Below are 57,671 nucleotides of genomic sequence, written 5' to 3'. Positions count from 1 at the left end.
CGCCGTACCGATCCGGCGCCGGGAGCCGGGCCTGCCGGCCGCCCTCGCCGCGGTCGTCGACGAGGCGTTGCGAGAGCAGCCGGAGATCGGCTTCCGCAGCGCCGCGGATCTGCGGGAGGCCCTTCTCCCGGCACTGCCCCGGGGGTGAACCGGGCGCGGCGCCGCGATCACGCCAGGTGTGCGCGGGGCCGGGCGGCCCGGGGCACGGGGGCGCGGGGCGCCGACGCCGTTCACGGGGATCCGGCCGCCCGGAGGTCTTCGAGGGTGCCCCGCATTCCCCGTACCAGCGCGGCCAGGCCGGTCTCGAAGGCCAGTTCGCGGTAGTCGGGGGGAGCGTCCAGCAGGGGTTCCAGCCCCGGTGGGAGCCCTTCCCCGGCCGGCAGCCCGGCCCGGGGCGAGGCGTCGGGGTCGAGGGCCGAGCCGATGACGAAGTACTCGACGGAGCGCACCACCGGCAGCAGGTGCTCCTCCGGCCAGCCGGCGGCGCGCAGCACGGCGAACGCCCGTGCGTAGCCTTCGAACACCGGCAGGGCGCGGACCGGTCTGGAGGCGATCAGCGGCACCACGCGTGGATGGGCGGCGAAGGCGGCGCGGCAGGAGCGGGCCCACCGGTCCATCACGTCCGTCCAGGGACGGTCGTCGGCGACGAGTTCCATCTCCCCGACGACGAGTTCGTGGATCCCGTCGACGATCTCGTCGCGCCCCGAGACGTAGTTGTACAGCGACGGTCCCTTGACGCCGAGCCGCGCGGCGACGCGCGTGGCCGAGAGCGCCTCGGGGCCCTCCTCGTCGACCAGTGCGAGCGCGGTCCGCATGATGCCCTCGCGGGTCACCAGCCGGCGCGGCGGCCTGCCCATCCCCTGCTTCTCCCCTCGCCGGTGGTCGTCCGCCGGTGTGCGGCGGGTACGTCGTCGGCCACCGGGGCTTGGCAGCGGACACCGGCCAGTGTACGTTTCGGTCACATAAAACTACGACCTATAGTTTTATGGAGGCTGTGATGGACTACACCGAGTACCGGGCCCAGGACGCGGTGGGCCTTGCGGAACTGGTCGCCCGGCGCGAGGTGTCGCCGACGGAGCTGCTCGACGCGGCCGTCGCCCGCGCCGAGGCGGTCGACGGCAGGCTCAACGCGATCGTCCGGCCGATGCACGACCTCGCCCGGGAGCGGGCGAAGGAGTCCCTGACCGGGCCGTTCGCCGGGGTTCCGTTCCTGATCAAGGACTTGTCGCAGGACTACGCCGGGCTGCCGACCGGCAGCGGGAACCGCGCCCTGCGCCGCCTCCCCGTCGAGCGGCACAGCGAGGTGGTCAGCCGGTGGCTGGACGCCGGGCTGGTGATCTTCGGCAAGACCAACACCCCCGAGTTCGGCGCGAAGGGCATCACCGAGCCGGAGGCCAACGGCCCCACCCGCAATCCCTGGGACCTCACCCGCACCCCGGGCGGCTCGTCCGGAGGGACGGCAGCGGCCGTGGCGGCGGGCATCGTGCCCGTGGCCGGTGCCAACGACGGTGGCGGGTCCATCCGCATCCCGGCCGCGTGCTGCGGCCTGTTCGGCCTGAAACCGGGACGCGGCCTGGTACCGGCCGGGCCCGCCGTGGCCGAGCACCTGCACGGTGCCGCGACCGACGGCGTCATCTCGCGCAGCGTCCGCGACAGCGCGGCGATGCTCGACGTGCTGACCACGCGCCCCGACCCGGCCGGGCCGTACCTGCACGCCCGCCCCGAACTGCCCTACGCCGAACTCGCCCGCCGGCCGCGGAAGCTGCGGATCGGCTTCACCACCCGCTCCCCCATCGACACCGAGGTCGACCCGCAGGCGGTCGCCGCGGTCGAGGACGCCACCGCCCTGCTCCGCGGCCTGGGCCACGACGTCGAGCCCGTCGAACCGCGGATCGACCAGCGGCAGCTCGCCCTCGACTTCCTGGCCATGTGGACCACCCAACTCGCCCACACCGTCGACGCGATACGCGGCACCACCGGCGCCGGGCCGGAGGACTTCGAGCTCGACACCCACCTCCTGGCCGCCGCCGGCCGCGGTCTGAAGGCCCCGGCCTACTACGCCGCCCACGACCGCTGGAACGTCTACAGCCGGCAGCTCGCCGCCTTCCACGCCGACCACGACCTGCTCCTCACCCCGACCCTGGCCCGGCCGCCCGTCCGGATCGGGGAGCTGGACACCCCGCGCCCGGTGCGCGCCGCGGCCCGGTTCCTGATGCGTCTCGGGCTGCTGGGCGCCCTGGCCGGGACCGGGGCGTGGGAGCGGGCGGTGATCGCCAACCTCTCGGCGACCCCGTACACCCAGCTGGCGAACATCACCGGCCGCCCGGCGATGAGCGTCCCCACCCACCGCACCCCCGAGGGGCTGCCCCTCGGCGTCCAGTTCGTCGGCCCGCTGGGCGGCGAGGGGATGCTCCTCGCCCTCGCCGCCCAGATCGAGGCCGAGCGCCCCTGGGCACACCTGGAACCGCCGCTCTGAGCACCCGGGACGCGGACGGGCGCCCGGGCCCCGGCACCGCCGGCTCAGGTGCGGATGGCCGCCACCCGCCGGTTCATGTGCTCCTCGCGCTCGGCCCTGGTCGCGGGCGCGCCCACGATGCCGGGGCGCGTCTGCCAGGGCAGCGGGCCCGTCCGCGCCCGGTACTCCACGCCGATCGCGTCGAGCCGGGGCAGGTGCGCCCCGTGCAGCCGGGTGCGGAACTCGTCGAAGTCGCGGCGGCCGGGCCCGCACCACAGCGCCTCGGCGACCGCGCACAGGCGCGGGAAGGCGTAGTAGTCCACCATGCGGGGCGTGTCCACGTGCTCGGTCCACAGATTGGCCTGCCCGCCGAGCACCCGCGCCGCCTGTTCCTCGTTCAGCCCGGCCGGGACCGGGTCGAAGGCGTAGGCGTCCTCCAGCGTCACGGGGACGGAGACCGGGATCGGCTCGTCGGGGTGCTCCGACTGGCGGTAGTCGAGGTAGACCTGGTCGTCCGGGCAGGACACCACGTCGTAGCCCCGGCGTGCGGCGGTGACGGCACCGGTCATCCCGCGCCAGGAGGCCACCACGGCTCCCGGCGGGAGTTCCCCCTCCAGGATCTCGTCCCAGCCGAACACCCGCCGTCCGCGCTCGGCGACATGGGCGGCGACACGGGCGACGAACCACGACTGCAGGGCGTTCTCGTCGGCCAGTCCGCGCTCGGCCATGAGCTGCCGGGTGCGCGGGTCGTTCCGCCACTGCTCCTTGGGGCACTCGTCGCCGCCCACGCCGATGAAAGTACCGGGGAAGAGGGCCATCACCTCGTCGAACACGTCGCGGAAGAAGTCGATCGTGGACTCCTCCGTGTTCAGGACGTGGGGGCTGACGCCCCAGCGCGTCATGACCTCCACCGGTTCCCCCGTCACGCCCAGCTCGGGATAGGCCGCGATCGCCGCCTGCGAGTGGCCGGGGACGTCGATCTCCGGCACGACCGTGATGCCGAGCTCCGCCGCCCGGGCGACGATCTCGCGGATGTCGTCCTGGGTGTAGAAGCCGCCGTGCGGCCGGTCCTCGGTCAGGTCGTCGATCGTGGAACCCAGTTGGGACGTCCTGCGCCAGCCGCCGGTCCCGGTGAGCCGCGGGCGGCTCAGGATCTCCACCCGCCAGCCCTGGTCGTCGGTGAGGTGGAGGTGGAGGGTGTTGAGACGGTGCATCGCCATCAGCTCGATGAAGCGCAGCACCTCCCGCTTGGGCAGGAAGTGCCTGGCCACGTCCAGCATGACGCCGCGCCAGCGGAAGTGCGGCGCGTCCTCGACGACCGCTCCGGGCACCGCCCACCGTTCGTCGGCGATCCGGGCACGGCGGTAAATCCCGGGCGGCAGCAGTTGCAGCAGCGTCTGGCAGCCGTGGAGGACCCCGCCCGTGTCCCCGCCCTCGATGCGGACGCCGGCGGGGCCGGACTCCAGGCGGTACGCCTCGGCCCCCAGTTCCGGGCGCAGCGCCAGGACGATGCCCGGCCCGGACGCCTCCGCGGTGACCGGCAGGGGCAGTCCGGTCGCGGGGCGGAGGGCCGACTGCAGCCGGGCGGCGGTCGTGGCGAGGGCGTCGGGGGCCGTGATCGTGGTGGCCGCGCCGAGGAGGAACTCCCCCGGGGCGGTACGGGCCGTGACGGGCCGGGGCAGCAGGTCGAGGGGCGTCACTTCCGCTGTTCTCCTTCTCGACTTCTCGGTCTCTCGGTCTCTCGGTCTCTCCGGCTTCGCGGTCTCCCGGCTTCTCCACCGGACCGGCACCGCGAGCGACACGGGCCTTACATATACAAATTGTTTTACTAAGGCTGGAGCGGCCGGTCTGGATGAGGCGGCCTGATCAGGACGACGGCCGGGGCAACAGTGTGTCGACGTCGTACAGCCGGGCGTCCACGTGGTCGAGGGCGAGCCGCACGGCCCCCAGCACCACGGCCCGGTCGGAGAGCGAGGAGACCGCGAGCGCCGGGGGTTCCAGGCACAGCGGGTCGAGGTGGCGCCGCAGCGGTTCGAGCAGGACGTCGCCGGAGCGGGAGACCCCGCCGCCGATCACGACGAGCTCCGGGTCCAGGGCCAGGACCAGGGCGGCGATGCCCTCGGCGAGGTCGTGGGCGTACTGCTCGACGGCCCAGCGGGCGGCCGGTTCACCGGTGCGGGCCTGGGCGAAGACGTACTCGGCCGCCTCCTGGGGCAGGACGTCCGGCGGCATCTTCGGATAGCCGGTCAGATGCGTGGTGGCCCGGTGCCAGCCCACCAGGGGCAGCGCCCCTATCTCACCGGCCGCTCCCCCGCGCCCCCGGTGCACCCGGCCGCCGATCAGCAGGCCGGCGCCGGTCCGCACCCCGGACAGCACGAAGGCCACGTCGTCCACGCCCTTGGCCTCGCCGATCCAGCCCTCGGTGAGCGCGGCCAGGTTGCAGTCGTTCTCCACCAGGACCGGGCAGTCGAAGTCGGCGCCCATCTCGCCGGCGAGGTCCAGGCCGTCCCACTCGGGCAGGCCGACACAGCGCTTGACCCGGCCGTCGCGGCCGACCACGCCCGTGGTGCCGACGCAGACGGCGGCGAGCCGCTCCCGCCCGACCCCGGCCGACTCCAGCGCGCCCGCGGCGGTCGCGCGCACGGCGGCCAGGCGCTCGGCACGCCCCGCGTCCGCGCTCACCCGCTCGGTCCGGGTGGCCACCACGGTGCCGTCGAGATCGGCGACGGCCGCCCTGATGCTGTACGAACCGATGTCGACCCCGAGCACGTGGGCGCCGGTGGAATGGAAGCTGAACAGCCTCGCCGGACGGCCCATGTGACCGGGCTGCGGCGGCAGTTCCTTCAGCCAGCCCGATCCGATCAGCTCCTCCGTCAGGCTCTCCACCGTCGGGCGGGACAGGCCCGTGCGCCTGGTCACCTCGGTGAGGCTCAGCGGACCCTGGCCGCGCAGGGCGCGGAGCGTCGTGACCAGGTTGATGCGCCGCAGCCGTGAGGTGTCGCCTCCGGAAACCGTCACCGTCAACTCCCTTGACAGACTCTGTACACGAGAAATAAAAACAGCTTGCATTAGTAAGTCGCAAGCCCGAGGGGGTATTTGTGGTCACTGTCGCCATCATCGGGGCGGGGCTGCGCGGCATGAGTTATGCGCGGCGCGCCCTGGAGACCGGTCTGGCACGTGTCGTGGCCGTGGCCGAACCCGATCCGGAGCGCAGGCGGAACATGGCCGCCGCACACGGCGTACCGCCCGAGAACGTCTTCGCCGACTGGCGGGAACTGCTCGCCCGGGACCGGCTGGCCGACGCGGCGGTGATATCGACGCAGGACAGCATGCACCGGGAACCGGCGGTGCGGGCGGCGGAGCTGGGCTACCACCTGCTCCTGGAGAAGCCGATGGCGCAGACCGAGGAGGAGGCCGTCGCGATCGCCGAGGCCGCCGAGCGCAACGACGTCCTGCTCGCCGTCTGCCACGTCATGCGCTACACCCCCTACACCATCAGGCTCAGGGAGCTCATGGGCGAGGGACGGATCGGCGACGTGATGAACATCCAGCACCTGGAGCAGGTCGGCTGGTGGCACCAGGCGCACTCCTTCGTGCGGGGCAACTGGCGCAGCCAGGACGAGTCCGGTCCGATGCTGATGACCAAGGCGTGCCACGACCTCGACTGGATCGTCCACGTCAAGGGAGCACTGCCCACGCGGGTTTCCTCGTTCGGCAACCTGGTGCACTTCCGGCCCGGGAACCGGCCCGACGGGGCGGCCGACCGGTGCGTGGAATGCCCGGTGGAATCCACCTGCCCGTACTCCGCCAAGCGCATCTACCTCGACTGCCTGGGGGACGCGGACAAGGAGTTCTGGCCGCTGTCCGCGGTCACCTCCGACCACACGGAGCGGGGCGTGCTCGCGGCGCTGCGCGAGGGCCCGTACGGCCGGTGCGCGTACACCTGCGACAACGACGTGGTGGACACCCAGGTGGTGACCATGGAGTTCGCCGACGGCACCTCCGCCACCTGCACGGTCACCGCGTTCGCGGCCCTGGAGCACCGCAAGACCCGGATCTTCGGCACCCGCGGCTCCATCGAGGGCGACGGGGTCGTCCTGCGCGTGCACGACTTCGTGACCGACGAGGTCACCGTCATCGACACCGGTGCGTGCGAGGACCCCACGGCCGCCACCGGGCACGGCGGCGGCGACGCGGCCCTGTTCGACGCCTTCGTCGACGCCATCGCCGAGGGCGCCCCTTCCCTGGTGCTCACCGACGGCGCCGAGAGCCTGGCCACGCACCGTGTCGTCTGGGCCGCCGAACGGGCCCGTCGCACCGGCACCGTCGTCACGCTCCCGCCGGCCTGACCCCCGGCCGGCACGACACTCCCACGGTCTCCCCGCAGCCACCCGTCCCCCTCATGAAAGGCACACCCCCGTGCGCAAGTTGACAGCCGTGCTCACCGTCGGAGCCCTCGCCCTGAGCGTAGGCGCCTGCGGCAAGAAGAACGGTTCCGCCTCCTCGGACAAGGAACTCGTCTACACCTCCTCCTGGGGGGCCGACGAACCGCAGGGCAGGATCATCAAGTCCCTGGCCGACGACTTCACCGCGGCGACCGGCATCGAGGTCGACCTGAAGTTCGTCGGCCGCAAGGGCACCGACACCCTCCCCACCGAGATGAACGCGGGCCAGGGACCGGACCTGTTCGACACCTCCACCGACAGTGTCGGCCCCTTCGTGGCCCAGAACCTCGCCGCCCCGCTCGACGACGTCCTGGCCATGAAGGTGCCGGGCGAGGGCAAGCCGGTGCGGGACGTGCTGCCGCGCTCCGTCCAGCAGGCGTCGAGCGCCGACGACCACGTGCGCTTCATCGCCCACACCGTGATCTCCACGGCGGTGTGGTACGACGCGTCGAAGCATCCGGGCCTCGCGCCCAGGACGTGGAAGGAGTTCATCGCCTACCTCGACGAGGCGAAGAAGGAGGGCCGCACACCGCTCGGCCAGGACGGCACCGTCAACTTCTACAACGCGTACTGGTTCTACTCGGCCCTGGTCCGCTCCGAGGGCGCCGGGAGCCTCGACGCCCTGGCGAAGGACCCGGCGGCCTGGGACCGGCCGGCGGTGCTGGAGGCGGCCCGGAAGGTGGAGCAGCTGGCCGACGGCGGCTACTTCCAGAAGGACTTCATGGCCACCAAGTACCCGGCCGCGCAGGACGCCTGGGCCCAGGGCAGGTACGACCTGAACCTCAACGGCACCTGGCTGGCCGCCGAGACCGGGGCGAAGCTGGCCGAGGGCACCGAGGTCGCCTCGTTCCAGCTGCCGGCCGGCGGCAAGGACTCCGTGGAGGTCGGCGCGCTCGGCTGGGGCGTCAACGCCAAGGGCCGCAACACCGGGGCGGCCAAGAAGTTCCTCGCCTTCGCGCTGCAGAAGAAGTACGGGGAGAAGATCTCCACGGTCGCGCACAACATCCCCGCGCGCCCGGACGTCCCCGCCCCCGACCACCTGGCGGGCGTCCAGAAGGACGTCGCCGCGGCGAAGCACACCCACCGGACCTACGACGACATGGCCGCGGACAAGAACTGGTGGAACAACGTCTTCCTGCCGCTGGACGACCAGTTGCTCTCCGGGAAGATCGACGCGGAGACCTTCGTGCGGGACGGCAAGAAGAAGGCCGCCGACTACCTCGCGGACAAGGGCTGATCCGGTGGGAACGGCAACGCTCACCCCGCCCGCGGCGGCGGCCCGGACCGCCGCGGGCAAGCAGCCGGGACGACGGGTGAGGCCGGCGCGCGAGCGGGCCTTCTGGCCCTTCCTGCTGCCCGCGCTGATCGCCTACTCCGCGCTCTTCGTCCTGCCGTCGCTGTTCGGCGTCTGGGTCAGCTTCAACAAGTGGGCGGGCCCCGGTTCCGCGATGACGTGGCACGGTCTGGGCAACTACCTGGAGCTGGCGCGCAGCGAGGCCTTCCGCACCTCCTTCGTCAACACCTTCGTGCTGGCCTTCGGGGGCGGGGTCCTCGTCTTCGGCTTCACCTTCCTGTCCATGATGGTGCTGCGGCAAGCCAGGGGCCGGGCGTTCATCCGGTCCGTGATCTTCCTGCCGATGATCATCTCGGTGATCGCGGTCGGGGTCGCGATCGGCTTCCTCCTCAACCCCGACGGCGCGGTCAACACGGTCCTGGGCTGGGTCGGCGTCGAGGCCCGGCCGTGGCTGGGCCCGGACATGGTGTTCAAGTGCATCGTGGCCGGTCTCGTCTGGTCGAGCACAGGCTTCTACGTGGCGCTGATGATGTCGGCCGCCGACTCCATACCGCCCCATCTGTACGAGGACGCCAAGCTGGTCGGCGCCACCAAGTGGGAGCAGTTCCGGCACATCACACTGCCGCTGACCTGGGACGTGTTCGCGGTGTCGGCCGTGCTGTGGGTGGTCAACAGCCTGAAGGTGTTCGAGATCGTGATCGCCTTCACCACGGCCGGCACCCCGGCCAGCCCGCCGATCCAGGCCCGCACGGTGGCGGTCCAGCAGTACGCCAGTGTGGCCGGCAACGGCGTGCCCGAACTGGGCTCGGGCGCCGCCATGGGCGTCGTGATCCTGATCGTCACGGCGGTCCTCATCGTACTGACCCGGCGTGTCACCCGCCGCGAACGTGTGGAGCTGTCATGAGGCGCCTGTTCGGCGACGTCCTGGTACCGCGCGCGACGACCGTCGCGCTCTGGGCCTGGGTCGCCTTCAACCTCGCGCTGGTCGCCTGGGTCGGCGTCCAGTCGCTCAAGGACCCCGGACAGGTCTGGCTCTCGCCGTTCGCGCTGCCGGACAGTCTCGAATGGGGCAACTACTCCGCCGCGTGGAAGGCGGCCGGATTCTCCGCCGCCGCGCTCAACAGCACCGTCCTGACGGTGGTCGGGGCCCTGCTGATCGTCGCGCTGTCGGCCCCGGCCGCGTACGTCCTGGCCCGCTCCGACCGACGCGCCGCGGGCCGGCTCACCGGGTACTTCGCGATGGGGCTGAGCATCCCGGTCCAGACGATCGTGATCCCCATCGTCGTGATCAAGCTGTCCGTCTCCACCTTCATGATCGACTGGGTGACCGGCTGGTGGGACAACCGCATCACGCTCCTGGTCTTCCAGGTGGTGCTGTCGCTCCCGTTCGCCGTGTTCGTCCTCACCGGCTACATGCGCTCGCTGCCGCACGAGATCGAGGAGGCCGCCGAACTGGACGGCGCGGGCCCGCTGCGCGCCTTCGTCCAGGTCGTGCTGCCGGTGGCCAGGCCGGGCGTGATGACCGTGCTGGTCCTCAACGTCATCGGGCTGTGGAACGAGACGCTGCTCGCCCTGTTGATCACCCCCACCCCCGAGGAGCGCACGCTGCCCGCGGCCCTCCTCAGCCTCTACGGCTCCATGCAGTACAGCTCCGACTGGGGCGCCCTGTTCGCCGGAATCGTGATCCTGGTCTATCCCATGATCGTGCTCTACCTCTGGCTGGGCCGCCGCATCGTCGAGGGCATGACTGCGGGAATCGGCAAGTGACGCAGATACAGAGACCGGCAATCCATCCGGAAGGACCGAGCCTTGCGTACTTCGCGTACACCACACGTCCCGGGTGCCCCGCGCACCCGGCGCAGGAGCCTCATAGGGGTGCTCCTGGCCGCTCTCGTGCTCCCGCTCCCCGCGGTGGCGGCGGGGCCCGCCCAGGCGGCCCCCGTACCGCACCGCGACCGGGCGGCGGGCACCACGTACTACGTGGACGCCGCGTCCGGCAACGACGACGCGTCGGGCCGGAACGAGGCGGCCGCCTGGAAGTCCCTGGCCAGGGCGAGCCAATTGACGCTGGGCCCCGGTGACCGGCTGCTGTTCAGGGCCGGTCAGCGGTGGAAAGGCCGGCTCGATGTCCGAGGGGCGGGCGCGGTGGGCAGCCCCGCGTTCGTCGGCTCGTACGGCAGCGGCGCGAAGCCGCTGATCGAGGGCGGCGGCACGACCGACGTCGCGGTCAAACTCGACAACGTGCACGACCTCACCCTCGACGGCCTGGAGGTGACCAACTGGAGCGACAGCACCACCCCCCGCTCCGGTGTGAACCTCTTCGCCAAGGACGCGGGCAAGCTGTCCAACATCACCCTGCGCAACCTGAACATCCACGACATCGACGGCCCCGGCGGCAGCACCGTCAGCTCGGCGGGACTGCTGATCTCCATCCGCGGCAACCGGACACCCACGTACTTCGACAACCTGGTGGTGGAGAAGAACGAGGTCGGCAAGGTCCGTTCGTACGGGATCATCAACTGGTCCACCTGGTCCCGGCGCAACGGCATGACCAGCCTGTACCCGGTGGAGACCGGCATCCCCGACAGCGAGGTCGTCACCTGGACGCCCAGCACGAACGTCAGGATCCGCGACAACTACGTCCACGACGTGACGGCCGGCGGCATCACCCCCATGCACACCAGGGGTGCCGTCGTCGAGGGCAACCGCGTCCACAGGGCCGCCACCGGCCGGCTCAACCTCAAGGGCGGCAACGTCGGCATCTGGTGGCAGGGCAACGACGACCTGCTCGTGCAGCGCAACGAGGTGTCGGGCACCGGCTTCAACGGGCCGGGCACCGACGGCCACGGCTTCGACGCGGACGCCGACAACAACCGCAGCGTCGTCCAGTACAACTACAGCCACGACAACGACGGCGGGTTCTTCATCACCGTCTCCTTCAAGGGTGCGCCGACCAAGGACACCGTGGTCAGGTACAACCTGAGCAAGGACGACGGCTACGAGGTCTTCAGCCTCTCCACCGAGACGTCGGGCACCTCGATCCACAACAACACGGTCTACGCGAGCGGCCGGGTCGTCACCGTGCACCCGCCGTACACCGGGGCCGGTGACTACCCGCTCGGCAAGATCGTGCACATCTACAACAACGCGAGCGGTATCGACATCCGCAACAACATCTTCTACAACCGGACCACGGCCGGCTACGACACCGCCAACAACACCGTCTACGATTCCAACCTCTACTGGGGCACCGACACGCCCGTCGCCCCCTCCGGCGACATCAACGCCATCAAGGCGGACCCGAAGCTGGTCTCCGTCGGCACCGACCCCGCGGGCTACAAGCTCCGGGCCGACTCCCCCGCACGGGGACGCGGCGCGGCGGTGGCGCAGGGGCTGGAGGACTACTTCGGCAACCCGGTCCCGGGCACCGCTCCCGACCGCGGCTTCCACCAGTTCACCGGGGCGCCCCACCTCCCGGTCGTCACCACCTCGTACGCCACGCTCGGCAACAGCCACCCCTACCGGATGGCCGACGGGAACACCTCGACCGCCTGGAGCAGCGTGGCCGAAGGCATCGCCTTCCCGGGCACCATCGACGTGGACTACCGGCAGCCCGTCAGCATCGGTTCCGTCACCCTGCACACCGCCTTCGCCACCGGCCAGGGCGTCAAGCAGGTCGACGTGCAGACGTGGAACGGCTCGTCGTGGGTGACGCAGGCGGCCGGGCAGCAGCTGTCCTGGTCCGGCAACACCTCCGCCGTCGAGCAGCGCACGATCACCCTGCCGCAGCGGGTGACGACCGAGCGTCTGCGCCTGACGGTCCGTGACGCCCACCTCCAGTGGGGCAACTTCGCGGTCTACGAGATCCGGGCCGCCTGATCCGCGGGGCGGTCCGCGCGGCTCCCCCGGGCCGTGCGGGCCGCCCGTGTCGTGCCGGCCGTTCCCGGCCGGGCGGACCGGTCCCGTCCCGCACCGGTGAACGAAAGGGGGACGGGGCCGGCCGGTCAGGCCTCGTGCTCGACGACGCCCGCGACCACGACGGTCAGGGCGATGGTGCCGGGGATGTCCTCGGGGCCGGCGCGCAGGATGTCGCGGGAGAGGACCACGAAGTCGGCGGCCTTGCCCACGGTGAGCGAACCGCGTTCGTCCTCCAGGAAGTTGGCGTACGCCGAGCCCATCGTGTAGCCGTGGACGGCGGCCTCCACGCTGATCGTCTCCTGCGGCATCCAGGGCTCGCCCCCGCCCAGCGGGCGCCGGGTGACGGCGGTGTGGATGCCGATCATCGGGTCCATCTCGGCCACGTTCCAGTCGCTGGAGAGGGCGAGGACGGCCCCGGCCGTGTGCAGGCTGCGCAGGGGCCATGCCTTGTGCCAGCGGTCGGCCCCGACGTTCTGCGCCCAGTCCTTGCCGGGGCCGGCGACCTCCGGGGCGCTGTGCCGGGGCTGCATGCACGCCATCACGCCCAGTTCGGCGAAGCGCGGGGTGTCCTCGGGGTCGAGGCATTCGACGTGGACGATCTGGTGGCGGGCGTCCCGGGCCCCGTTGACGGCGCGGGCGTGCTCGACGGCGTCGAGCACGGTGCGGATGCCGCGGTCGCCGGTCGCGTGGACGAAGCACTGGAAGCCGCGGGCGTCCAGCTTCGCCAGCAGGTCCGCGAACTCCTCGGGCGGGTAGAAGGTCTCGCCCCGGTGGTGGCGGCAGCCCGCGTAGGGTTCGAGGAGGGCCGCGGTGCGGGGCTCGACGACGTCGTCGATGTAGAGCTTGAGCGGTCCGACCCGGACGCGGTCGTCGTCGTGGCGGCGGGCGGCGGGCGGCGTCGGCAAAGTCGTCGAGGTCGTCCTGGGGAGGTAGCGGGTGCAGTCGGCGGGCATCGGGACGTACGGGAACGGGCCCGCCAGCATCACGACGAGGGCCAGGCTCCATCCGGACGCCCCGGGCTGCGCGGCGCCCCCGCCCGTGTCGGTGCCCGGCAGCAGGAACACCAGGAGCGCGGCGAACCCGACGGCAGGGACGTAGGCGATCCAGCGTTCGGCGAACTGGACGGTGGCGTGGCCCCACAGGGCGACGGCGAAGGTCAGCGCGAGCGTGACCAGCAGGGCGAGGGCCCGTCCGGTGCGGCCGGACTCCCAGCCCAGGTCGGCGAAGAACGCTTCGAGGGCGAGGGTGCCGACGACGGTGTTGAGGATGGTGTAGCCGATGCCGACCACCCAGTTGAGCATCCCGGCGGGCCAGTTTCCCCGTACGCCGAAGGGGGCCCGGGAGATCACCGGTGTCGCGGTGCCGGTACGGACTCCGCTCAGTCCCGCGGCGCTGATGGCGAAGAACGCCAGCCCGCCGATGACGACGACGCCGGTGGCCTGCCAGAAGGACAGGCCGAAGGCGACGGCCAGGGCCCCGTTGATGACGTAGGTGAAGGTGAGGTTGGAGCCGAACCAGAGCCAGAACAGGTCCTTCGCGCTGCCGTGGCGGTCCTCGTCGGGGATCGGGTCGATCCCGTGCGTCTCGACCTGGAAGACCTGGTCGGTGGCGTCCGGCGCGCCGGTCGCTCTCGCGGCCGTGTCCTGTTGCGTCATGTGCTCCGCCCCTCGTCCATGCGTGCTCCGGGGGAATCGGAACAGCACTTTGAATGGCGTTCTAATTTAGAACGGCATTCAAGATGTGGTTCCTGGAGCCCGTCAAGACCTCCGCCGAAATCGGCCGCTAAGGTCGTCACCTGATCGACCGGAGAGGAGACGTGGCGTGGCTGCGACGGCGCGACGGCGTGACGGGCACCTGGCCCGGGAACGCATGCTGGAGGAGGCGATGACGGCCATCGCCGAGGACGGTCTCGCCTCGCTCACCATGTCCGCGCTGGCCAAGCGCCTCGGCACCAGTGGCGGCCACATCCTCTACTACTTCGGCAGCAAGGACCGGCTGCTCCTGGAGGTGCTGCGCTGGAGCGAGGACGCGCTCGCCGGGGAACGCCGGGAACTGCTGTCCGGTCCGGCCGACCCGGAGCGCGCACTGGAACTCTTCCTGGCGCTGTATCTCCCCCGCGGGCCGCGCGACCCCCGCTGGACGCTGTGGGTCGAACTGTGGGCGCGCACGGCGTCGAACGAACCGCTGCGGCAGGCCCAGGCCGAGATCGACCGCGGCTGGCAGGATGACCTGGAGGCGCTTCTCGCCGAGGGGGCACGCCAGGGCTGCTTCGCCGCGGACCTCGACACGGCGGCGCGCGCCTCCGAACTCCTCGCCCTGCTCGACGGGTTGAGCACCCGGGTCGTCCTGGGCCAGCACGGCGCGGACCGCGGTAGCGCGCTGCGTACGGCCCTGTCGGCGACCGCGCGACTGCTGGAACGCGACTGACCGGTCCCCGGGGCCTCCCGTTCGGATCGCGCCGGGCCGATCCGGACGAAAGACCCCGGGCCACGAAGAAGCGCACCGGCACCGCCGCGCCACCACGCACGACGCCCCCACCTCCACCAGCCGAGTGCCATTCACACCCGTTTTGCTCTTTTATCACCCATACGGGTGGTGCATCCATGAGTGGGGCCCTATGGTCGTTTCAGGAACGACGGCTGAAAGAAGGGGGCCGCGACCGACGGCTGCTCCTGCCGGGCGGTCCCGGAGCACACGGGGCCCTCGGGCACGCGCGACGACGGCGTGGTTCCGAAGCGAGGCGGCCGAGGAGCCGACATGCAAAGACGCAAGCTCAGGACAGGTCTCATGCTGTGCGCCGCCACGGCCCTCGCGGCGGCCGCACCGGTACCGGCGTCCGCGGCGACCTCCCCCGCCGCGGCCTCCCGCCCGTCCGCACGCGTGGTGGCCGTCGACTGCACCTGGAACCCGCAGGTGCGCCCCGGCGAATTCCTGCTCGCCTGCGGGGACGGCAACAACCGGCTCATCGACATCCACTGGTACTCCTGGGGTCCGACGTCCGCCGTGGGCCGTGCGCTCGACGTGGTGAACGACTGTCAGCCCTATTGCGCCGCAGGCAAGTTCCACTCCTATCCGGTCGTCGTGCGACTGGACCATCCCAGGACCTGGCAGAAGCATCCGGAGCTGAAGCAGTTCACCCAGCTCGAACTCGTCTACACCGACGGCACTCCGGCCCGGACCGGCCGGGTCGTGACGCACCAGCTCTGGGACTGACCCCTCCCCCGACGCCTCCCGCTCCCGCGGTGGTTGCCCACCGCACCGGAACGCGCTCCGACGGCCCGTCCTTGGATAGGGTGCCGTTCGATATCGGTGTTCCACAGGGGAGACGTAAGTGATGAGTGGTCAGCAACCGGCCTCTGGAGGCACCCCCCAGGTCTTCCAGCCGCTCGCCGGAGACGACCCGACCACGATCGCCGGATACCGGTTGGCGGCCAGACTGGGCGCCGGCGGCATGGGCAAGGTGTATCTGTCGTACACGCCGGGCGGACGACCCGTCGCCATCAAAGTGATCCGTCCCGAATTCGGGGAGGACGCCGAGTTCCGCCGCCGGTTCGCCCAGGAGGTGCGGTCCGCGCAGCGCGTGCAGGGTCTGTTCACGGCGCCGGTCATCGACGCCGCCACCGATGCCGCGCAGCCGTGGCTGGCCACCGCGTACGTGCCGGGACCGTCGCTCGCCGACGCCGTCGTCGCGCACGGGGCGCTGCCCGTCGAGACGGTGGTGCTGCTGATCGCGGGCATGGCCGAGGCACTGCACGTCATCCACGGAGCGGGCATCGTGCACCGCGACCTCAAGCCGTCCAACGTGCTGCTCGCGGCCGACGGTCCCCGGGTCATCGACTTCGGCATCGCCCACGCCGCCGACGCGACCTCGCTCACCGGAAGCGGCGTCACCATCGGCACGCCCTCGTTCATGGCTCCGGAGCAGGCCGCGGGGAACCCGGTGACCCCGGCCACCGACGTCTTCGCGCTCGGCCAGGTCGCGGTGTACGCGGCGACGGGGTCCCCCGCCTTCGGCGAGGGCACCTCGCACGGCGTGCTCTACCGGATCGTCCACGAGCAGCCCGACCTCGGCCGTGTCCCGGAGCGGCTGAGGGAACTGGTCGGCCGCTGTCTCGACAAGGATCCCGCGGCCAGGCCGTCGATCGCCGAGGTCATCGAGCTGTGCCGGTCCGCGAACGCGGAGACGGTGCTGCGCCGCCCCGAGGACTGGCTGCCCGCCCCGGTCAGCGCCGACATCACCGTACGCACGGCCGCTCCCGCGCCGGTCCAGACCCCGCCGCCCCCGACCGCGGCACCGTACGTGGCCCACTCGCCCACCGCCCCCGTCGCTCCGCCGGCCCACCCGCCGACCGCGTCCGCCACGGCGGCGTCCGCCCACCTCCAGCCCACCGCACCCGCCGCCGCGCCGGTACCTCCCGCCGCGCCGCAGGGATACGGCCCGCCCGTGGCGCACCAGCAGCCCCACCCGCAGCACCCGTACACCACAGTTGTTCCGTCCCAGGTCAACGCCTACGCCCCGACCCAGATGGGTGCACCCGCGCAGACGTACCCCGGACACCCCGGGAACGGCATGCCTCCCGCACCGCAGCCCGCGAAGGGCGGCGGCAAGCGGGGGCTGGTCATCGCCGTCGCCGCGGTGCTGGTCCTGGCTGTCGTGGGCGGCGGCACCGCGTACACACTGCTCAAGGACAAGGACAAGGAGACACGGAGCGGCTCCGCCCCGAGCAAGTCGGTTGGCTCGGGCAAGGGGTCCGGCACGGACAGCGGCTCCGGCTCCGGTTCTGGTTCCGGGCAGGCCGCCGAGCAGCAGCCGAAGGTCGCGGACTACAACGGCATCAACCTCACGGCCGGCTACCACCTGACGCTCGGCGAGGAACCCGTCCGCCCCCAGAGGGGCGAGGACGGCGGGTACGAGCTCTCCTACGACACCGGCGGGTACCTCGACGCCGAGACCACGGGCGGGAGCCTGGTGCTGCTCGACCCGGGGCAGGAGGGGTCGCTCGAGACCTGTCGTGCGGAGACCCGGTTCACCGAGAGCGTCTATCTGGAGAAGATCTCGACGGGCCGGCAGCTCTGCGTCACGACGGGTACGGGACACCTCGGCCTCGTGACCATCAAGGGGCTCTCCGGCGAGGACTCGCCCAGCAAGTACATGACGCTGGACCTGAAGGTCTGGCGCAACGCCGCCGTCACCGGCTCGGGCGACTGAGCACGGCCCGCCCACCACGAGGCGTCCTCACGTCCGGGGCACGTCCCGGACGTGAGGAGCCCGCTCCCCCGTTCCGTCACCCGGCGGCCGCGGTCACCAGGTGACCTCGATCCGCCGGGGGCTGCGGGAGGTGGTGCCCCGGTTCCACTCGACCGCGTCGACGGGCCCGGCCAGGCGCAGCCGGGGGAAGCGGGCGGCCAGCCGGTGCAGGGCCAGCTGGAGTTCCATCCGGGCCAGCCAGGCCCCCAGGCAGTAGTGGGATCCGGCGCCGAACGACAGGGTGGGCGCCGCCAGCGGGGCGAAGAGGTCGTCGAACGGCCGGGGCGGGAACACGGCGGGATCGCGGTTGGCCATGCCGCAGTCGGCGAGCACCACCGAACCCGCCGGGATCGTCACACCGCCGACCCTCGTGTCGACGGCGGCGTACCGTGCGGTCCCCCGGTCGTCGCCGAGCGGCACCAGGTGCAGCAGCCGCTCCGCCAGCGCCTCGGCGCCCCGCTCGTCGGCACCGAGCCGGGACCAGACCTCCGGCCGTTCGCCGAGCAGATAGAGCAGCGAGTTGCCGAGCATCGTCATCGTGCTGTCGTGGCCGCCGACGACCAGCCCGCACACCAGGTCCACGAGCTGGCCCTCCGGGATGCCGCCCTCCTCGTCGGCGGCCAGGACCAGGACGCTGGTGAGGTCGTCACCCGGTTCCTTCCTGCGCTCGGCCAGCAGCGCCGCGCCGAAGGCGGCGAACTCGGCGAGCGCCTCCCGCATCTCCTCCTCGGGATGGGAACCGTCCGAGAAGGCGTACAGGGTCCAGTGTCGCAGCCGGTCCCGTGCCCCGGCGTCGAGGCCCATCAGCCTGCTGATCACCGCGACCGGCAGCGGCAGGGTGAAGCCGGACACCAGGTCCACCGGGTGCGCCCGGTCCGTGAGTTCGTCCAGGCACTCCTCCACGATCTCCGCGATCCAGGGCCGCCAGCGGGCCACGGCCCTCGGGGTGAACGCGCGCCGCAGGGTGCGGCGCAGGCGCAGATGGTCCTCGCCGTCCTGGTTGAACATCAGGTCGAGGCTGCCGACCAGACCGGTCTCGCCGGACAGGGACGGGGCGTCCGGCGAGTGCAGCGCCGCCCGTCCGAACCTGCTGTCGGTCAGTACCTTCCGTACGTCGGCGTACCGGCTCACCAGCCAGGCCGGGCCCCCGTCGGGCAGTTCGACGGGGCGGGGCGGGCCGGGCGGGTCGAACGCGAGGCGGTGCAGGGGGAGCGTGGGCGGGCCGGTGCGCGTGCGGGAGTCGACGGGGCAGGACACGAAACCTCCTGGCTTGCACGGGAACGACGGTCTGCGATGAGTGGACGGGAAGGGGTGTTCCGGGCCCGGGTCAGAGCTCGACGAGCACCTTGCCCCGGCTGGCCCCGGTGTCCTGGTAGAGGCTGCGGTAGGCGTCCGGGATGTTGTCGAAGCCGTGGTGGAGGGTGTGCCCGCAGCGCACATCGCCCCGTCGCACCAGGCCGCCGAGTTCGTCGTGGAGCGCCCGCCAGTTCTGTTCGGTGAACCATTCCAGCGAGAAGATCCCGCGTACGTGGGTGCGCGGGAACATGATGTGCGGGAGCAGTCGCGGCCCCGTGAAGTCCCGGCCCACCTGGGTGGCCCACTGCCAGCAGACGGCCACCTGGCTGCCGATGTTGAGCATGGAGAACACGGCGTCGGTGACGGTGCCGCCCAAGTTGTCGAAGTACTTGTCGACCCCGTCCGGCGCAGCCCACAGAAGTGCGTCGCACACCGCGTCGTAGCTGTCCCCGTGGCGGTAGACGACGACCGCGTCGAATCCCAGCTCCTCCAGGTAGTCCGCCTTCTCAGTCGTCGAGGTGGTGCCGACCACCCTGGCGCCGGCCAGTTTGGCCAGCTGGCCGACCAGCGAGCCGACGGAGCCGGAGGCACCGCTGACCACGACGGTGTCCCCCGGGCGGACCGACATGAACTTGGTGAGGGTGCCCCAGGCCGTCATCCCGGGACCGCCCATGACGCTCAGCGCGGTGGGCAGCGGCAGCGCGTCGTCGAACCAGTCGGGGTCCAGCCGGCGGTAGGCCGGGAAGACCATGGGGAACGTCCCGGTCTGCCAGGGCGTGGCGGCGCCGTTGCTGACGAGGTGGGTGCGCCAGCCGCCGAAGCCCTGCACCAGGTCACCGGGCCGGTGGGCGGCCAGTGGTCCCGCCTCCAGCACCTCCATGATCGAGTCGGCCCCCATGTGCGCCCCGAGCGGGGTGTCCAGCGCGATGCCCTGGAGGTAGGGGTCGACCGATACGTAGCGTGTCCTCAACAGCATTTCGTCGGGGGCGAGTTCGGTGTCGATCTCCTCCTCCACCTGCCCGTAGACCCGCCCGATGTCGGGGACGCCCTCGACGTGCTCGCGCACCACCCATTTCCTGGCCCTCATCCCGTTGCCTTCCTTTCCGCGAGGACCGGACGGCCCTCGGTGGCGGACCGTGTCTGCCGGGGGCCCACCGGAACGACCAGGTGGGTGGGGGGCGGCCCGCTCTCGTCGACGGACGCGGTGAACGTCCGGCCGTCGTCCCGGCAGATGAATTGCATGACGTGCCGGCCGGCCGCCGCCGCGCGGATCAGGCCGCCCGTGGTCGCCCATACGCCGGACTGGTAGAAGTTCCGCAGTCCCGGCAGGCCGGGGCCGTGTTTCTTGATGAGCTTCTCCAGCGTCTCCCCGCTCTCCACGAAGGGCTGCCAGCCGAGCACCGTGCCGTCGTAGTTGCCCGTGTAGCGGACCTGGGTGAGCGGGCTGGACACGTCGCGCACGGCGATCGCGTCCTTGATGCCGGGGTGCTGCCGTTCCAGGAGCGCGACGAGTGCCTCGCGGGCGCGGTGCTTGGCCGCGTAGTAGCCGCGGCCGTGACGCACCGGCAGGGTGTGCAGTTCCTGTCCGCCGCGGCTGCGGGTCACCTGTTCCGGGCCCTCGTCCAGGGCGCGCCAGGGGGCGATGTCGCAGAAGTAGGTGACGTAGGCGATGCTCGTTCCGCCCGGGGAGAGCTCCGGGTAGTGCCTGCTGCGGAACTGGACGTTGACGCTGGGGTGCCTGATGCCGGTCAGTTCGGCGGCTTCCGCCTCGTCGAGCAGATAGGTGGTGCAGGGGTCGGCGTCGGGGAAGTCGCGGCGCAGGCCGAGGAAGAGGGTGAAGTAGCCGGGGAACACCATGCCGGGCTGTTTGATGGTTCGGGTGTAGAGGTGGCGGTACGCCTCGTTGAGGTAGCGGCCCTTGAGCAGGTCCATCATCGTGGTGCGCCCGTCGCAGGCCGAGACGACGATGTCGGCGCGCAGTTCGCGCCCGTCGCTGAGCCGCACCCCCACGGCCCGGTCGTCCTCGACGAGCACCTCCTCGACCTTGGCGTTGTACGTCACCTCGCCGCCGAGTCCGAGGTAGCGCTGCTCGATCGACCGGGCCAGTCCGAGCGATCCGCCCTCGGGGACGCCCGCGGAGAGGTTGGCGTGCGAGGCGAGCTGGAAGTGGAACGGCAGTACGGGGAAGGCCGGGTGCTTCTCGTACAGGATGAAGTTGAACGCCTCGCGCAGCAGGGGGTCCTTGAACCTGGCCGAGTAGTCGGTCATCAGGGTGCTGATGGTCTTGCGCACGACGTTGAAGTACGGGATGAACGAGGCCAGCATGCGCCAGCGTTCCAGCGGCGGCATCAGTCCGACGGGTTTGAGGAACGGGTAGACGGCGAGGCACTTGCGGAAGGCGCGCAGCTGTTTGCAGAAGTCGCGGACGAGACCGGCGTCGGCGGGCGAGATCTCCGTGAGGTGGGCCTGGAGCCGGTCGGGGTCGGAGTAGAAGTACACGGACCGGCCGCACCGGCCGCGCACGACGTTGAACACGTCGAAGTGCCGCACCTCCTTGCCCTGCAGCGCGCCGAGCTCCAGCCAGATCTGGTGCATCTCGTTGCCGGGGCCGCTGCCCAGGAGCCAGCTGACGCAGGGGTCCAGGGTGAAGTCGCCGCGGTCCCAGGCCGTGCAGCAGCCGCCGGGCAGTTCGTGCATCTCCAGGACGTGGGTCCGGTAGCCGTTCATCCGGGCGTAGCAGCCGGTGGACAGGCCACCGAGCCCCGCGCCGATGATGATCATCGACTCGCGTTCGGATCGCGGCATGGATGTGTTCTCCTCGGTGGTCATGTGCGAATTTCCCCCGCGCGGCTCATGTGTGGATGTCCCCGCGCGCGGACCATTTGTCGAGCTGGGGCAGCCGGCCCAGCTTTCCGGGATGCCAGGGCCCGGTGCCGGGGCTCTCGGACGCCGTGAATCCGCGCCCCAGTTCGTCGCAGAGGTACTGGACGACGAAGCGGCCGGTGGAGGCGGCCCGGATCAGGCCGCCCATGCCGACCCACTGGCCCGCCATGGAGAATCCGCCCAGGCCGGGCAGGCGCATGCGGTCCTTGCCGACCAGCTTGGCCGCGATGTCGTCGGCGTCGGAGAACGCCTTCCAGGCCAGGATGGAGCCGTCGTGGTTGCCGGTGTAGCGCCGGGTCGTCGCCGGGGTGGCGATGTCGACCAGTTCGATGCGCTCGCCGGTGCCCGGCATCCGGCGTTCCAGGAATTCCCTCACGAATTCGGCGACTTGGCGTTTCTTGGCCCGGTAGTCCTTGCGGTCGGCGGCGCGCAGGTCCTTCCAGTACCCGAAGTCGCTGAAGTAGGTGCAGTGGACGACCGACCTCCCGGGCGGGGCGAATCCGTCCGAGTAGTCGGAGCGCAGCTGGACCACCACGCTGCCCTGCAGGGCGCCGGGCAGTCGCGCGGCGTCCTCGGGCGGGAGCAGGTAGGTGGTGCTGTGGGCGCGGTCGGGGCCCAGGTCGCCCTCGATGCCGACGAAGGCCGAGACCACGGCGGGGAACAGGGTGCCGGGGCGGTGCAGCAGTTCGTTGTACAGCTTGTCGATCCGCGGTCCGGTGTAGCGGCCCTGGAGCAGGCCGTGGATCGTGGTGTGGCCGTCGCAGGCCGAGACGACGTGGTCGGCGTAGTACCTCCTGCCGTTGCGCAGTTCGATCCCGACGGCGCGCCCGTCCTCGACCAGGATCCGTTCGACCCGTGCCCGGTAGGTGATCTCCCCGCCGAGCCCGGTGTAGCGATCCTCGATCGACCGGGCCAGGCCGAGTGAACCCCCTTGCGGGAAACCGGCGTTGTCGTGGTGGGCGCCGGCCATGTTGAACAGATACGGCAGGAGGGGGAAGCCCTCGGGGTCCTGGAAGAAGATGTTGCGGAACGCCCGGCGCAGCAACGGGTCCTGGAAGCGGTCGGCGAATTCGTGCATCGGGGTGGCCGCCGTGCGCCAGAACAGGCGGAAGGCGGGCAGGACGGTGCGCAGCATCGACGCCCGCTCGCGCACGGTGCGCAGTGCGGGAGCGGTCAGGAACGGGTACAGCTCGATGTCGAGGAACCGGCGCAGGTCGCGGCAGAACGAGCGGATCGGCCGGGCGTCGGCGGGCGAGAGTTCGAGCAGGTGCCGCTCCAGGCGGTCCGGGTCGTTGTAGAAGACCACTTCCCGCCCGGTCTCGTCGACGACCCGGTTGAACATCTCGAAGTTGGTGATGCTCTTGCCGTCGAGCGCCCCCAGCTCACGCCACACCTGGTTGGCCTCGTTGCCGGCGGCGGTGCCGATCAGCCATTCGATGCAGTAGTCGAAGATGTATCCGTCGCGCGACCAGGCCGTGCAGCAGCCGCCGGGCAGTACGTGTTTCTCGAAGATGCGGGACCGCATCCCGTTCATCTGCGCGTAGCACCCGGTGGACATCCCGGCGACGCCCGCGCCGATCACGATGACGCGGGGGCTGCCGTCCTTTCCCCCTTCCCGGGTGCTCCACGGGTCGGCCGTCTCAGCGGACATCGCTCGCGCCCTCCCGGATGATGCCGCGCACCAGCTCGGCGTTGCGGGTCACGTGCTTGGGGTCGAGCATGTCGGCGTGGATGCCCGAGCCGCGCAGCACGGCGGTGGCCGTGGTCGAGCTGCCGTGCCAGGTGCCGCGTGCGCCGGCGGCGTAGAGTTCCGTCTTCTCCTCGTCCGTGACGACGCTGACGGTCGCGGCCACCTCGCCGAGGTTCGGGGTGCGGCCGCAGAAGGCCAGGTATTCCGCGGCGTGGTCGAGGGTCTCGCGGGCGACCGCATCCGAACCGGTGTGCTTGCGCAGGTGTTCGGCGAGTTCGGCCTCGAAGGTCTCGATGTGTTCGTGACCGGGTTCGTAGGGTTCGATGATGCGGTACGAGTCCAGCACGATCACGTGGGCGACCTCGCGGCCGCGGCCCTCCAGTTCCTTGGCCACCTCGAAGGCGAGGTTCCCGCCGAGCGAGTAGCCGAGCAGCAGGCACTTGCCCTCGGGCCGGTGGGACTCGACGAGGTCGGCGTAGCGGACCACCTTGTCCGCACCGGGGACGTAGTTGAAGGCGATGAGCCGGTACTCGGGGAGCCGGTGGGCGAACTCCCGGTAGACGAGGCCGTGGCCGCCCGCGGGCGGGAAGCAGAACACGGTGGGTTCCCGGTCGCTGTTGAAGCTCAGGCAGGGCAGGTCGTCGAAGTCCCCTCCGGTGGCGAGGCGTTCCACGGTCGCGGCCATGCCGTGCAGGGTGGTGACCCGGTACAGCAGGCTGACGGGGATGCCGACGCCGAATTCCTTGCGCAGCCGGTGGATGAGCTCGATCAGTTTGATCGAGCTGCCCCCGACTTCGAAGAACTCGTGTGCCAGACCGGCCCGTTCCAGTCCGAGCAGTTCCCTCCAGTGCCGGGCCATGCTCACTTCGAACGGTGTGCTGAGCATCTCCTCGGGTTCGTCGTCGGCGTCGGGCCTGGGCTCGGGCAGGGCGGCGAGGTCGACCTTTCCGTTGGCGGTCAGCGGCAGCCGCGGCAGGGCGGTGAAGTGTGCGGGAACCATGTAGGCGGGCAGCAGGTCGGCGAGGTGCCGGCGCAGCGCGCGCCGGTCCAGTTCCGTGCCGGGTGCCGGTACGCAGTAGGCGCAGAGCATTCCCTCGCCCCGGGCGTCGGGGCGGACCGTGACGACCGCGCCGGCCAGTGCGGGCCATTGGGCGAGGTGTGCCTCGATCTCTCCGATCTCGATCCGGTGGCCGCGGAGCTTCACCTGGCCGTCGATGCGTCCGAGCAGGTGGATCCGGCCCTCGGCGTCCCAGCGGGCCGCGTCGCCGCTGCGGTAGAGGCGTTCGGGGCCTGCGCCGGGTTCCCGGCTCAGGGTGCGGGTGACGAAGCGGCGGGCGGTCAGTTCCGGGTCGCCGGCGTAGCCGAGGGCGACGCCGTCGCCGCCGATCCACAGTTCGCCCGGCACCCCGGGCGGTACGGGTTCGCCGTGGCGGTCGAGCACGTGCAGCGTGCTGTTGCCCAGGGGCCGTCCGACGGGCACGGTCCGTCCGGGTTCCAGGTCGTCGAGGGGGCCTTCGAAGAAGGCGCTGTCGATGGTGGCCTCGGTGACCCCGTAGGAGTTGAGCAGCCGGGTGTCCGGTCCGCACAGTCCGCGCAGCCGCCGGTACTCCCCCGCCTTCCACACGTCGGAGCCGACGATCAGCAGGCGCATGAAGTCCAGCCGTCGTCCCTCGCGTTCGCAGTGGTCCATGAGGCCGCGTACGACGGCGGGCACGAATTCGGCGCAGTCGACGTGTTCCTCGCGCATGGTGGTGTACAGGCGCTCGGTGTCGAAGAGCAGGTCGCGGTCGACCAGGACCAGGTTGCCGCCCGAGCACAGCGCGCGCACCACGTCGCCGGTGAAGACGTCGAAGGACGGGGCGGCCATCTGGAGGTGCACCCGCACGTCGTGGTCCAGCCGGTACTCCTGGTGCCAGGCCCAGTAGGCCGAGGCGAGGCTCCGGTGGCTCACCTGCACGGCCTTGGGGAGGCCGGTCGAGCCGGAGGTGTTGATGACATACGCGGGCGTGTCGAGGCACGCCTCGTCGTCGGCGGGCCCCGTGGTTCTCGGCCCGTCCTCCCCGAGGGGCGTCTCGTGCAGTTCCCGCAGTGTCAGGGTCCGGGCCGGGAGTCCCGCCATCCGGTCCCGGCAGGTGTCGTCCTCGACGACGACGAGGGTGACGGCCGCGCTGCGTACCGTGTGGGCGACGCGGTCGGCCGGGTGGTCGGGCGGGACCGGGAGGTACGCGGCACCGGTCTTGAGCACCGCGAGCAGGGCGACGACGAGCTCCGGCGACTTCTCCAGGCAGAGCGCCACCACGGAGCCGCTGCCCGCGCCGAGTCCTCGCAGCCGGCGGGCCAGCTCCCCGGACCTGCGGTCCAGTTCCGCGTACCTCATCCGGTGGGGCGTGCCGTGGCGGGTCGGAACGGTGAGGGCTACGGCGTCCGGGCGGCGGGCGGCGACCTCGCCGAACAGCCGGTGCACCGGGCGCGGGCGGTCCGTCCCCGGCTGTCGTGCCGCGGCGTTCCGGGCGCCGCTCCATTCGCCGACCAGCAGCTCGCGTTCCTGGGCCCCGGTCATCTCCAGCCGGCTGGTGGGACGGTCGGCCGGTGCCTTGGTCATGCTGTCGAGCAGGGTGGTGTAGTGCGCCGCCATCCGCTGCATGGTCTCGGGCAGGAACAGGTCGGTGTTGTACTTCAGCACGCAGTGGAAGCGGTGTTCCGCCTCGTCCTCGTAGACGGAGAGCGTGACGTCGAACTGCCCTTCCTCCTCGGGGAGTTCGATGTACTGGAGCCGGTAGCCGTACTTCTCGGTGGCGACCTTGTGGGTGAGCAGGATGAACATCGCCTGGAAGACCGCGGAGCGGCTCGGGTCGTGCTGGAGCCCGAGCTCGTCCACCAGCAGGACGAACGGGTACTCCTGGTTGTCCAGCCCGCCCAGCACGGTGGTCCGCACCTGTTGCAGCAACTGGGCGGTCGTCGGGTCGCCGGACAGGTCCGCGTGCAGCGGGAGCGGGTTGACGAAGTAGCCGTAGACCGAGGCGAAGTCCTGCTCGGTCCGGCCGGTCACCGGGCTGCCCACGATGACCTGGTCCTGGCCCGAGTAGCGCTGCAGCAGCAGGTAGTAGGCGCTCAGCAGCACCATGAACGGGGTCACGTCGTGCTCGCGGGCCAGCTCGTGCACCCGGGCGCTGAGACCGGTGTCCAGGACGAAGAACTCCGACGCCCCGTTGTGCGTCTGCACGGCGGGCCGGGGTTTGTCGACGGGCAGTTCCAGGGTCGGCACCTGGGCCGGCAGGTGGGAGCGCCAGTAGTCGAGCATGCGCGGTGCCGCGGGTCCGGCCAGGAAGCGGTTCTGGGCGTTCAGGAAGTCGAGGTAGCGCGCGGTGACGGGCGGCAGCGAGGGTGCCTGCCCCTGGCGCAGTCCTTCGTACACCGCGAGGAGTTCCTCGATGAAGGTGAACGTCGAGATCGCGTCGGAGACGATGTGGTGGACCGCTTTCATGATCACCCAGCGGTCACGGCCGCGCTTGAAGAGGCGGAAGCGGAACAGCCGGTCGTGCTCGAGGTCGTAGGGCCTGCGGTACTCGGCCACGATCGTGCTGTGGATGTCCTCCCACTCCTGGTCCTGCACGTCGAACAGCGCGACGTCGGGTTCGGTGTCCGGCGAGACCTGTTGCAGCGGGACGCCGTCCACCGTGAGGAAGTTGGTCCGCAGCGCGGGGTGACGGGCGACCATGCAGCGGACGGCCTCGAACATCAGGTCCGGGTCGAGCTCGACCCGGACCTCGACGGCGCCGCCGATGTTGTACGCGTAGCCGTCGGGGTTGAGCTGCCGGAGGAACCACAGGGCCTTCTGGTTCTGCGTCAGCGGGTGGCGCAGTTCGTCCTCGAACACCTCCACCTCGCCCGCGCCGTCCCCGCCCGCCTCGTGGGCCACCGCCTCGGCGAGGCCGTCGTGGAGCTGCTGGATCAGCTCGCCGACCGGGGTGCCGCTGAGCAGTGCCACCACGGGCGGGGCGACGCCGAGTTCGGAGCCGAGCCGGGCGCGCAGTTCCATCGCCAGGAGGGAGTCGAGCCCCAGCGCGTTGAGCCCTGCCTGCGGGTCGATCCGTTCCGGGCCGGTCCGCAGCACCAAGGCGGTCAGGGCGGTGAACCGCCCGGCCACCAGGGCCAGGCGTTCCGCCGCGTCCGCCGCGCGGAAGAGGTCGAGGATGCCCTCGCCCGTCCCGTCGGCCTTCCCGGCCGGGGCCGTCCGCGCCAGCTCGGCCACCAGCGCGGGCGGTGTCGCGTACCAGGCCAGGAACACCGGCCAGTCCACGACCGTCGCGACGAGCAGCTGGGGCCGGTCCTGGCCGATGACGCGTTCCAGGACCGCCATGCCGACGTCGGGGGCGAGCGAGCTCATCCCCCGGCTGTGGAGGTAGTGCCCGACCAGTCCCAGTTCCTCGATCATGCCGGTGGCCCACGGCCCCCAGTCCAGGCTCAGGCCCGGCAGGCCGAGCGCCCGGCGGTGCTGGGCAAGCGCGTCCAGGAACGCGTTCCCCGCGGCGTAGTTGGTCTGGCCCGCCGTGGTCAGCAGCGAGGCGATCGAGGCGAACAGGACGAAGTGGTCCAGCGGTTCGTCGCGCAGATGGCGGTGCAGCAGGTAGGCGCCGACGGCCTTGGGGTCGTGGGCGTCGGCGAAGGTCTGCCGGTCCATGTCCGGGACGAGGGTGTCGCGGACCTGGCCCGCCAGGTGGAACACCCCGCGGACCGGCAGCGGGTCGGTGCTGCGGTGGGTCTCCAGCCAGGAGGTGAACGCGGCCTCGTCGGTGATGTCGAGCGGTGCCAGGACGACCCGCGCCCCGAGCGCCTCCAGTTCCCTGACGAAGGCGGCGGCACGGCCCGGGGCGCCGGCGGGGTCCAGCTCGCGCCAGGCGGAGCGCTCCGGCAGCGCGGTGCGTCCGATCAGGATCAGGCTGCGCGCCCCGCGTCGCACGAGCGTCCGGCAGAGCAGCCGGCCGAGCGCTCCGAAGGCTCCGGTGACGAGGTAGTTGGCATCGGTGCGCAACCTCAGCGGGAGGGGGTGGGTGAGCCCCTCGGCCTGCCGGATCCTGCTGGTGAGGCGGTTCGCGCCGCGCAGCGCGATCTCCTCCTCGTCGTCGTTCAGCAGTTCCCGCAGCAGGGCCCGGGCCTCGGCGCGGTGTCCGTCCTCGCCCCGTGTGCCGGGGTCCAGGTCGATCAGCTTGCCGGGGTGGGAGGTCAGTTCCTGGTGCCTGAGCACCCGGCCGACGCCCCAGGCGGGCGCTCCCAGGGGTTCGACCTTCTCGCCGGGTTCCACGGGCTGCGCGCCGCGGGTCACGATGTGCAGCCGGCCCGTCGCACCGCGGCGGAGCAGTGTGCGGGCGAGGGCGATCAGTGAGTACGCCCCGGTCCCGCTGTGCCGTACGAGGTCCTGCGGGGTGGCGTCGTCGAGGTGCGGCAGGTCGAGGTTCCACAGGTGGACGACGGTGCCCGCGGATGTCGTGCCCTGCTCTCCGTCGGCCAGGTCGGTGAGGAGCCGCTCCAGGTCGGCGGCGGAGTCCGGGGCGACGGTGAACTCCCGTCCGTCGTCGCTCCTCCGGTACGTGTCTCCCGGACGGACCAGGCGGCAGCGTCCGCCGCGCTCGGTGAGCAGGGCGCTCAGGGCGTCGCCGACGCCCCGGCCGTCGGCGAACACGAGCCAGTCGCCGTCGGCGGACACCTCTTCGGCACCGGCCTCGGCCGGGGCGGCGTTCCCGTCCGACGCGAAGGGCCTGTCGGTCCAGACGGTTTCGGCGAGCCAGGAGTCGATCGTGCCGAGGCCGACCGCGGTGGACGCCTTCTCCACGTCGGCGGCGCGGAAGCCGTGGATGGTGCCGAGGGTTTCGCCGTCGTCCGTGTGGACGGTCATGTCACCGACGAGTTCGTCCGCGTCCTCGCGGGTCACCGTCGCGTGCACCCAGATCGGCCGGTCCCCCACCGGGGCCAGGCACATCTCGTCGATCGACAGTGGCAGGCGGATGCCGGAGGGCGGCCCGTCCGGTGTCCCCCCGGCCCCGTCGTCGGCGAGCCGTGTCGCCAGCAGTGACTGGAAGCAGGCGTCGAGCAGCACGGGGTGGATGTGGTGTCCGGCCGCGTCGTCGCCGATCGCCGCCGGCGGACGGAGCCTGGCGAGCACTTCGCCGGAGCCGATCCACACCTCCTCGATGGCCCGGAACGCGGCACCGTAGTGGTAGCCCAGGGCGGCCAGTGCCGTGTAGCAGTCCTCCCCGGTCAGCCTGCGCCGGGCGCGTGCCCGCAGGGCCCCGGTGTCGGTCGGGGGTCCGGCGGGGCGCGGTTGTCCGGAGCGTACGACGCCGCCGGCGTGCACCGCCCGGTCGTTCTCGTCCTGCCCGGCCGACGCGATCGTGAACGCCGCGTTCTGCGACGAGAGGGTCAGGCGCACGTCCCGGTCCTCGCCCTCGGGCAGGAACAGGGCCTTGCGGAACTCGATGTCCGTCAGCACGGCATGGGTGCCGCCGGTCAGGGAGCGGACGGCCTGGATGGCCATTTCCAGGTACCCGGCCGCCGGGAAGACCACCGTGGACTGGATGCGGTGGTCGTCGAGGTAGGGCAGTCGCTCGGTGTCCAGGGTCGCGTGCCAGGTGGGTTCGGTGTCCGTCGTGCGGCGGCCCAGCAGGGGGTGGTCCACCTGGCCGAGGCGTACCTGGGCGACCGGTGCGGGCTCCGTCCAGTAGCGGTCGCGCCGCCACGGGTACCGGGGCAGGGTCACCGGCCTGCCCGCCGGGTGGAGGGCGTCCCAGGCGATGGGGACGCCGAGGTTGTGGAGTTCGGCCAGCGAGGTGGCGAACCGTTCCGGTTCGTTCTCCTGGCGGCGGATCGACGGCAGGGTCCGGACGGTCGTCCCCCGGTTCTCCAGGCACTCGCGGATGGAGTGGGCGAGCACCGGGTGGGGGCCGATCTCCAGGAACAGGCCGTACCCGTCGTCGGCGAGCCGGTCGACGGCGGCGCGGAAGCGGACCCGGTCGCGGACGTTCTTCCACCAGTAGTCCGCGTCCAGTTCGGTGCCGTGCGCCGTGCCCTCCTGTCCGGTCAGGTAGACCGGTACCGTCGCCGCCCGGGGGGTGATGCCGTCCAGCGAGGCCAGCAGCTCGTCCTTGATCGATTCCATGCCCGCGCTGTGGTAGGGCACCTGCACCGTCAGGAACTTGGCGAAAACCTGCTCCGCTTCCAGTTCCCGGGCCAGTTCGGCCAGTGCGTCCCGGTCACCGGCCAGGGTGACCGCCGACGGGCTGTTGACCGCCGCCACGGACACCCGGTCCCCGTACGAGGCCACCCGGCGCTGGGCCTCCGCCTCGGGCAGGCTCACGGCGAGCATGGTGCCCGTTCCCGTCAGTTTCTGCTGGAGCCGGCTGCGGTGCAGCACGATCCTGACCGCGTCCTCCAGGGTGTAGACCCCCGCCTCGTAGAAGGCGGCGGCCTCACCGGTGCTGTGGCCGACCACGGCGTCGGGCCGCACTCCGTAGTGGCGCCACATGGCCGCCAGTCCCACCTGTACGGCGAAGTTGGCGGGCTGTGCGAGCCAGGTCTCGCCCATGCGCGACCCGGACTCGTCGGCGTTCATCTCCTCGATCAGGGACCAGCCCGCGATCGAGCGGATGATCCGGTCGCAGCGGGCGACCGTGTCCCGGAACACCTCGTCGCCCTCGAACAGCTGGCGTCCCATCCCCCACCACTGCGGTCCCATTCCGGTGAAGACCCAGACCAGGCCGCGTTGTTCGGCGTCGAGCCGTCTGCCGTGGGTGATGCCGGGGCGCGGTTCCCCGTCGAGGAACGCGGCGAGCCCCTCGTCCAGTTCGGCCCGCGAGGAGTACACGACGGAGAGCCGCGAGTCCAGGTGCTGGCGGCGCCGGGCCAGGGTGTGGCCGAGGTCGGGCAGCGACACCTCGGTGCCGTTCTCCCCCGCCAGCTCGCGGCGGATCCCGGCCGCCACCTCCGGCAGCGCCTCCGGGGTGTGGGCGGTCAGCGGAAGGATGTTCCAGGCCCGTTCGTCGGGTTCGCCCGGCCGTGCGTCCCGTACGGGTGCCTCCTCCAGCACGACGTGCGCGTTGGTGCCGCCGAAGCCGAACGAGTTCACCCCGGCCCGTGCGGGGCCCTCGTGCTCGGGCCACCGGGTCGCCTCGACCGGGATGCGGTACGGGGACGTGGCCTGGTCGATGGCGGGGTTGACCCGGTCCAGGTTGATGTGGGGCGGGATGAGGCGGTGCTTGAGGCAGAGCACGGTCTTGATCAGCCCGGCGATGCCCGCCGCCGATTCGGTGTGCCCGATGTTCGCCTTGACGGAGCCCACGTAGCAGGCGGCGTCCGGCCTGCGGCCCTCGGCCAGTGCCCGGCTCAGGGCGTTCGCCTCGATGGGGTCGCCGACGGGGGTGGAGGTGCCGTGCGCCTCCACGTACTGGAGGTCCCCGGGCGTGATGCCGGCCTCGCCGCAGACGCGCCGGATGAGGGAGACCTGGGCGTCCGCGTTGGGCACGGTGATGCCGTTGGTACGGCCGTCCTGGTTGACCCCCGCGCCGAGGATCACCGCATGGATCGGGTCGCCGTCGCGCAGGGCGTCGTCCAGGCGCTTGAGGGCGACGATCCCGACGCCCTCGGCCCGTACGTAACCGTTGGCCGCGGCGTCGAACGCGCGCGAGCGGCCGTCGGGTGACAGGAATCCGCCCTTCGTCTCGGCGATGGTGTATTGCGGTGCCATGTGCAGCAGCACCCCGCCGGCCAGTGCGAGGTCGGTCTCCCGCTTGTTGAGGCTCTGGCAGGCGAGGTGCACCGCCACCAGGGAGGAACTGCACGCGGTGTCGATCGACAGGCTGGGGCCGCGGAAGTCGAAGCAGTACGAGAGACGGTTCGAGACCATCGTCATCATGGTGCCGGTGGCGGTGTGCGAGGCCAGCGAGGAGAAACCCAGGTCGGAGAACTGGAGGATCTTGTAGTCCAGGGTGAACGCCCCGACGAACACGGCGGTGTTGCTGCCGGCGAGCTCCGCCGGGCGTTGGCCGCCGTCCTCCAATGCCTCCCAGGCGACCTCCAGCAGTTTGCGCTGCTGGGGGTCCATGTGGTCCGCCTCGCGCGGGCTGATGCCGAAGAAGGCGGGGTCGAACTCGTCGAAACCGTCGATGTATCCGCCCCGGCCGCCGATCAGCCGTCCGGGTTTCTCCTTGTGCCGGCTGCCGAGTGTGCCGACGTCGTAACGATTCGACGGTGTCGGTGTGATGCAGTCCTTGCCCTCCATGAGATTCTGCCAGTACGTGCGGGGGTCCGACGCACCGCCGGGCAGGCGGCAACCCATGCCGATGATCGCCACTTTGTCGCTCACAGAGGCACTGTTCACGTCGGGCAAGGTCGTACTCCTCAAGTCATGGCGCCGCGGCACGGCACGGATAAGAGAGAGAAGAGGGGATACGGGAAACGGTGTGGATTTCCGGGCGCTGCCGATGCCCGGCCGTACGCTCTCTCGGAGCCGTGCGGCCGTGCACCGGTGCGGTCCCGGGTCCGTGCTGTTTCCCGTGGGAAGGGGTGGTTCAGGAGGAACCGGCCCCGCCCCTCTTCACACGGCGCAGGGGATGGAGAAGGCTGGCGACGATCTCCCCGGTGCGGGGGAATGTCGCGGGGTCGCCGAGTCCGACGGCGACCGGTTCACGGCCGGGCCGCCAGGTGTAGCTGTCGAAGGCGTGGTCCCAGATCGACAGATCGGAACCGTAGTGGCCCGCCTCGGACAGATCGGTGCTGTGGTGCAACCGGTGCTGTTCGGGGCTGGCGAACACATGGTTGAGCCGGCCGATGCGTACGTCGATGTTTGCGTGGACGAAATATCCCTGGGCGGCCACGAAAAGCCCGACGACGAATACGGATTCACGGGAGAAACCGACCAGCGCCAGGGCCAGCTGAACAAACCCTTGGGCGAGGACGATATCAAGGACATGATTGACGCCATTATTGGCGACGTTGACTTTTTCCGGCACATGATGCACGCCATGGAATCGCCATAGTATCGCATTTGTGTGACCGAGCCGGTGCACGAGATAACTGGCGAGTGACCCGGTCAACAACGCTCCGGGAATTTCCACCCAGAGATTGAACATCGGCTCGTCCGGGGATATCAGGGAAACCATCGTGGAGACCAGGTACTGCGCGACGGCACTGGCCACCATCGTCAGCGCGAAGTAGATGCCGTACCAACGCCACTCCCTGGGGTTCGGATGCCAGGCGCGCCGGTACGGAATCAGGCGTTCGAGAACAGCGAGATACCCGATGACGCCGAGCAGGAAGAACGGGCTCACCCGATCGGGGTCCCAGTCGAGACACAGCGCCATGACGGCCACCGAGACCGTGCCCACCAGCAGGAGCGGGTACCCCGACACGCGCAGGACCGCGCGCGCCGGCGGCAGGGATCCCTCGGCCCCGCGGGCGGGACCGGCATCCGATTCCGGTTCACCGCCGGGCAGCGGCTCACGATTTTCCACTCACAGCACCTTTACGAAAGGAACCAGCACAGAAGGGCGCGGACCGGGAAGGAGAAAGCCTTTCGCACCGTCCCGGGGCATGCCGGAACAGCACGTCGGCCGCCGCCTGTCACGCACGGATGAATCCTGGTCCGCTCGGATGGTGCGAGTCGCCCCACGGGTCCCATGGATCCGGGTGCGACCGCCGGGCGAACCCGCCCTACTAATTTTTCCCCGATCACCGGCCTCAACCGTCGAATTCAAGCCTCACGCCGACACCCGGAGCACCCACGAAAAGAATCATCAGCCCGTTCGATTCCCCCTGGACGGAGTGGATAAGAGTGACGAATCGTAAATCACCGAACCGGTCATAAGCATGACCGTTAATAATACTGATCTGATTTTTCTTTTCGGCTTTCGAATTCCTTCGACCGTGCCGGGGCGACGACCGCGTCGGGCCGGGACATGCGCGGCACCGCGTCGGGCCGGGACGCGCATGACACCACATCAGGCCGAAACGTATCCGCGGGCGCGTACGAGGTCGCGCGCGAGGCGAGTGAAGGCCCGGGCGGCGGCGCTCCGGTAGGCGCCTTCGCGGCGCAGGAGGGTGACCGTGCGGGCGGGCAGGGCCGGGTCGAGCGGGACGGGGACGAGGCGGGGGTTGTCGTGGGTGATGGCGTCGGGCAGGACGGTGACCAGCGGGGTGCGTTCGACGATCTCGGTCAGGGCCTGCACCGAGTTGGCCTCCACCACGATCCGCGGCTCGATCCCGTGGGCCGAGAAGTAGGCGTCGATGTGGCCGCGGGTGGCGAAGTCGCCGCTGAGGAGCGCGAGTCGGCGTTCCGCGAGGTCCCGGACCGGCAGCGGCCGGTCGCGGTCACCGGCGTGAGGAAGCCCGGTGACGAGGCCGAGGGTCTCGGTGAACAGCTCCGCCGCGCCGATGCCGGGCAGATGGGGCCCATGGAAGGCGATCCCGAGATCCGTCTCGTCGGCCAGCAGCCCGGCTTCGATGTGGTCCTGGGTCATCTCCCGGAGGGTCAGGGTGATGCCGGGGTGCCGGGCGTGGAGTTCCGCGGTGAGCGGGCCGACGAGGTAGGCGGTGAAGGTGGGTGTCACCGCCAGCCGCAGATGCCCCCGGGACAGGTCGGCCACGTCCATCACGGCGCGCTCGGCTGCCGCCAGGTCGCGCAGCGCGCGGCGGGCGTAGTGCACATAGGTCTCACCCGCGTCGGTGAGCCGCACGGTGCGTCCCGTGCGGTCGAGCAGCTGTACGCCGACGGCCCGCTCCAGTTGCTTGATCTGCTGGGAGAGGGTCGGCTGGGAGATGCGCAGGTCCTCCGCGGCACGGGTGAAGTTGGCGTGCTCGGCGACGGCGAGCAGATAGCGCAGATGACGGAGTTCCGGGGCCATGACAGAACTATAGATGCCATCGATGGCAGTCATGTTTATTGCGTCTTGGACGCTATAGACGCAGGTCGTGCATGGTGGATCTCGTCAGCCTCACCGGCCGGCAGATTCCGAAGGGAGTGACCGTGCACGATCTGAGCGAGGGCATCGCGCGTTTCCAGCAGGACGTCTTCCCGGCCAAGGCGGAGCTCTTCGCCCGCCTGGCCGGCACCCACCGGCCGACGACGCTGTTCATCGGCTGCTCCGACGCCCGTGTGGTGCCGGAGCTGATCACCCAGAGCGAGCCGGGCGAGCTGTTCGTCATCCGCACGGCGGGCAACCTCGTCCCCGCCCACACCCCCGGACCGGACGGTGTGGCGGCCAGCATCGAGTACGCGGTCGCCGTCCTCGGCGTCACGGACATCGTGGTGTGCGGGCACTCCGCCTGCGGCGCGATGACCGCCCTGGCCGAGCGCCACGACCTCAGCGACGCACCCGCGATCGCCGGCTGGCTGCGTCACGCGGACGCCTCCGTGGCTCGCACCGCCGCCGTCGGGCCGGGGGCCGCGAAGGTGACGGCGCTGGTGCGCGAGAACGTGCTCAGCCAGCTGGCGAACCTGTCCACCCACCCCTCGGTGGCGCGTGCCACGGCCTCCGGCGCGCTCACCCTGCACGGCTGGGTCTACGACATCGCCACCGGCACCGTCGACCGGCTCGGCACCGTCGGCCGGCCGCCGGCCCTCACTGCCTGACTCCTCCCCGCCTTCCCTCACACGGCTCCCGTCCTGGAGCCGCGCCCCGAACCCGCCGTTCCGTCCCGTTCCGGCGAACGGCACACCCCGAAAGGAAAACCCTCCCATGGTGCACGCACAGTTCGACGCCACCGCCCGTCAGGACCTCGCCGCCAAGGCCGTCGCGGCCAAGACGCGCAAGGACGTGTCGTGGCAGCAGATCGCCGACGCCGCGGGCCTGTCGGTCGCCTTCGTCACCGCCGCCGTGCTCGGCCAGCACGCGCTGCCCGAGGCCTCGGCCGCGGCCGTCGCCGAGCTGCTGGGTCTGGACGAGGACGACGCGGCGCTGCTGCAGACCATCCCGACCCGCGGTTCCATCCCCGGTGGCATCCCCACCGACCCGACGATCTACCGCTTCTACGAGATGCTCCAGGTCTACGGCACCACGCTGAAGGCCCTGGTCCACGAGCAGTTCGGGGACGGCATCATCAGCGCGATCAACTTCAAGCTGGACGTCAAGAAGGTCGCCGACCCCGAGGGCGGCGAGCGCGCGGTGATCACCCTGGACGGCAAGTACCTGCCGACCAAGCCCTTCTGACCCGGCCCGTCCGACAGGCAAACGGGGCGGTCCGTGCCGACGACACCGCCGGGCCGCCCCGCCCCCACCGGGCGCCTTCGCGCCCGCCCCTCCCGGAAGGAAATCCCGTGGACTTCGCACAGCGCACCATCGGCCTCGCCCGGCGCAACGTCGACGAGGGCGGCCGGCCGTTCGCGACCGTCATCGTCAAGGACGGCAGGATCCTGGCCGAGTCGGCGAACAAGGTCGCCCAGAACGGCGATCCGACCGCGCACGCCGAGATCCTCGCCATCCGCGAGGCGTGCCGGAAGCTGGGCACCGAGCACCTGACCGGCACCACCATCTACGTACTGGCCCATCCCTGCCCGATGTGCCTCGGTTCCCTCTACTACTGCTCGCCCGACGAGGTCGTCTTCCTCACCACCCGCGAGGAGTACGAGCCCCACTACGTGGACGACCGCAAGTACTTCGAGCTCGACAACTTCTACGAGGAGTTCGCCAAGAGCTGGGACGAGCGGCGCCTCCCGATGCGCCATGAGCCGCACGAGGCCGCGGTCGACGTCTACCGGGCGTGGCAGGAGCGCAACGGCGGCGAGCGCCGCGTGGCGGGCGCCCCGACGGGCTGAGCCACCGGGCACCGGATCTCGGGCCGCCGACCGCACCCGGGGGCCCCGGACCCGTTCGCACGGTCAGGCGGTCATGGGCCGGTCCCCCGGGGCGATGGGCGCCGGCAGCGCCGTGGAGCCGCTCAGATAGCGGTCCGCGGCGGCAGCGGCGGACCGTCCCTCCGCGATGGCCCACACCACGAGGGACTGGCCTCGCCCCGCGTCCCCCGCGACGAAGACGCCGGACACCGTCGCCGGCCCGGCCGCGAAGCCCTCGTCCCTGGCGAAGTTCCCCCGGTCGTCCAGGGCGAGTCCGAGCTGCCGCATCAGTCCCGTGCCGCGTTCGGGGCCGTGGAAGCCGAGGGCGAGCAGGACCAGGTCCGCCGGGATGCCGTGTTCGGTGTCCGGAAGCGGCGCCCTGGTTCCGGTCTCCACCTCCACGAGGCGCAACGCGCACACCCGGCCGGTCCGGTCCCCCTCGAAGCTGAGGGTGGCCGAGGAGAAGACCCGGGGGTCCGCACCCTCCCGCACCCGGGCCTCCTCGTGGGCGTGGGACACCCGGTAGACCTTCGGGTGCACGGGCCAGGGCTCGGCGTCCCGCCGTTCCTCCCCCGGCTCCGGGTTGATGTCCAACTGCACCACGGAGGCGGCCCCTTGGCGCAGGGCGGTGCCCATGCAGTCCGAGCCGGTGTCCCCGCCGCCGATGATGACCACGTGTCTGCCCTCTGCCGTGACGACCGGCGAGGGGCGGTCGCCCTCGGCGACCCGGTTGGCCAGGGTCAGATAGTCCATCGCCTGGTGGACGCCGCCCAGTTCGCGCCCGGGGACGGGCAGTTCCCGCCGCTCCCCCGCGCCGACGGCGACGACGAGCGCGTCGTGCCGCGCGGCGAGTTCGGCGGCGTCGAGGTCGACTCCGACGTCCACCCCCGTACGGAATTCGGTGCCCTCGGCCCGCATCTGCCCGATGCGCCGGTCCAGGTGGTGTTTTTCCATCTTGAACGCGGGGATGCCGTAGCGCAGCAGCCCGCCGACGCGGTCGGCGCGCTCGTAGACGGTGACGGTGTGGCCGGTGCGGGTGAGTTGTTGCGCCGCGGCCAGGCCCGCGGGGCCGGAGCCGATGACGGCGACGGTCCTTCCGCTGGGCCGGGCGGGCGGGCACGGTGCGGCGTACCCGCGTTCCCAGATCTGGTCGGCTATCGCCTGCTCGACGTTCTTGATGGTCACCGGGGCCGCGTCGATGGCGAGCACACAGGCGTCCTCGCACGGTGCGGGGCAGAGCCGCCCGGTGAACTCCGGGAAGTTGTTCGTCGCGTGCAGCCGCTCGGCGGCCGCCCGCCAGTCCTCCCGTCTCGTGTACGCGTTCCACTCGGGGACGAGGTTTCCCAGGGGGCAGCCGTGGTGGCAGAACGGTATGCCGCAGTCCATGCAGCGGCCGGCCTGTTCGCGGACCAGAGGGAGGAGCGCCTGCCCTGCGTGGACCTCGTTCCAGTCGCCCAGCCGTTCCCGGACCGGCCGTGCCGGGACGGGGCGGCGGGGGAATCTGAGGAAGCCGTGCGGGTCGGTCATGGCCGCCTCCATCGCTCACTCGCGGTGTGCAGGCGTTTTTGTCAGCGTACGCCCGCTCCGTCGACCGGCACACCGCACCGGCTCGCCCCTCCGGTCCGGCCGGGGCGGTTACCGGCGGGTCGCACGACGACGCATGAATGGTATGGACATGACCAATCGCCCTGACTAGTCTCGAAGTTGGTCTAGACCTAGTGGGGTGGACGTGTGTCCCCCACTCGCCTCTCAGCGCCCACACCTCCCCAGGAGCGAAGCATGCGCAGAAGGATCACCTCGTTAGTAATCGGTCTCGGGATCACCGGGGCCTCCCTCCTCGTCACCACCGGCAGCGCACAGAGCCACGGCTACACCGACGCCCCCATCAGCCGTCAGCAGCTGTGCGGCAACGGCACCGTGCGCAACTGCGGCCAGATCCAGTGGGAGCCGCCGAGCGTCGAGGGACCGAAGGGCTTCCCCGCCCGCGGGCCGGTCGACGGCACCATCTGCGCCGGCGGCATCGGCCGGTTCTCCGAACTCGACGACCCGCGCGGCGGCAACTGGCCCGCGACCCAGGTCACCGCCGGGCAGAGCTACACCTTCCGCTGGCGCATCTCGGCCCGGCACGCCACGACCGACTTCCGGTACTACATCACCAGGGACGGCTACGACCCCACCAAGCCCCTCACCCGGGCCGACCTGGACCCCCAGCCGTTCCTGACCGTGCCCTTCGGCGGCCGGCTGCCGACATCCACCGTGACCCATGCCGGGGTCCTGCCGCAGAAGTCGGGCAAGCACCTGATCCTCGGCGTCTGGACGATCGCCGACACCGGCAACGCGTTCTACGCCTGCTCGGACGTCACCTTCTGAGCCCGGTCCGCACCCGTACGAGCCGCTGTCCGGGGTGGGCCCGCCCCGGACAGGGGATCCGCCCGGCGGCCTTCCGGGGCGTGTCCCGGAAGGCCCGTCCGGCCGTGAACGGCCTGGCCGACCCGTTTTCCCGGCCGGTCCCACCACCGCGTCGCCGCCCCGACGGCCCCGCGGTCATTCGGCGGCGGCGAGCCGGGGCCGCGGCCGGAGGGTGACGAGCGCGATCCCGCCGCAGCACACCGCGAGGAGCAGCAGCTCGGCCGGCGAGGGGACGGGCGCGGTGCCCAGCGCCCAGTCGCCCAGCCGCACGGTGAAGGGAACGGCCAGCTGCACGGCGGCCGTGAAGACCGGTCCGCGGAGCAGGATGAGCCGGTGCTGCACGAGGTAGGCGGGCGCGTAGACGGCCGCGCCCAGCACGACGATCCCGCCGGTCGCGGCGGGTGTCGGGGGGTGGGCGATCAGCGCGGGCAGGGCCATCGGGAGCAGCAGGCAGGTGGCGGCCGCGAGCAGCACGGGCAGCACGGCGAGCGGCGGCAGCCCCGACAGCCGTTCCTTGTACAGGAATCCGTACACGGCGAAGGCGGCGGTCGCCGCCGCCACGAGCAGCAGCCCCGCCCCGTCCGCGTCGCCCGCTTCCGCGCCGAGCGCCGCGTACCCGGCCGCCGCCGCGCAGGCCAGCACCGCCCCCGCCACCTTGCGCGGCCCGGACCGTTCGGCGAAGAACAGCGCGCCGACCGCCACCGATGCGCACGGCATCAGCGCGACGACGAGGTTGGTGAGCGAGGTGCCGATGCGCGGGATGGCCAGGAGGGTTCCTGCCGCGTACCCGGCGAATCCGAGCAGGCCCAGCAGCCAGACGGTGCCCGGCCTGGCCGCGGCCCGGCGCAGATCGGCCCGGCCGTCCGCGGTGGTGGCGGCGACGGCGGTGAGCACCGCGCAGCACACGGCGGTCCGGCCCACGGCGACGATCAGCGGATCGGTACCGGTGACCAGGGCGCCGGAGAGCAGCCAGGTGCCGGAGAGCAGCAGGACGAGGACGGCCGGCAACACGTGACCCTTCCGTGGGTGGCGGGGAACGCGGCGTGGTGGGGACCCGAACTCACCGGCCCCGCACGGCCGTTCCTCCGCACCGCCCGTCGCTTTCCTGTAGGCGCCAACTATAACGACGGATGCCGTCCGGGTCGCGTGGCCCGCCCGTCCCGGTCACTCGGGCCAGGCGGAGTTCAGAATGGTGTCCACGAAGTTGCCGCGCTCGAACCCGGGTACGTAACGCTCCAGGACGTCGGCCTTCACATTGCCGAACGTCGTGTCCGGCTTGGCTTCGATTCCCTCGGTGAAGGCCCTGAGAATGCGCTGTTTGAAGTCGGGCCGGGGGTGGAGTGCGACGATCGCGGCCCGGTCCGCCTCATCGAGGTCGTCGTACCCGATGCCCAGCACGTCGTACTCCACACCGGCCGTCACCAGCGCGACCTCGGGTTCCATGAACGACGGGATTCCCGGTGTCGTGTGGAGCGCGATGGCCGTCCAGACTCGCCGGACGCTGTCCTCGGGCACCCCGTGCCCCTGCAGGAACCGTCGTGCCTCGTCGGCACCGTCCACCTCGAACCGGCGCCCGCTGCCGCGGAACTCCTCGCCGAGGCCGAGGTCGTGGAACATGGCCGCCACGTAGAGCAGTTCCGGGTCGAAGCTCAGCCCGCCCCGGCGTCCCCGGAGCCCGCCGAAGAAGTAGACGCGGCGGGAGTGGTGGTAGATCAGGTCGTCGGTGGTGTCGCGCACCAGCTGGGTCGCCGCCGAGGCCAGCGCGGTGTCGGGAACCGGCACGGTGGTGAGGGCGGGGAGGTCGGTGCTGTCCGGCATGAGAACTCCTTTGTCGTGCGACGCGGACGTACGGCTTCTTCGTCGTACGGCTCTTTCGTACGGCGGTTCCGGCCCGCGGTCCCGGTCCGCCGGGCGGTCCTCAGTCCCTGGCCGCCGGGGAGAGATGGAGATGGGCCAGGTCGTGCGGGACCGGTCCGTCGGGGCGGAAGAGCGGCGCGCTCTCGCCGTCGGCGGCCGTGGCCGGGGCGTCCGTGAGACGCATGCGGGTGCGCAGCCGTCCGTAGAAGTCGTTCGGGCCGAGCCTGACGACCCGCAGGCGGTGCGGTGCCGCGTACACGCCGAGCCAGTCCCCGGCGCCCAGTACGCCGCGCAGCTGGCCGTCGATGGTCACCGCGGCCTGTCCCGAGTGGGGCAGGACCCGTACGGCGACCGGTTCGTCGGCCGCGGCGACCACGGTGCGGTCGAAGGTCATGTGTGCCGCCACGGGAGTGAAGAGGACGGCGTCCATGCGCGGTGAGACCACCGGGCCGCCGGCGGCGAAGCTGTACGCGGTCGAGCCGGTGGGGGTGGCCATGATGACCGCGTCGGCGGAGTACGAGGCGAGGAGCCGGCCGCCGATGTAGACGCCGAGGCTCACCTGCCGGTCGCGCGCGAGCTTCTCCACGACGACGTCGTTGAGCGCGGTGACGTCCAGTGCCACGCCCCAGCCCTCCGCCGTGGCCTCCTCGCCGGGGGCGATCTGCGGGGGCGGCAGCGCGGGGCGCTGTCCGTAGGCCATCAGGGCGTCGACGTCCGGTGGCACCTCCAGCACCCGGGAGGCCCGCATGGTCAGGGTCATGCGCTGCTCGACCTCCGCCCGGTCCCGGTGGACGGCGTCGAGTGCCCGGACGACCTCCCCGGCGGGCACCTCGGTGAGGAAGCCGACGCGGCCCAGGTCGACCCCGAGGACGGCGGCGCCGTTCTTGGCGGCGATCCTGGCGCCGCGCAGGAACGTCCCGTCGCCGCCGAGCGTCACGACGAGGTCGGGGTTGCCCGCGACATCGGCCTCCTCGCGTCCGCCGCGTCTGCGCGCGTCGTCGCGCCACACGTCGATGTCCGTGCACGGAACGCCCTCGCGGGCGCACCAGTCGCGTACGACCTCCGACGCGACGACGGCCTCGGGACGGCCCTGGTGAACGACGACTCCGACCCGCTCGACACTCATCCCGCCACGACTCCCGTGTTCCGACGACGTCCTCGTCCCACTGTGCGGGCATCGGGGGGATGCCCGCCCGTCGGCGGGGACTGCTCGCCGACGGGCCGGGCATCGCGCGGAACGCGTCCGGGGAGGGTCAGGCCCGCGCGTCCTCCGGGATGCTGACCGTCCAGTGGGTCTCCTTGCGGGGCCGCAGGTAGAACGCCCAGTAGAGCGTGGCGACCGCGGTGATGCCGCCGGTCCACAGCAGGTACTCGGTCTCCTGCTGGGTCAGGATGTACGCGAGCACGACGATCAGCAGCACGGGGACCGCGGGCCACAGCGGCATGCGCCAGGCCGGTGCCTCGCGGTGCGCGCCCCGGCGGCAGAGCAGGGCCGCGACGGCGACCAGCAGGTACATGGCGGTGACGGAGACGCCGGTGACGCCGTACAGGGTGTCCAGGTTGACGAAGCACAGGGCCGCGCCGGGCACACCGACGATCAGGGTCGCGACCCAGGGGGAGCCGAACCGGCCGAGCCGGGACAGGGCGTGGTTGACCGGCGCGGGCCAGGCCTTGTCGCGGGCGGAGGCGAACAGCACCCGCGAGTTCTGGATGACCATCACGATGCCCGCGTTGATGATGGCGAGGGCGACGCAGAGGCTGACGAAGGTGCCGACGGCCGAGTTGGACCAGGCGGCGACCATGGTGTTGAGGTCGCCGGAGGTCAGCGCCTCCAGGTCCGGTGCGCCCAGGGTGATGGCGATGACGGGGACGAGGATGACGGCCGTGGAGATGGCGAGGGTGGCGAGCACGGTGCGCGCGACGTTGCGCCGCGGGTTCTCCAGCTCCTCGGAGAGGTAGACGGCCGTGGAGAAGCCCTGGGTGATGAAGAGGGCGATCGCGAGCCCGGAGATCACCATCATGGCCGTGACGTTCGACGTGCCGCCGTCCGGCTGGGCGACCGATCCGTGCACCAGCGCGGAGGCGCCGCGCTCGGAGTGCGCGAAGCCGAGCACGGCGACGACGGCCGCCGCGATCACTTCGAGGACGAGGAAGATCCCGGTGATCCACGCGTTGGCACGCAGGTCCAGGAGGCCGGCGAGGGTGGCGAGGAGCATGACTCCGGCGCCCGCGACGGGGGCGGGGATGTGCACGACGGGCGCGAGGTAGTCGGCCGTCCCCATGGCGATGACCGGGGGCACGATCATCACGACCAGCAGCGAGAGCACGAAGACCAGCCATCCGGCCAGCCGTCCCGCCATCGTCGACACCATGGCGTACTCGCCGCCGGCGCTCGGGATGAGGGTGCCGAGCTCCGAGTAGCAGAAGGCGACCGCGATACAGAGCAGCGAGCCGATGGCGATGGTGAGGGCGGTGTACGTGCCGAGGCTGGAGAACAGGTCCGGCACGACCACGAAGAGGGTCGAGGCGGGCGTCACGCAGGAGAGCGTGAGCAGTGTTCCGCCCACGACGCCGATGGAACGCTTGAGCTTCTGTGGAGTGGGGCCGGTCGCTGGGGCGAGCGCCTGGGGAGCGCTGAGCGTGTCGGTCATCGTGCGGTTCCGATCAACAGTGATGGTGATTCGAGCGCGGGAGCGGTATCGCCTCCAGACGAGGACGTGATGAGTGGTTTCGGCGCTCCCAGCGCGACATGCAATCCCGACGAGTTCCGTAGGTCAAGAGCTGTTCACCTTCGGAATTCGTTGTCCATGGATGCTGATTCGACGTTTTTGCGCTAACAGCGCTTCCCTCTCCGGGGATCGGCGGGTACGGGAACCGCAGCCGTCCCGGGAGGAATGTTTCGCCCGTATCCGCATGCCGGAAGGCCCGGTGGGGCGGGCCGGGAACGAGGGGCCCGGCGGTCGCGGGTCGCGCATCGGCCGTCTTGGTGCCAGCCTTGAGTCATGGCTTGGGCGTCATGGACGACTCGCAGTGTGTTCTCCGGGCACGGCGGCGTGCTCACGGACGAGATCGGCGTCCTGTCCGGGGACCTGACCGTGCATACCACCTGGGCGGACGACACGGCCCAGATCACCGTGCAGTACACCGGCGCGATCGACTGGTTCACCATGTCGGGAAGCCCCGTGCCGTGCTGTTCGGAGGAGGACAGCAGACACCTGCACGAGACGGCGGTGCGGGCGGTCCGGGAGGGCGGGGCGGCGACCGTCCCCGCGTCACCGAACAGGGAACCGGGACCGGCCGCGTAGCGCCTTTGGAGCCGCCCGCGGGCACACCACTCCCGGACGGACGCGCCGACCCGACCGCGCCGCACGGTGCCGACGGTTTCACGAAGCCGGGGACTCACGGGGTCGGCGGTTTCACGAAGCCGGGGATTCACCGACCGCTCCGGGCTCCCGCAGCGCCGCGGCGACCAGGCCCGCGATCTCGTCCCCCGGCACGTCGCCACCGTTCACCAGCCGGTCGAAGACCAGCCCGTCCACGCAGGCCAGCAGGGTGAGGGTGCGCCCCTCGGCGTCCGCCACACCCCGTGCGTCCAGGAACTCCCGCACGATCTCCCGTGCCGCGTTCCGGCGCGGTACGAGGATCTCGCGCAGTTCCGGATGGCACACGCTCTCGACCACGCACGCATAGCGGGCGAGCGACCGCCGACGCCCCTCACCGGTGAGCCGTTCCGCGACGAACGCGGCGAGCCCGTCCGCGAGTTCGCCGGGGGTCCGCGGCACCGGGGCCCGCTCCCCCGCCTCCCGCAGCTCCGCCTGGTCCCGTTCGACGAGCCGCCGGACGAGCCCGGTGAGCAGGGCCCGGCGGGTGCGGAAGTAGGCCGAGGTGGTGCCCGGGGGCAGACCTGCCGCCCGGTCCACGGCCCGGTGGGTCAGTCCGCGCATCCCCTCGTCGGCCAGCACCTCGATGGCCGCGTCGGCGAGAACGGTGCGTCGATCGGTACTCATCCCCTCTTTCTACACCCGTTTCTACACCTGTAGAAACGGGGTAGTACCCTCCTTCTACAGCTGTAGAAGACCGGGGACGTGACGGTACGGGACGAAGGAGGGGCCTGCATGGGCGGCAGCGCGGTGGTGGTCGGCGGGGGCATCGGCGGACTGGCCGCCGCGATCGGGCTGCGCCGCGCCGGCTGGGAGACGACCATCGTCGAGCGCGGCGCCGGACCGGACGACGCGGGCGCGGGCATCTCCCTGCACGCGAACGGCATCCGCGCGCTGGACGCCCTCGGTGTCGGGGCCGAGGTGCGCGCGGCCGCCCGCCCCCAGTACACCGGCGGCACCCGGACCCCGGACGGACGCCTGCTGGCGCGCATGGACGGGGCGGCCCTGGAGCGCGAACTGGGCACCCCGATCGTGGGCATCCCCCGGGCCGTGCTGCACCGGCTGCTGCGCGCGGCGCTGCCCGCCGGGTCCCTGGTCACCGGGGCCGAGGTGACCTCCGTCGACCGCTCCGACGCCTCCCGGATACGGCTCGCCGCGAGCGGCACCGTTCTCGAAGCGGAGCTGGTCGTGGCCGCCGACGGAGTGAACAGCCGGTTGCGCGCGCAGCTCTTCCCCGAGCACCCCGGCCCGGTCCACAGCGGTTCGACGGTGCTGCGCGCCATCACGGAGTCACCGGTGGAGCTGAACACCGACTTCGAGCTGACCTGGGGCCGGGGGGCCGAGTTCGGTCACATCGTGTTCGCGGACGGCCGGGCCGAGTGGCACGCGGTGTTCAACTCACCCGCCGGGGTGCGTCATCCGGACCCGCTCGCCGAGGTCCGCCGCCGGTTCGGCGACTGGCACGACCCCATTCCGGCCCTGCTGGCGGCGACCCGGCCCGGCGCCGTGCTGCACCACGACGTCAACGAGCTGGTCACCCCGCTGCCCTCCTACGCGGTCGGGCGGGTCGCCCTCCTCGGCGACGCCGCCCACGCGATGACCCCGAACCTCGGCCAGGGCGCCTGCCAGGCTTTGGAGGACGCGGTGTCGCTGGCCGCCGCGCTCCGCGCCGGGCCCTCCGTCGAGTCGGCGCTCCGCCGCTACGACGCCGAGCGCCGCCCCCGCAGCCAGTCGGTCGCGAGGGCGGCTCGTCGGGCGGGCCGGATGGGGCAGCAGCTGTCGCATCCCGCAGCGATCGCGCTGCGCGACGCGGCGCTGCGGCTGGCGCCGTCGCGGGTCACCGTCCGCGCCGTACTGCGGCACGCCGACTGGGCGCCCCCGCGACCGGACTGACCACGCGGTGTGTCAGTAGGCCCCGTTGACGTTGTCGATGGACCCGTACCTGGCGGCGGCGTAGTTGCACGCCGCCGTGATGTTGGCGACCGGGTCGTAGCTGTCCATCGACGTACCGGGCACGTGGTAGGCGCGGAACGTGGGGTCGATGACCTGGAGAAGCCCCTTGGAGGGCGTGCCGGCGGCGGCGTTGGAGTCCCAGTTGTTGATGGCCCGGGGGTTGCCGGAGGACTCGCGCATGATGTTGCGGTGGATGCCCTCGTAGCTGCCGGGAATGCCGTGCTGGGCCATGATGGCCAGCGACTCCTTGATCCAGCCGTCCAGATCGTTCGTGTACGCCACGGGCTGTGCGGCGACGACGGCGGACTGCGCCGGTGTCGCCGACGCCGTTCCGGCGACGGCCAGCGGGAGCACGAGGGCGGCCACGCCCGTGCCCACGGCGATGAGACCCCGGACCGGCGGGACGGGCCTGCGACGACGGTACGCACCCTTTGCGAGCATGGTGAATTCCTCTCCGTCGCCTACGAGGTGAGCTGTCGGGTTCGGGCTGGAGATGCCCGGCCGCACACGAATGCGGCTTCACCCCGAGCCGTTCCGGATACCGGATCGGCAGCTTGCCTGGGTCCCCCGTTCCTGCCGTGCACGAGTGAGTCGGATTGCCGGACAGCGGCAGGATTCGGCGTTCCGTCCGGATTGACGGTGACCGTAGGCGAGAAACACCGAAAGGAACAAGACCCCGAATTCCGCACGCAATTCATTCACAAGATCGAATTGCCGATAATTCAGTAACGCACTTCACATCGGGCGACAGCATTCCCTTGCAGGAAAAGGGAACCGGCCCACCCGGGATGACATCACGGGCATCGGGCGTGATGCGCGCCACGTGGTCACAAAAGGCGCATTTCAAATGCCATCGAATAAGGGCAAAAGGTGCAGATGCCCTCTTGTGGTCCGGCGGGTGAAATAGAGCAGAACGCCCGCGGGATCACGTGCCCCTCGCCTGGATTCCTCGCCCGGATTCCCCGGATGAGGAATCCGGGGAGTGCGGGCCCGCCGGGCAGGCCCGCACTCATGTCGGGATCAGAGCCTTCCGAGGATCTTGTTCATCTGCTCGATCTCGGCGGTCTGGGCCGTCACGACGGCCTCGGCGAGCTTCTTCGCCTCGGCGTTGTCGCCCTTCTTCTGCTCGTCCTCGGCCATGGTGACCGCGCCCTGGTGGTGGGCGATCATGAGCTGGGCGAACTTCTTGTCGAAGTCCTTGCCCTTGGCGGCCTTCAGGTCGCCCATGTCCTTGTCGGACATCATCCCGGGCATTCCCGCACCGTCCGAGCCGTGATCCATTCCGGGCATGTCACCCATCGGGGCTTCCGGCAGCGGCTTGCCCCACGACTTCAGCCAGCCCTTCATCGTGTTGATCTCGGGGTCCTGGGCCTGCTCGATCGCGGTGGCCAGCTTCTTGATCTCGGCGTCGGCGGCGCGGCCGTCGGCCAGCTTCGCCATCTCGATGGCCTGCTGGTGGTGCGGGATCATCTCCTGCGCGAACTTCACGTCCGCGTCGTTGAACGCACCGCCCCCGGCGGCCGGTGCGGAGGCGCTGCCGGAGCCGTGGTTCATGCCGGGCATGGACGAGCCGTTGGACTTCGTGTCGTCGGAGGAGCCGCACGCCGTGAGCGCCAGGGCGAGGGCGGCGACGGTACCGGCGGTCGCGAGTGCGCGACGGCGGCGGACAGCGGTGGGCAGGGAAACGCGCATGCTGGGTTCTTTCCAGGTGTACGCGCCACGTCGGTGGCACGCGGAACGGTTGGGGTCGTCCGACCGGTCCGGCCGCGGCGGGCCGGAACCGGCGGCCCCGTCACGTCCGCGCGACGCACACCTGGAGCAGCAGGTCCCTGCCGCCGAACGGCGGCCCCCGTCGCTCCGGCCCGCGCACGGCCGCCCGGCGCCCGGCAACACCCCGGGCCGCCAGGACCACCAGGCCCAGCGCGAGGAGCAGCGGCAGCACCCGGTCACGGGCCTGGGTGAACACGCACGACTCGCCACTCGCCGAGGGCAGGCCCTCGGCCGCCCGGACGGGAACCTCCCCGTGCTGCGCGGCGGCGTGGCCGGCCATCTCCATGGGCGCGGCGGGCAGCGGCCCGGACGGCTCCGGGGCCGTCGTCATCGCGTCGTGGCAGCCCCCGGCCGCGCCGACCGGGGCACCGTGCATGAGGAACAGTCCGCACAGGACGGCGCACAGCACGAGCAGCCGGGACACTCCCGGTGCGCGCGTCGTTCCGCGATCCACGGCTGCCTCGAACTCCTCGGTCGTACGGGTCCTGCGGTACGAGCCCCGACGATACCCCCACCGGGTTTGTCCGTCCCACCGCACCCCCTGCCGGACACCTTGCTCGGCTACCGTGCCCCCGGATCGGGCGCCCCCGCCGTCCGCGGACCTCCCGCACGGGGCGGCCGGCAGGAAGTGGAGCGATGAACGCATCGGCGGGAACAGGCGGGTTGAGACGCCGTCTGGGCGTGTTCGACGCCGTGGTGATCGGCCTGGGATCGATGATCGGGGCGGGTGTCTTCGTCGCGCCGGCGCCCGCCGCGGGCGCGGCGGGTTCGGGCCTGCTGATCGGCCTGGGCCTGGCTGCGGTGGTGGCCTACTGCAACGCGACGTCCTCCGCGCGGCTGGCCGCCCGCCACCCGGAGTCCGGCGGCACCTACGTGTACGGGAGGGAGCGCCTCGGCGACTTCTGGGGCCACCTCGCCGGCTGGGGCTTCGTCATCGGCAAGACGGCTTCCTGCGCGGCGATGTCACTGGTCGTCGGCTCCTACGTGTGGCCCGGCCGGGAGCACCTGGTGGCCGTCGCCGCGGTGGTGGCGCTGACCGCCCTCAACTGCGTCGGCGTGCACAGGTCCGCCCGGCTGACCCGGGTGGTCGTCGCCTTCGTCCTCGCCGTTCTCGCGGCGGTGGTCGCCGTTGGGCTCGGCGGCGGCACCGCGGACGCCGGGCGCCTGGCCGTCGGTGCGGACGCCACGGTCGGGGGTGTGCTCCAGGCGGCCGGCCTGCTGTTCTTCGCGTTCGCGGGCTACGCGCGGATCGCCACGCTCGGGGAGGAGGTCCGCGATCCGCGGCGCACCATTCCCCGGGCGATCCCCCTCGCACTGGGCATCGCCCTGTTCGTCTACGCCGCCGTCGCCGTCACCCTGCTCGCCGTCCTGGGCCCCGACCGGCTCGCCCATTCCCCGGCGCCGCTGGCCGAGGCCGCGCGTGCGGCGGGGGTGCCCGGTCTCGTGCCCGTGGTCCGGGCCGGTGCGGCCGTCGCCGCGCTCGGCTCGCTGCTCGCGCTCGTCCTGGGTGTCTCACGCACCGTCCTGGCCATGGCCCGTGACCGTCATCTGCCGCACGCCCTGGCCGCGGTGCACCCGCGTTTCGGGGTCCCCCACCGGGCGGAGCTCGTCGTGGGCGCCGTGGTCGCCGTCGTCGCCGCCACCGCGGACGTCCGGGGGGCGATCGGCTTCTCGTCCTTCGGCGTCCTCGTGTACTACGCCGTCGCCAACGCCTCCGCCTGGACGCTCGGCCCCGACGAGGGCCGGCCGCCCCGCGCCGTGCCCGTCATCGGTCTGGCGGGCTGTCTGCTGCTCGCCTTCGCGCTGCCGTCGGCGTCGGTCGTCTCCGGTGCCGCGGTGCTGGCGGCCGGGGCCGTGGCGTACGGCGTGCGCAGGGTCCTGGGTCGTGTCTGACCAATGACGCCGTCCGCCCGCAGGGCGGGCGGGATTCGTCGGACACGATCCGGGGCGCGCCCGCCGGGCCGTTCGCGACGGCCCGAGTGACGGGCGGGCCCGGTCGTCAGCGCGGCGGGTCCTCCCCGACCAGTCCGTCCACCGACTCCCGGATGAGGTCGGCGTGGCCGACGTGCCGGGCGTACTCCTCGATCATGTCGATCAGGACCCGTCGCACGCTGGGCGATTCGCCGCCGGGCGTGGTGTACCGGCCCAGGCTTCCCGGATCGCCTTCGGCCAGTGCCCCGGCGACCAGGGCGCGGGAGCGGGCCACGGCGTCCTGCCAGAGCGTCAGCAGTTCCTCGGGGGTGTCCTCGGCGGCCGATGTCCAGTCCCAGTCCGGTTGCTTCTCCCAGTCCACGGTGTCCCACGGGGCTCCCGGTTTCCGTGCGAGCAGCAGCCGGGAGAAGTGCGTGTCCTCGACGTGGGCCATGTGCTTGAGCAGTCCGCCCAGGGTGACCGCGGACGTGCCGAGGGTGGCGTTCAGTCCGGCCTCGTCCAGTCCTCCGCACTTCCATGCCAGGGTGGCCCGCTGGCGTTCCAGCGAACCGACGAGGGTGGCGGCCTCGTCGCCCGCGAGCGGGGGTTCCGGGAAGACCGGCTCGTTGTGATCACTCATGGCGGGCAGGGTACGGCCCCGCACCGACAGTCCGGTGCGCCGGGTGCCCCGGCCCGGAGGCACCCGGCGGTCCGGGCGGTTGACGACGGATCAGGCCGCGGTGTCGCCGTTCCCGCGGAGGCGGTCCGCCTCACGGGTCCAGGCGGCGTCGCGCAACAGGCGCAGGCCGTTGAGGCCGACCAGGACCGTGGAGCCCTCGTGCCCGGCGACGCCCAGCGGGAGCGGCAGCGTGCCCACCAGGTCCCAGACGACGAGTCCGGTGATGAACGCGCCCGCGATCACGAGGTTCTGCACCACGAGGCTGCGGCAGCGGCGCGAGAGCGCCACGGCGGTGGGTACGGCGGCGAGTTCGTCGCGGACGACGACGGCGTCGGCGGTCTCCAGGGCGAGGTCGGAGCCCGCCCGGCCCATGGCGATGCCCGTGTGGGCCGCGGCCAGTGCCGGGGCGTCGTTGACCCCGTCGCCGATCACGAGCACCTTCCGGCCGGCGCCCTCCAGTTCCTCGACGGCCCGGACCTTGTCCTGCGGCAGCAGGCCGGCCCGGATGTCGTCGATCCCGGCTTCGGCGCCCAGGCGGGCGGCGGAACGCGGGTTGTCGCCGGTGAGCAGTACCGGCGCGCCGCCGGTGAGACCGGTGAGGCGTTCGACGGTGGTGCGGGCGTCGGCCCGCAGACGGTCGGCGATGCCGAGGACGCCGACGGGCGTGCCGTCGAGGACGACGAGCACGGCGGTGCGGCCGTCCTCCTCCAGCCGTGCGGCGAGTTCGGCCGCCTCCTCCTCGTGGCCGGTGGCGGTGACCGGCAGCCGGGCGGGGGCGCCGACGGCGACCGTGCGGCCGTCCACGGTGGCGGTGACGCCGGTTCCGGGTGCCGAGGCGAAGTCCTCGGCGACGGGCAGGGCGAGCCCGCGGGTCCGGGCGGCCTCGGTGACGGCGCGGGCGAGGGGGTGTTCGCTGGGGTGCTCGGCCGCCGCCGCCAGGGTGAGCAGGGCGTCCTCGGTGAGGCCCGGACCGGCGAGCGGGCGGATGTCGGTGAGGCGGGGAGTGCCCTCGGTCAGGGTGCCGGTCTTGTCGAGGGCCACGGCGTCGACCTGTCCGAGGCGTTCCATCACCACGGCCGATTTGATCAGCACCCCGTGCCGTCCGGCGTTCGCGATCGCGGAGAGCAGCGGCGGCATGGTGGCCAGGACCACGGCGCACGGCGAGGCGACGATCATGAAGGTCATCGCCCGCAGCAGCGTCGGCTGCAGGGCCGCGCCGAAGGCCAGGGGCAGTGCGAACAGGGCGACGGTGGCCGCCACCATGCCGATCGAGTAGCGCTGCTCGACCTTCTCGATGAACAGTTGGGTGGGTGCCTTCGTGCCGGACGCCTCCTCGACCATGGCGACGATCCGGGCGATCACCGAATCGGACGGGTCGCGCTCCACGGCCACCCGCAGCGCCCCGGTGCCGTTCAGGGTTCCCGCGAAGACCTCGGCGCCCGGTTCCTTGGGCGCCGGCAGCAGTTCGCCGGTGATGGTCGCCTGGTCCACCTCGCTCGTTCCGTCGAGCACCCGGCCGTCGGCCCCGACGCGCTCGCCGGGGCGTACCAGGATCACGTCCCCGACCAGCAGTTCCCGCGCGGGAACGGTCTCCTCGGTGCCGTCGTCGAGGAGGCGGGTGGCCGTGTCGGGTGCGAGGTCGAGCAGTCCGCGCACCGAGTCCGCCGTCCGTGCGGTGGCGAAGGCCTCCAGGGCGCCCGAGGTGGCGAAGATGACGATCAGCAGGGCGCCGTCCAGCACCTGTCCGATCGCGGCCGCGCCGAGGGCGGCGACCACCATCAGCAGGTCCACGTCCAGCGTCTTCTCCCGGAGCGCCTTCAGGCCCTCCCAGCCCGGTTCCCAGCCGCCCGCGGCGTAGGTGAGCGCGTACAGCGGGCCCCAGGTCCACCACGGCGCGCCGAGCAGATGCAGGGGCAGGGCCGTCAGGAACAGGGCCAGGGCGGCGGCGGCCCAGCGGACCTCGCCCAGGGCCAGGAGGCGGGTGCGGCGGGCGGCGACCGCGTCCCGGACGGGACCGGCGGGCGGGGCCGGTCGGGTGAGGGTGAAAGACATGGGCGGTGATCCTCCACGCGAGAGGGCGGAGCGGTTCGACCTCCGCACCATACAGGATCACATGAACACGCATTCATGTATGCATCTCCGTAGGATGAGCACATGGGCCACGGAGCTGACGCGAACACTGCCGCCACCGCGCGCGAGCGCCTCGACGCGGTGGGGGCCACGGATGTGGCGTCCACCCTCCAGGCCCTCGCCACTCCGTCCCGGCTGCGCATCCTCGCCCGCCTCCAGGAGGGCCCCTGCCCCGCCACGGAACTCGCGGACGCGGTCGGCATGGAGCAGTCCGCCTGCTCCCACCAGTTGCGGCTGCTGCGCAACCTCGGCCTGGTCACGGGCGAGCGCCGGGGCCGCTCGGTGATCTACGCCCTGTACGACAACCATGTGGCCGAACTGCTCGACCAGGCCCTCTTCCACGTCGAGCACCTGCGCCTGGGCCTCCACGACGCCCCGGCGCGGGCCGCGGCGGGGGCCGACGAAGCGGTGCCCGCCCCCGCCGGCTGAGCCCGCCGCCCGCCCCCGCCGTCCGCGTCATCCGGCGGGAACGGCCGCCAGGAAGTCGCGGAGGATCTCGCCGAAGGCGTCCGGCCGCTCCATGTTGGGGTAATGGGCGGCGCCCTCGACGGTCGCCTCGCGCCCGTCGGCGACCGTTTCCACCAGGCGCCGGGCCATGGCGAGGTGGTCGGCCGAGTCGACGGAGCCGTGGACGGCCAGCACCGGGACCCCGATCCTCGCCGCCCGCGCCCAGGTGTCGGGGACGGGAACGCGCAGGTCCGGCTCGTCGGCACGGTGCTTGGACAGCGTCCGGAAGGTCATGTCGCGCAGCCGCCGCACGACGGTGCGGTCGACGTCGTCGAGCGTGCGGTGCGGGCCCGCGGCGAAGAGCATGAAGGCGTCGACCCAGCCCTCGACGTCGCCCTCGCCCAGGGCACGGGCCTGTGCGGCCAGGACCTCCCTGGACCAGGGATCGTCGAACTCGGGCTCGCTCGTGGCCGCGCCGCCGACGACCAACGCGCGGACCAGGTCCGGGTGTTCGAGCGCGGTGTCGACCGCGGTGGCCGCACCCATCGACACCCCGGCCAGGACGGCGGGCCCGGCATCGAGCCGGCGCAGCAGCGCGGCCAGGTCGTCCGTGTGCCGGAACGGCTCGCTCGCGTTGGACGATCCACCGTGCCCACGGGCGTCCGGCACGATCACCCGGTGGGTCCGGGCGAGGTCCGGCACCTGGTCGTCCCACATCCCGTGGTCCAGGAAGCCGCCGTGCAGCAGCACCAGCAGCGGACCGTGCCCGGCGTCGCGGTACACGAGGGGGCCGTCCCCGGTCTCGAAGGAAGTCAGGTCGGAAGCAGCAGTCATGACAACCAAGGTGCCATCCACTCGGCAGATCGACAACCAGGGTGTCATGATGGCCGGGTGACCGAATCCGAACACCCCCTGCCCCCCGATGAGCTCGCCCACCGGCTCACGGAGGTCTTCGCCCTGGTGGGCCCGCTCTACCGGCGCGTGCAGCGCAAGGTGGAACAGAACGCCCCGATCGAGGGCCTGTCCGTCGGCGTGCGCGCCGTACTGGACCTGCTGCACGAGAACGGGCCCATGACGGTCCCGCAGATGGGTCGCGCCCAGGCGCTGAGCCGGCAGTTCGTGCAGCGCATGGTCAACGACGCCGCGGCGGCGCGGCTCGTCGAGGTCGTGCCCAACCCGGCCCACCAGCGGTCGCCGCTGGTCCGCCCGACCGCGGCCGGCCGGGAGGCGATCACCGCCGCGCTCGCCCGCGAGCAGTCCCTGCTGCGCCAGGTGGGCGGGGATCTCACCGACGCCGAGGTGACGGCCTGCGTGCGGGTGCTCGGCAACATGGTGGAGCTCTTCGACCACGTCGACGTGGACTGCCCATAGGAAGTATTCCGCGCGTCCCGCCCGGCCGGAACGCCCCGGCCGCACCGCGATCCGGCGCGCACCGGGGGTTCCCATCACCGAGTGCGGATCCAACTGCCCACGTCTACGCTCATATGTGGATCTATGCCGCAGAGGTCGTGAATCGACAGGAAGCGAGATCCTCCATGGAGCGACTCAAGCGGTCGGGACTCGCCGGGGAACTCTCCGCGGAGTTCCTCGGCACGATGATCCTCATTCTCTTCGGCTGTGGCGTCGTCGCCCAGGTCGTCGCGGGCGGTGCGCTCACCGACCCGCCCGGCGGCCTCGGGAACCACGACAGCATCGCCTGGGCCTGGGGCCTCGGGGTCACCCTGGGCGTCTACGTGGCGGGCCGGCTGAGCGGGGCTCATCTCAATCCCGCCGTGACCCTCGCGCTCGCCGCCTTCAAGGACTTCCCCTGGAGAAAAGTGGCGCCCTACTCCATCGCCCAGCTCGCGGGCGCGTTCGTCGCGGCGCTGCTGGTGCGCTGGAACTACACCGAGGCACTGGCGGCGGCCGACCCCGGACACACCATCAAGACGCAGACGGTGTTCTCCACCCTGCCGGCCAACGGGAACACCGCGCTCCCGGTGCACGAGTGGGGGGCCTTGCGGGACCAGGTCATCGGCACCGCGATCCTCGTACTGCTGATCTTCGCGGTCACCGACCTCCTCAACAACCCGCCGGGCGCCAATCTCGGCCCGTTCGTCGTGGGACTCATCGTGGTGGCCATCGGCATGGCGTTCGGCACCAACGCCGGGTACGCCATCAACCCGGCCCGTGACCTCGGGCCCCGGCTCGCGAGCTTCCTCACCGGCTACGGAGGGGCGTGGCGGGACCAGTACGGGAACCTCTACTTCTGGGTGCCGATCGTGGGTCCGTTCGTCGGCGGTCTGGTGGGGGCGTTCCTCTACAAGGGCTTCATCACCCGGTTCCTGCCCTCGGCGGAACCGGAACCGGAGGGGACCCTCCCCGTACCGCCGGAGAAGTGACACCCGGTGAAGAGACGGCACCCGGTGGAGCAGTGACACCCGGCGCCCTCACCGGCCCCGATCCAGGAGAGGAAGCACGCCATGGCGGACTTCATCGGCGCGGTGGACCAAGGCACCACCAGCAGCCGCTTCATGATCTTCGATCACGACGGAAACGAAGTGGCCAAGCACCAGTTGGAGCACGAACAGATCCTGCCCCGCCCCGGCTGGGTGGAGCACGACCCGGTGGAGATCTGGGAGCGCACCAACTCGGTGATGCAGAACGCCCTGCGCGCCGGGGGCCTGAGCGGCACGGACCTCGATGCCATCGGGATCACCAACCAGCGCGAGACGACCGTCGTGTGGGACCCGCGCACCGGCCGCCCGTACTGCAACGCCATCGTGTGGCAGGACACCCGTACCGACGCGATCGCCCAGGCCCTGGAGAACGAGGGCCACGGCGAGGTCATCCGGCGCAAGGCGGGGCTCCCCCCGGCCACGTACTTCTCCGGCGGGAAGATCAAGTGGATCCTCGACAACGTCGAGGGGGTCCGCGAGGCGGCGGAGCGGGGACACGCGGTGTTCGGGAACACCGACTGCTGGGTGTTGTGGAACCTCACCGGCGGTCCCGACGGCGGCGTCCACGCCACCGACGTGACCAACGCCAGCCGGACGATGCTGATGAACCTGGAGACGCTCGACTGGGACGACGAACTGCTGGGCATCTTCGGCATCCCCCGCGCGATGCTCCCGGCCATCAACCCCTCCTCCGACCCGGAGGCGTACGGCTGCGCCCGCACCTCCCGCCCCCTGCGGGCCGCGATCCCGATCACCGGGGTGCTCGGCGACCAGCAGGCGGCCACCGTGGGGCAGGTGTGCTTCGAACCGGGCGAGGCGAAGAACACCTACGGCACCGGCAACTTCCTCGTGCTCAACACCGGCACCGAGCTCATCCGGTCGCGGCACGGCCTCCTCACCACGGTCGCCTACCGGTTCGGGAAGAGCCCGGCGGTCTACGCCCTGGAGGGCTCCATCGCGGTCACCGGCTCCGCGGTGCAGTGGCTGCGGGACCAGATGAAGATCATCTCCAACGCCCGCGAGAGCGAGCACCTCGCCCGGACGGTCGAGGACAACGGCGGGATGTACTTCGTGCCGGCCTTCTCCGGCCTCTTCGCCCCGTACTGGCGCTCCGACGCGCGGGGCGCCATCGTGGGCCTGGCCCGGTACAACACCAACGGCCATCTGGCGCGGGCCACCCTGGAGGCCATCTGCTACCAGAGCCGGGACGTGGTGGAGGCGATGGAGCAGGACTCCGGGGTCCACCTCGACGTGCTCAAGGTCGACGGCGGGGTCACGGCCAACGACCTGTGCATGCAGATCCAGGCCGATGTCCTCGGCGTCCCCGTCAGCCGGCCGGTCGTCGCCGAGACGACCGCGCTCGGTGCCGCCTACGCGGCCGGGCTGGCCACCGGGTTCTGGCAGGACCAGGGCGAGTTGCGCGAGCACTGGCAGGAGTCGAAGCGCTGGGAGCCGCAGTGGAGCGAGGAGCGGCGGGCGGAGGGCTACGCGAACTGGAAGCGGGCGGTGGAGCGCACCCTCGACTGGGTCAGCGTGGGCTGACGGGTCCGACGTGCCGTGCGGGGAGCGATGTCGTGTTCACTCAGGGCTGCAAACATCAATTCCCCCCGTTCTGTTCCGTATCCTGTGCCCTTGCGTTCTTGCCGAGT

44 protein-coding genes and 1 riboswitch (1 of these 45 running past the window's edge) are annotated in these 57,671 nt (G+C 71.6%); of the genes, 21 read left to right on the top strand and 23 right to left on the bottom strand.

Annotated features, from left to right (window positions below; all coding sequences use genetic code 11):
* Window positions 1-148 carry the final stretch of a serine/threonine-protein kinase gene (locus ABZZ04_RS31945; RefSeq protein WP_356935720.1) on the top strand. Its footprint begins 641 nt before the window's first position, so 148 of the gene's 789 nt are visible here — the last part of the coding sequence; the start codon falls outside the window, past its left edge; the stop codon is at window positions 146-148.
* An 82-nt stretch (window positions 149-230) separates the two neighbouring features.
* Here ABZZ04_RS31945 and ABZZ04_RS31940 read toward each other — a convergent pair whose 3' ends face one another.
* Window positions 231-857 (bottom strand): TetR/AcrR family transcriptional regulator C-terminal domain-containing protein, encoded by a 627-nt coding sequence (locus ABZZ04_RS31940; protein ID WP_356935719.1) that lies wholly within the window; start codon window positions 855-857, stop codon window positions 231-233.
* Window positions 858-997: 140 nt separating this feature from the next.
* On the opposite strand from ABZZ04_RS31940, the gene ABZZ04_RS31935 reads away from it, so the two are divergent.
* On the top strand, window positions 998-2,476 hold the full coding sequence (locus ABZZ04_RS31935; RefSeq protein ID WP_356935718.1) for an amidase: 1,479 nt from the start codon (window positions 998-1,000) through the stop codon (window positions 2,474-2,476).
* Between the two features lie 44 nt (window positions 2,477-2,520).
* On the opposite strand, the gene ABZZ04_RS31930 is transcribed toward ABZZ04_RS31935, so the two are convergent.
* Window positions 2,521-4,155 carry a beta-N-acetylhexosaminidase gene (locus ABZZ04_RS31930; RefSeq protein WP_356935717.1) on the bottom strand — a complete coding sequence of 545 codons (1,635 nt, stop codon included), beginning with the start codon at window positions 4,153-4,155 and terminating at the stop codon, window positions 2,521-2,523.
* 166 nt (window positions 4,156-4,321) lie between these two features.
* Window positions 4,322-5,473 (bottom strand): ROK family transcriptional regulator, encoded by a 1,152-nt coding sequence (locus tag ABZZ04_RS31925; RefSeq protein WP_356935716.1) that lies wholly within the window; start codon window positions 5,471-5,473, stop codon window positions 4,322-4,324.
* Window positions 5,474-5,553: 80 nt separating this feature from the next.
* Between ABZZ04_RS31925 and ABZZ04_RS31920 the strand changes: the two genes are divergently transcribed.
* The 5 genes from ABZZ04_RS31920 (at window position 5,554) to ABZZ04_RS31900 (ending at window position 12,073) form a co-directional block, all read left to right on the top strand.
* A complete protein-coding gene (locus ABZZ04_RS31920; protein WP_356935715.1) occupies window positions 5,554-6,804 on the top strand; it encodes a Gfo/Idh/MocA family oxidoreductase in 1,251 nt (416 codons plus the stop codon).
* A 70-nt stretch (window positions 6,805-6,874) separates the two neighbouring features.
* A complete protein-coding gene (locus ABZZ04_RS31915; RefSeq protein ID WP_356935714.1) occupies window positions 6,875-8,137 on the top strand; it encodes an extracellular solute-binding protein in 1,263 nt (420 codons plus the stop codon).
* A 4-nt stretch (window positions 8,138-8,141) separates the two neighbouring features.
* Entirely contained in the window at window positions 8,142-9,098 is a 957-nt protein-coding gene (locus ABZZ04_RS31910; RefSeq protein ID WP_356935713.1) for a sugar ABC transporter permease, read from the top strand.
* The gene (locus ABZZ04_RS31905) at window positions 9,095-9,961 is read left to right on the top strand and encodes a carbohydrate ABC transporter permease (protein ID WP_356935712.1); all 867 of its coding nucleotides are present in this window, start codon (window positions 9,095-9,097) and stop codon (window positions 9,959-9,961) included. Before ABZZ04_RS31910 ends, ABZZ04_RS31905 begins: the two co-directional genes overlap by 4 nt.
* A 42-nt stretch (window positions 9,962-10,003) precedes the next feature.
* The gene (locus tag ABZZ04_RS31900) at window positions 10,004-12,073 is read left to right on the top strand and encodes a right-handed parallel beta-helix repeat-containing protein (protein ID WP_356935711.1); all 2,070 of its coding nucleotides are present in this window, start codon (window positions 10,004-10,006) and stop codon (window positions 12,071-12,073) included.
* A 125-nt stretch (window positions 12,074-12,198) separates the two neighbouring features.
* Here the strand turns inward: ABZZ04_RS31900 and ABZZ04_RS31895 are convergent, their stop codons facing one another.
* The gene (locus ABZZ04_RS31895) at window positions 12,199-13,767 is read right to left on the bottom strand and encodes an amidohydrolase family protein (protein ID WP_356935710.1); all 1,569 of its coding nucleotides are present in this window, start codon (window positions 13,765-13,767) and stop codon (window positions 12,199-12,201) included.
* A gap of 166 nt (window positions 13,768-13,933) precedes the next feature.
* Between ABZZ04_RS31895 and ABZZ04_RS31890 the strand changes: the two genes are divergently transcribed.
* The 3 genes from ABZZ04_RS31890 (at window position 13,934) to ABZZ04_RS31880 (ending at window position 17,321) form a co-directional block, all read left to right on the top strand.
* Window positions 13,934-14,539 (top strand): TetR/AcrR family transcriptional regulator, encoded by a 606-nt coding sequence (locus tag ABZZ04_RS31890; RefSeq protein WP_356935709.1) that lies wholly within the window; start codon window positions 13,934-13,936, stop codon window positions 14,537-14,539.
* A gap of 330 nt (window positions 14,540-14,869) precedes the next feature.
* Window positions 14,870-15,325 carry a hypothetical protein gene (locus ABZZ04_RS31885; protein ID WP_356935708.1) on the top strand — a complete coding sequence of 152 codons (456 nt, stop codon included), beginning with the start codon at window positions 14,870-14,872 and terminating at the stop codon, window positions 15,323-15,325.
* A gap of 121 nt (window positions 15,326-15,446) precedes the next feature.
* On the top strand, window positions 15,447-17,321 hold the full coding sequence (locus tag ABZZ04_RS31880) for a serine/threonine-protein kinase (protein WP_356935707.1): 1,875 nt from the start codon (window positions 15,447-15,449) through the stop codon (window positions 17,319-17,321).
* A gap of 93 nt (window positions 17,322-17,414) precedes the next feature.
* Here ABZZ04_RS31880 and ABZZ04_RS31875 read toward each other — a convergent pair whose 3' ends face one another.
* The 7 genes from ABZZ04_RS31875 to cynR form a co-directional block, all read right to left on the bottom strand.
* The gene (locus ABZZ04_RS31875) at window positions 17,415-18,617 is read right to left on the bottom strand and encodes a cytochrome P450 (protein ID WP_356935706.1); all 1,203 of its coding nucleotides are present in this window, start codon (window positions 18,615-18,617) and stop codon (window positions 17,415-17,417) included.
* 70 nt (window positions 18,618-18,687) lie between these two features.
* Window positions 18,688-19,743 (bottom strand): NADP-dependent oxidoreductase, encoded by a 1,056-nt coding sequence (locus ABZZ04_RS31870; protein ID WP_356935705.1) that lies wholly within the window; start codon window positions 19,741-19,743, stop codon window positions 18,688-18,690.
* Entirely contained in the window at window positions 19,740-21,485 is a 1,746-nt protein-coding gene (locus tag ABZZ04_RS31865) for an NAD(P)/FAD-dependent oxidoreductase (RefSeq protein ID WP_356935704.1), read from the bottom strand. The genes ABZZ04_RS31870 and ABZZ04_RS31865 overlap by 4 nt, the downstream gene beginning before the upstream one ends.
* Window positions 21,486-21,507: 22 nt before the next feature.
* Window positions 21,508-23,190 carry an NAD(P)/FAD-dependent oxidoreductase gene (locus ABZZ04_RS31860; protein WP_356935703.1) on the bottom strand — a complete coding sequence of 561 codons (1,683 nt, stop codon included), beginning with the start codon at window positions 23,188-23,190 and terminating at the stop codon, window positions 21,508-21,510.
* The gene (locus ABZZ04_RS31855) at window positions 23,180-32,608 is read right to left on the bottom strand and encodes an amino acid adenylation domain-containing protein (protein ID WP_356935702.1); all 9,429 of its coding nucleotides are present in this window, start codon (window positions 32,606-32,608) and stop codon (window positions 23,180-23,182) included. Before ABZZ04_RS31855 ends, ABZZ04_RS31860 begins: the two co-directional genes overlap by 11 nt.
* A gap of 181 nt (window positions 32,609-32,789) precedes the next feature.
* Window positions 32,790-33,656, bottom strand: a complete 867-nt coding sequence (locus ABZZ04_RS31850) for a sterol desaturase family protein (RefSeq protein WP_356935722.1) — start codon at window positions 33,654-33,656, stop codon at window positions 32,790-32,792.
* A gap of 561 nt (window positions 33,657-34,217) precedes the next feature.
* A complete protein-coding gene (cynR, locus tag ABZZ04_RS31845; RefSeq protein ID WP_356935701.1) occupies window positions 34,218-35,120 on the bottom strand; it encodes a transcriptional regulator CynR in 903 nt (300 codons plus the stop codon).
* A gap of 122 nt (window positions 35,121-35,242) precedes the next feature.
* On the opposite strand from cynR, the gene ABZZ04_RS31840 reads away from it, so the two are divergent.
* From ABZZ04_RS31840 to ABZZ04_RS31830, 3 genes are all read left to right on the top strand, one after another.
* On the top strand, window positions 35,243-35,848 hold the full coding sequence (locus ABZZ04_RS31840) for a carbonic anhydrase (protein WP_356935700.1): 606 nt from the start codon (window positions 35,243-35,245) through the stop codon (window positions 35,846-35,848).
* 106 nt (window positions 35,849-35,954) lie between these two features.
* The gene (cynS, locus tag ABZZ04_RS31835; protein ID WP_356935699.1) at window positions 35,955-36,425 is read left to right on the top strand and encodes a cyanase; all 471 of its coding nucleotides are present in this window, start codon (window positions 35,955-35,957) and stop codon (window positions 36,423-36,425) included.
* A gap of 107 nt (window positions 36,426-36,532) precedes the next feature.
* Window positions 36,533-37,030: a nucleoside deaminase gene (locus ABZZ04_RS31830; RefSeq protein ID WP_356935698.1), complete on the top strand. Its 498-nt coding sequence runs from the start codon at window positions 36,533-36,535 to the stop codon at window positions 37,028-37,030.
* A gap of 63 nt (window positions 37,031-37,093) precedes the next feature.
* Here ABZZ04_RS31830 and ABZZ04_RS31825 read toward each other — a convergent pair whose 3' ends face one another.
* Window positions 37,094-38,575, bottom strand: coding sequence for a glutamate synthase subunit beta (locus ABZZ04_RS31825; protein ID WP_356935697.1), 1,482 nt, complete (start codon window positions 38,573-38,575; stop codon window positions 37,094-37,096).
* 252 nt (window positions 38,576-38,827) lie between these two features.
* Between ABZZ04_RS31825 and ABZZ04_RS31820 the strand changes: the two genes are divergently transcribed.
* The gene (locus tag ABZZ04_RS31820) at window positions 38,828-39,418 is read left to right on the top strand and encodes a lytic polysaccharide monooxygenase auxiliary activity family 9 protein (RefSeq protein WP_356935696.1); all 591 of its coding nucleotides are present in this window, start codon (window positions 38,828-38,830) and stop codon (window positions 39,416-39,418) included.
* 174 nt (window positions 39,419-39,592) lie between these two features.
* On the opposite strand, the gene ABZZ04_RS31815 is transcribed toward ABZZ04_RS31820, so the two are convergent.
* The 4 genes from ABZZ04_RS31815 to ABZZ04_RS31800 form a co-directional block, all read right to left on the bottom strand.
* Window positions 39,593-40,468, bottom strand: coding sequence for an EamA family transporter (locus ABZZ04_RS31815; protein ID WP_356935695.1), 876 nt, complete (start codon window positions 40,466-40,468; stop codon window positions 39,593-39,595).
* A gap of 153 nt (window positions 40,469-40,621) precedes the next feature.
* On the bottom strand, window positions 40,622-41,275 hold the full coding sequence (locus tag ABZZ04_RS31810) for an HD domain-containing protein (RefSeq protein ID WP_356935694.1): 654 nt from the start codon (window positions 41,273-41,275) through the stop codon (window positions 40,622-40,624).
* Window positions 41,276-41,375: 100 nt separating this feature from the next.
* A complete protein-coding gene (locus ABZZ04_RS31805; protein WP_356935693.1) occupies window positions 41,376-42,440 on the bottom strand; it encodes an NAD(+)/NADH kinase in 1,065 nt (354 codons plus the stop codon).
* A gap of 127 nt (window positions 42,441-42,567) precedes the next feature.
* Window positions 42,568-43,965: an APC family permease gene (locus ABZZ04_RS31800; protein WP_356935692.1), complete on the bottom strand. Its 1,398-nt coding sequence runs from the start codon at window positions 43,963-43,965 to the stop codon at window positions 42,568-42,570.
* A gap of 351 nt (window positions 43,966-44,316) precedes the next feature.
* Between ABZZ04_RS31800 and ABZZ04_RS31795 the strand changes: the two genes are divergently transcribed.
* Window positions 44,317-44,619 (top strand): hypothetical protein, encoded by a 303-nt coding sequence (locus ABZZ04_RS31795; RefSeq protein ID WP_356935691.1) that lies wholly within the window; start codon window positions 44,317-44,319, stop codon window positions 44,617-44,619.
* 111 nt (window positions 44,620-44,730) lie between these two features.
* On the opposite strand, the gene ABZZ04_RS31790 is transcribed toward ABZZ04_RS31795, so the two are convergent.
* Window positions 44,731-45,321, bottom strand: coding sequence for a TetR family transcriptional regulator C-terminal domain-containing protein (locus ABZZ04_RS31790; protein WP_356935690.1), 591 nt, complete (start codon window positions 45,319-45,321; stop codon window positions 44,731-44,733).
* A 108-nt stretch (window positions 45,322-45,429) separates the two neighbouring features.
* Here ABZZ04_RS31790 and ABZZ04_RS31785 point away from each other — a divergent pair, with 108 nt between their 5' ends.
* A complete protein-coding gene (locus ABZZ04_RS31785) occupies window positions 45,430-46,587 on the top strand; it encodes an FAD-dependent monooxygenase (protein ID WP_356935689.1) in 1,158 nt (385 codons plus the stop codon).
* A gap of 12 nt (window positions 46,588-46,599) precedes the next feature.
* Here the strand turns inward: ABZZ04_RS31785 and ABZZ04_RS31780 are convergent, their stop codons facing one another.
* From ABZZ04_RS31780 to ABZZ04_RS31770, 3 genes are all read right to left on the bottom strand, one after another.
* Entirely contained in the window at window positions 46,600-47,088 is a 489-nt protein-coding gene (locus ABZZ04_RS31780; protein WP_356935688.1) for a transglycosylase SLT domain-containing protein, read from the bottom strand.
* 4 nt (window positions 47,089-47,092) lie between these two features.
* A riboswitch (cyclic di-AMP (ydaO/yuaA leader) is annotated at window positions 47,093-47,279 on the bottom strand.
* A 388-nt stretch (window positions 47,280-47,667) separates the two neighbouring features.
* Window positions 47,668-48,339 carry a DUF305 domain-containing protein gene (locus ABZZ04_RS31775; protein WP_356935687.1) on the bottom strand — a complete coding sequence of 224 codons (672 nt, stop codon included), beginning with the start codon at window positions 48,337-48,339 and terminating at the stop codon, window positions 47,668-47,670.
* Window positions 48,340-48,439: 100 nt separating this feature from the next.
* Window positions 48,440-48,871: a hypothetical protein gene (locus ABZZ04_RS31770; protein WP_356935686.1), complete on the bottom strand. Its 432-nt coding sequence runs from the start codon at window positions 48,869-48,871 to the stop codon at window positions 48,440-48,442.
* A gap of 182 nt (window positions 48,872-49,053) precedes the next feature.
* On the opposite strand from ABZZ04_RS31770, the gene ABZZ04_RS31765 reads away from it, so the two are divergent.
* Window positions 49,054-50,310 carry an APC family permease gene (locus ABZZ04_RS31765; RefSeq protein WP_356935685.1) on the top strand — a complete coding sequence of 419 codons (1,257 nt, stop codon included), beginning with the start codon at window positions 49,054-49,056 and terminating at the stop codon, window positions 50,308-50,310.
* A 106-nt stretch (window positions 50,311-50,416) separates the two neighbouring features.
* Here ABZZ04_RS31765 and ABZZ04_RS31760 read toward each other — a convergent pair whose 3' ends face one another.
* Both ABZZ04_RS31760 and ABZZ04_RS31755 read right to left on the bottom strand, forming a co-directional pair.
* The gene (locus ABZZ04_RS31760) at window positions 50,417-50,968 is read right to left on the bottom strand and encodes a DinB family protein (RefSeq protein ID WP_356935684.1); all 552 of its coding nucleotides are present in this window, start codon (window positions 50,966-50,968) and stop codon (window positions 50,417-50,419) included.
* A gap of 90 nt (window positions 50,969-51,058) precedes the next feature.
* Window positions 51,059-53,059: a heavy metal translocating P-type ATPase gene (locus ABZZ04_RS31755; RefSeq protein ID WP_356935683.1), complete on the bottom strand. Its 2,001-nt coding sequence runs from the start codon at window positions 53,057-53,059 to the stop codon at window positions 51,059-51,061.
* Between the two features lie 102 nt (window positions 53,060-53,161).
* On the opposite strand from ABZZ04_RS31755, the gene ABZZ04_RS31750 reads away from it, so the two are divergent.
* Window positions 53,162-53,566: a metalloregulator ArsR/SmtB family transcription factor gene (locus ABZZ04_RS31750; protein WP_356935682.1), complete on the top strand. Its 405-nt coding sequence runs from the start codon at window positions 53,162-53,164 to the stop codon at window positions 53,564-53,566.
* A gap of 27 nt (window positions 53,567-53,593) precedes the next feature.
* Here the strand turns inward: ABZZ04_RS31750 and ABZZ04_RS31745 are convergent, their stop codons facing one another.
* Window positions 53,594-54,418 (bottom strand): alpha/beta fold hydrolase, encoded by an 825-nt coding sequence (locus tag ABZZ04_RS31745; protein ID WP_356935681.1) that lies wholly within the window; start codon window positions 54,416-54,418, stop codon window positions 53,594-53,596.
* Window positions 54,419-54,475: 57 nt separating this feature from the next.
* On the opposite strand from ABZZ04_RS31745, the gene ABZZ04_RS31740 reads away from it, so the two are divergent.
* From ABZZ04_RS31740 to glpK, 3 genes are all read left to right on the top strand, one after another.
* Window positions 54,476-54,955 carry a MarR family transcriptional regulator gene (locus ABZZ04_RS31740; RefSeq protein ID WP_356935680.1) on the top strand — a complete coding sequence of 160 codons (480 nt, stop codon included), beginning with the start codon at window positions 54,476-54,478 and terminating at the stop codon, window positions 54,953-54,955.
* A 164-nt stretch (window positions 54,956-55,119) separates the two neighbouring features.
* The gene (locus ABZZ04_RS31735) at window positions 55,120-55,965 is read left to right on the top strand and encodes an MIP/aquaporin family protein (RefSeq protein ID WP_356935679.1); all 846 of its coding nucleotides are present in this window, start codon (window positions 55,120-55,122) and stop codon (window positions 55,963-55,965) included.
* A gap of 81 nt (window positions 55,966-56,046) precedes the next feature.
* A complete protein-coding gene (glpK, locus tag ABZZ04_RS31730; protein WP_356935678.1) occupies window positions 56,047-57,564 on the top strand; it encodes a glycerol kinase GlpK in 1,518 nt (505 codons plus the stop codon).
* Window positions 57,565-57,671 lie beyond the last annotated feature (107 nt).

It is taken from the genome of Streptomyces sp. NPDC006435, assembly GCF_040612315.1.
GTDB lineage: Bacteria > Actinomycetota > Actinomycetes > Streptomycetales > Streptomycetaceae > Streptomyces.
Note: the sequence above shows the minus strand (reverse complement) of the source record. Positions and strands in the feature narration are given on the sequence as shown.

Coding starts and splice junctions, on each gene's coding strand:
- ABZZ04_RS31885 (WP_356935708.1), top strand. CDS start 14,870: ATGCAAAGACGCAAGCTCAGGACAGGTCTCATGCTGTGCGCCGCCACG.
- ABZZ04_RS31765 (WP_356935685.1), top strand. CDS start 49,054: ATGAACGCATCGGCGGGAACAGGCGGGTTGAGACGCCGTCTGGGCGTG.
- ABZZ04_RS31780 (WP_356935688.1), bottom strand. CDS start 47,088: ATGCTCGCAAAGGGTGCGTACCGTCGTCGCAGGCCCGTCCCGCCGGTC.
- ABZZ04_RS31755 (WP_356935683.1), bottom strand. CDS start 53,059: ATGTCTTTCACCCTCACCCGACCGGCCCCGCCCGCCGGTCCCGTCCGG.
- ABZZ04_RS31745 (WP_356935681.1), bottom strand. CDS start 54,418: ATGACTGCTGCTTCCGACCTGACTTCCTTCGAGACCGGGGACGGCCCC.
- ABZZ04_RS31795 (WP_356935691.1), top strand. CDS start 44,317: ATGGCTTGGGCGTCATGGACGACTCGCAGTGTGTTCTCCGGGCACGGC.
- ABZZ04_RS31865 (WP_356935704.1), bottom strand. CDS start 21,485: ATGACCACCGAGGAGAACACATCCATGCCGCGATCCGAACGCGAGTCG.
- ABZZ04_RS31905 (WP_356935712.1), top strand. CDS start 9,095: ATGAGGCGCCTGTTCGGCGACGTCCTGGTACCGCGCGCGACGACCGTC.
- ABZZ04_RS31785 (WP_356935689.1), top strand. CDS start 45,430: ATGGGCGGCAGCGCGGTGGTGGTCGGCGGGGGCATCGGCGGACTGGCC.
- ABZZ04_RS31805 (WP_356935693.1), bottom strand. CDS start 42,440: ATGAGTGTCGAGCGGGTCGGAGTCGTCGTTCACCAGGGCCGTCCCGAG.
- ABZZ04_RS31825 (WP_356935697.1), bottom strand. CDS start 38,575: ATGACCGACCCGCACGGCTTCCTCAGATTCCCCCGCCGCCCCGTCCCG.
- ABZZ04_RS31820 (WP_356935696.1), top strand. CDS start 38,828: ATGCGCAGAAGGATCACCTCGTTAGTAATCGGTCTCGGGATCACCGGG.
- ABZZ04_RS31880 (WP_356935707.1), top strand. CDS start 15,447: ATGAGTGGTCAGCAACCGGCCTCTGGAGGCACCCCCCAGGTCTTCCAG.
- ABZZ04_RS31810 (WP_356935694.1), bottom strand. CDS start 41,275: ATGCCGGACAGCACCGACCTCCCCGCCCTCACCACCGTGCCGGTTCCC.
- ABZZ04_RS31940 (WP_356935719.1), bottom strand. CDS start 857: ATGGGCAGGCCGCCGCGCCGGCTGGTGACCCGCGAGGGCATCATGCGG.
- cynR (WP_356935701.1), bottom strand. CDS start 35,120: ATGGCCCCGGAACTCCGTCATCTGCGCTATCTGCTCGCCGTCGCCGAG.
- ABZZ04_RS31935 (WP_356935718.1), top strand. CDS start 998: ATGGACTACACCGAGTACCGGGCCCAGGACGCGGTGGGCCTTGCGGAA.
- ABZZ04_RS31895 (WP_356935710.1), bottom strand. CDS start 13,767: ATGACGCAACAGGACACGGCCGCGAGAGCGACCGGCGCGCCGGACGCC.
- ABZZ04_RS31800 (WP_356935692.1), bottom strand. CDS start 43,965: ATGACCGACACGCTCAGCGCTCCCCAGGCGCTCGCCCCAGCGACCGGC.
- ABZZ04_RS31860 (WP_356935703.1), bottom strand. CDS start 23,190: ATGTCCGCTGAGACGGCCGACCCGTGGAGCACCCGGGAAGGGGGAAAG.
- ABZZ04_RS31790 (WP_356935690.1), bottom strand. CDS start 45,321: ATGAGTACCGATCGACGCACCGTTCTCGCCGACGCGGCCATCGAGGTG.
- ABZZ04_RS31870 (WP_356935705.1), bottom strand. CDS start 19,743: ATGAGGGCCAGGAAATGGGTGGTGCGCGAGCACGTCGAGGGCGTCCCC.
- cynS (WP_356935699.1), top strand. CDS start 35,955: ATGGTGCACGCACAGTTCGACGCCACCGCCCGTCAGGACCTCGCCGCC.
- ABZZ04_RS31760 (WP_356935684.1), bottom strand. CDS start 50,968: ATGAGTGATCACAACGAGCCGGTCTTCCCGGAACCCCCGCTCGCGGGC.
- ABZZ04_RS31750 (WP_356935682.1), top strand. CDS start 53,162: ATGGGCCACGGAGCTGACGCGAACACTGCCGCCACCGCGCGCGAGCGC.
- glpK (WP_356935678.1), top strand. CDS start 56,047: ATGGCGGACTTCATCGGCGCGGTGGACCAAGGCACCACCAGCAGCCGC.
- ABZZ04_RS31775 (WP_356935687.1), bottom strand. CDS start 48,339: ATGCGCGTTTCCCTGCCCACCGCTGTCCGCCGCCGTCGCGCACTCGCG.
- ABZZ04_RS31735 (WP_356935679.1), top strand. CDS start 55,120: ATGGAGCGACTCAAGCGGTCGGGACTCGCCGGGGAACTCTCCGCGGAG.